The organism is Niallia laureatilytica (assembly GCF_046613985.1).
Taxonomy (GTDB): Bacteria; Bacillota; Bacilli; order Bacillales; family Cytobacillaceae; genus Niallia.
This window is the reverse complement of record NZ_JBKKHP010000009.1, coordinates 172,366-215,395: the sequence shown is the minus strand read 5'-3', so window position 1 is coordinate 215,395 and position 43,030 is coordinate 172,366. Positions and strand designations below refer to the sequence as shown.

General features: G+C 38.7%; 47 protein-coding genes and 1 tRNA gene (1 of these 48 cut by a window edge). 20 read left to right on the top strand and 28 right to left on the bottom strand.

All coding sequences use genetic code 11. From position 1 onward, the window contains the following. Positions 1-661: 661 nt before the first annotated feature. The 6 genes from ACLIJJ_RS20320 (at position 662) to ACLIJJ_RS20295 (ending at position 5,256) form a co-directional block, all read left to right on the top strand. Positions 662-1,354 (top strand): MgtC/SapB family protein, encoded by a 693-nt coding sequence (locus ACLIJJ_RS20320; RefSeq protein ID WP_233316424.1) that lies wholly within the window; start codon positions 662-664, stop codon positions 1,352-1,354. Positions 1,355-1,464: 110 nt separating this feature from the next. After that, a tRNA-Ala gene (locus ACLIJJ_RS20315) sits at positions 1,465-1,540 on the top strand. 250 nt (positions 1,541-1,790) lie between these two features. Beyond that, positions 1,791-2,990, top strand: coding sequence for a saccharopine dehydrogenase family protein (locus ACLIJJ_RS20310; RefSeq protein WP_233316425.1), 1,200 nt, complete (start codon positions 1,791-1,793; stop codon positions 2,988-2,990). A 10-nt stretch (positions 2,991-3,000) separates the two neighbouring features. Then, on the top strand, positions 3,001-4,140 hold the full coding sequence (nspC, locus tag ACLIJJ_RS20305) for a carboxynorspermidine decarboxylase (RefSeq protein ID WP_233316426.1): 1,140 nt from the start codon (positions 3,001-3,003) through the stop codon (positions 4,138-4,140). A 116-nt stretch (positions 4,141-4,256) separates the two neighbouring features. Continuing rightward, positions 4,257-5,042 (top strand): SDR family NAD(P)-dependent oxidoreductase, encoded by a 786-nt coding sequence (locus ACLIJJ_RS20300; RefSeq protein ID WP_411411516.1) that lies wholly within the window; start codon positions 4,257-4,259, stop codon positions 5,040-5,042. 13 nt (positions 5,043-5,055) lie between these two features. Next, on the top strand, positions 5,056-5,256 hold the full coding sequence (locus ACLIJJ_RS20295; RefSeq protein ID WP_251644694.1) for a ChaB family protein: 201 nt from the start codon (positions 5,056-5,058) through the stop codon (positions 5,254-5,256). Between the two features lie 42 nt (positions 5,257-5,298). On the opposite strand, the gene ACLIJJ_RS20290 is transcribed toward ACLIJJ_RS20295, so the two are convergent. The 4 genes from ACLIJJ_RS20290 to ACLIJJ_RS20275 all read right to left on the bottom strand — a co-directional run bounded on the left by ACLIJJ_RS20290 (position 5,299) and on the right by ACLIJJ_RS20275 (position 9,175). Next, positions 5,299-5,733 (bottom strand): VOC family protein, encoded by a 435-nt coding sequence (locus ACLIJJ_RS20290; protein WP_341078278.1) that lies wholly within the window; start codon positions 5,731-5,733, stop codon positions 5,299-5,301. 116 nt (positions 5,734-5,849) lie between these two features. Next, entirely contained in the window at positions 5,850-6,083 is a 234-nt protein-coding gene (gene tlp, locus ACLIJJ_RS20285) for a small acid-soluble spore protein Tlp (protein ID WP_233316430.1), read from the bottom strand. Between the two features lie 136 nt (positions 6,084-6,219). Next, positions 6,220-7,938: an ATP-binding protein gene (locus ACLIJJ_RS20280; RefSeq protein WP_411411515.1), complete on the bottom strand. Its 1,719-nt coding sequence runs from the start codon at positions 7,936-7,938 to the stop codon at positions 6,220-6,222. Between the two features lie 238 nt (positions 7,939-8,176). Beyond that, the gene (locus tag ACLIJJ_RS20275) at positions 8,177-9,175 is read right to left on the bottom strand and encodes a zinc-dependent alcohol dehydrogenase family protein (protein ID WP_251644834.1); all 999 of its coding nucleotides are present in this window, start codon (positions 9,173-9,175) and stop codon (positions 8,177-8,179) included. A gap of 155 nt (positions 9,176-9,330) precedes the next feature. On the opposite strand from ACLIJJ_RS20275, the gene ACLIJJ_RS20270 reads away from it, so the two are divergent. Then, positions 9,331-10,113 carry an SDR family oxidoreductase gene (locus ACLIJJ_RS20270; RefSeq protein WP_233316432.1) on the top strand — a complete coding sequence of 261 codons (783 nt, stop codon included), beginning with the start codon at positions 9,331-9,333 and terminating at the stop codon, positions 10,111-10,113. 121 nt (positions 10,114-10,234) lie between these two features. Further along, entirely contained in the window at positions 10,235-10,978 is a 744-nt protein-coding gene (locus ACLIJJ_RS20265; protein ID WP_233316433.1) for an NADPH-dependent oxidoreductase, read from the top strand. Positions 10,979-11,020: 42 nt separating this feature from the next. Here the strand turns inward: ACLIJJ_RS20265 and ACLIJJ_RS20260 are convergent, their stop codons facing one another. From ACLIJJ_RS20260 to ACLIJJ_RS20235, 6 genes are all read right to left on the bottom strand, one after another. Continuing rightward, positions 11,021-12,253: a sensor histidine kinase gene (locus ACLIJJ_RS20260; protein ID WP_233316434.1), complete on the bottom strand. Its 1,233-nt coding sequence runs from the start codon at positions 12,251-12,253 to the stop codon at positions 11,021-11,023. An 11-nt stretch (positions 12,254-12,264) separates the two neighbouring features. Then, the gene (locus ACLIJJ_RS20255; protein ID WP_233316435.1) at positions 12,265-12,936 is read right to left on the bottom strand and encodes a response regulator transcription factor; all 672 of its coding nucleotides are present in this window, start codon (positions 12,934-12,936) and stop codon (positions 12,265-12,267) included. A 158-nt stretch (positions 12,937-13,094) separates the two neighbouring features. After that, positions 13,095-15,227: a glycosyltransferase family 39 protein gene (locus tag ACLIJJ_RS20250; RefSeq protein ID WP_411228861.1), complete on the bottom strand. Its 2,133-nt coding sequence runs from the start codon at positions 15,225-15,227 to the stop codon at positions 13,095-13,097. A gap of 35 nt (positions 15,228-15,262) precedes the next feature. Beyond that, on the bottom strand, positions 15,263-15,655 hold the full coding sequence (locus ACLIJJ_RS20245; protein WP_341078287.1) for a GtrA family protein: 393 nt from the start codon (positions 15,653-15,655) through the stop codon (positions 15,263-15,265). Continuing rightward, positions 15,652-16,620, bottom strand: coding sequence for a glycosyltransferase family 2 protein (locus ACLIJJ_RS20240; protein ID WP_237941832.1), 969 nt, complete (start codon positions 16,618-16,620; stop codon positions 15,652-15,654). The genes ACLIJJ_RS20245 and ACLIJJ_RS20240 overlap by 4 nt, the downstream gene beginning before the upstream one ends. 170 nt (positions 16,621-16,790) lie before the next feature. Continuing rightward, positions 16,791-17,156, bottom strand: coding sequence for a type III secretion system effector protein (locus ACLIJJ_RS20235; protein WP_233316439.1), 366 nt, complete (start codon positions 17,154-17,156; stop codon positions 16,791-16,793). 193 nt (positions 17,157-17,349) lie between these two features. On the opposite strand from ACLIJJ_RS20235, the gene gsiB reads away from it, so the two are divergent. Further along, entirely contained in the window at positions 17,350-17,727 is a 378-nt protein-coding gene (gene gsiB / locus ACLIJJ_RS20230; protein ID WP_237941833.1) for a KGG domain-containing protein, read from the top strand. Positions 17,728-17,795: 68 nt separating this feature from the next. On the opposite strand, the gene ACLIJJ_RS20225 is transcribed toward gsiB, so the two are convergent. From ACLIJJ_RS20225 to ACLIJJ_RS20210, 4 genes are read right to left on the bottom strand one after another with little or no spacing between them, the layout of a single operon-like run. Further along, positions 17,796-18,065 carry a hypothetical protein gene (locus ACLIJJ_RS20225; protein WP_233316441.1) on the bottom strand — a complete coding sequence of 90 codons (270 nt, stop codon included), beginning with the start codon at positions 18,063-18,065 and terminating at the stop codon, positions 17,796-17,798. 1 nt (position 18,066) lies between these two features. Next, complete coding sequence (locus ACLIJJ_RS20220; protein ID WP_233316442.1) at positions 18,067-18,777, bottom strand: pirin family protein; 711 nt, start codon at positions 18,775-18,777, stop codon at positions 18,067-18,069. 13 nt (positions 18,778-18,790) lie between these two features. Continuing rightward, entirely contained in the window at positions 18,791-19,396 is a 606-nt protein-coding gene (locus ACLIJJ_RS20215; RefSeq protein WP_233316443.1) for an alpha/beta hydrolase, read from the bottom strand. A 37-nt stretch (positions 19,397-19,433) separates the two neighbouring features. Further along, positions 19,434-20,045: a flavin reductase family protein gene (locus ACLIJJ_RS20210; protein WP_411228860.1), complete on the bottom strand. Its 612-nt coding sequence runs from the start codon at positions 20,043-20,045 to the stop codon at positions 19,434-19,436. A 337-nt stretch (positions 20,046-20,382) separates the two neighbouring features. On the opposite strand from ACLIJJ_RS20210, the gene ACLIJJ_RS20205 reads away from it, so the two are divergent. Further along, entirely contained in the window at positions 20,383-21,288 is a 906-nt protein-coding gene (locus ACLIJJ_RS20205; RefSeq protein WP_411411514.1) for an HD domain-containing phosphohydrolase, read from the top strand. 17 nt (positions 21,289-21,305) lie between these two features. Beyond that, on the top strand, positions 21,306-21,626 hold the full coding sequence (locus ACLIJJ_RS20200) for an 8-amino-7-oxononanoate synthase (protein ID WP_411228858.1): 321 nt from the start codon (positions 21,306-21,308) through the stop codon (positions 21,624-21,626). Between the two features lie 612 nt (positions 21,627-22,238). On the opposite strand, the gene ade is transcribed toward ACLIJJ_RS20200, so the two are convergent. Then, positions 22,239-23,972 carry an adenine deaminase gene (ade, locus tag ACLIJJ_RS20195; RefSeq protein WP_411228857.1) on the bottom strand — a complete coding sequence of 578 codons (1,734 nt, stop codon included), beginning with the start codon at positions 23,970-23,972 and terminating at the stop codon, positions 22,239-22,241. Between the two features lie 392 nt (positions 23,973-24,364). Between ade and chrB the strand changes: the two genes are divergently transcribed. From chrB to chrS, 3 genes are read left to right on the top strand one after another with little or no spacing between them, the layout of a single operon-like run. Then, entirely contained in the window at positions 24,365-24,934 is a 570-nt protein-coding gene (gene chrB, locus ACLIJJ_RS20190) for a chromate efflux transporter ChrB (protein ID WP_233316448.1), read from the top strand. Positions 24,935-24,936: 2 nt separating this feature from the next. Beyond that, on the top strand, positions 24,937-25,479 hold the full coding sequence (gene chrA / locus ACLIJJ_RS20185) for a chromate efflux transporter ChrA (RefSeq protein WP_233316449.1): 543 nt from the start codon (positions 24,937-24,939) through the stop codon (positions 25,477-25,479). Between the two features lie 21 nt (positions 25,480-25,500). Next, positions 25,501-25,977, top strand: a complete 477-nt coding sequence (gene chrS / locus ACLIJJ_RS20180; RefSeq protein ID WP_233316450.1) for a chromate efflux transcriptional regulator ChrS — start codon at positions 25,501-25,503, stop codon at positions 25,975-25,977. 49 nt (positions 25,978-26,026) lie between these two features. Here chrS and ACLIJJ_RS20175 read toward each other — a convergent pair whose 3' ends face one another. Genes ACLIJJ_RS20175 through ACLIJJ_RS20160 form a run of 4 tightly spaced genes read right to left on the bottom strand, consistent with a single transcriptional unit; the run spans position 26,027 to position 29,604 of the window. Next, on the bottom strand, positions 26,027-26,605 hold the full coding sequence (locus ACLIJJ_RS20175) for a 5' nucleotidase, NT5C type (RefSeq protein WP_251644696.1): 579 nt from the start codon (positions 26,603-26,605) through the stop codon (positions 26,027-26,029). Positions 26,606-26,622: 17 nt separating this feature from the next. Continuing rightward, the gene (locus ACLIJJ_RS20170) at positions 26,623-27,735 is read right to left on the bottom strand and encodes an FAD-dependent monooxygenase (RefSeq protein ID WP_411411513.1); all 1,113 of its coding nucleotides are present in this window, start codon (positions 27,733-27,735) and stop codon (positions 26,623-26,625) included. Between the two features lie 17 nt (positions 27,736-27,752). Beyond that, entirely contained in the window at positions 27,753-28,850 is a 1,098-nt protein-coding gene (ribD, locus tag ACLIJJ_RS20165) for a bifunctional diaminohydroxyphosphoribosylaminopyrimidine deaminase/5-amino-6-(5-phosphoribosylamino)uracil reductase RibD (RefSeq protein ID WP_233316622.1), read from the bottom strand. Between the two features lie 13 nt (positions 28,851-28,863). Then, the gene (locus tag ACLIJJ_RS20160; protein WP_233316453.1) at positions 28,864-29,604 is read right to left on the bottom strand and encodes a GTP cyclohydrolase II; all 741 of its coding nucleotides are present in this window, start codon (positions 29,602-29,604) and stop codon (positions 28,864-28,866) included. 355 nt (positions 29,605-29,959) lie between these two features. Between ACLIJJ_RS20160 and ACLIJJ_RS20155 the strand changes: the two genes are divergently transcribed. Beyond that, positions 29,960-30,835 (top strand): TetR/AcrR family transcriptional regulator, encoded by an 876-nt coding sequence (locus ACLIJJ_RS20155; RefSeq protein ID WP_233316454.1) that lies wholly within the window; start codon positions 29,960-29,962, stop codon positions 30,833-30,835. Between the two features lie 85 nt (positions 30,836-30,920). Then, a complete protein-coding gene (locus tag ACLIJJ_RS20150) occupies positions 30,921-31,919 on the top strand; it encodes an ion channel (RefSeq protein WP_411411512.1) in 999 nt (332 codons plus the stop codon). Between the two features lie 55 nt (positions 31,920-31,974). Here the strand turns inward: ACLIJJ_RS20150 and ACLIJJ_RS20145 are convergent, their stop codons facing one another. From ACLIJJ_RS20145 to ACLIJJ_RS20135, 3 genes are all read right to left on the bottom strand, one after another. Then, a complete protein-coding gene (locus ACLIJJ_RS20145; protein WP_233316456.1) occupies positions 31,975-32,307 on the bottom strand; it encodes a four-helix bundle copper-binding protein in 333 nt (110 codons plus the stop codon). A 126-nt stretch (positions 32,308-32,433) separates the two neighbouring features. Then, positions 32,434-33,783, bottom strand: a complete 1,350-nt coding sequence (locus tag ACLIJJ_RS20140; protein ID WP_233316457.1) for a glucose-6-phosphate isomerase — start codon at positions 33,781-33,783, stop codon at positions 32,434-32,436. Positions 33,784-33,982: 199 nt separating this feature from the next. After that, positions 33,983-35,146 (bottom strand): iron-containing alcohol dehydrogenase, encoded by a 1,164-nt coding sequence (locus ACLIJJ_RS20135; protein ID WP_237941841.1) that lies wholly within the window; start codon positions 35,144-35,146, stop codon positions 33,983-33,985. 249 nt (positions 35,147-35,395) lie between these two features. On the opposite strand from ACLIJJ_RS20135, the gene ACLIJJ_RS20130 reads away from it, so the two are divergent. Further along, positions 35,396-35,629 (top strand): DUF378 domain-containing protein, encoded by a 234-nt coding sequence (locus tag ACLIJJ_RS20130; protein WP_233316459.1) that lies wholly within the window; start codon positions 35,396-35,398, stop codon positions 35,627-35,629. 49 nt (positions 35,630-35,678) lie between these two features. On the opposite strand, the gene yugI is transcribed toward ACLIJJ_RS20130, so the two are convergent. The 4 genes from yugI to ACLIJJ_RS20110 form a co-directional block, all read right to left on the bottom strand. Beyond that, the gene (yugI, locus tag ACLIJJ_RS20125) at positions 35,679-36,089 is read right to left on the bottom strand and encodes a S1 domain-containing post-transcriptional regulator GSP13 (protein WP_233316460.1); all 411 of its coding nucleotides are present in this window, start codon (positions 36,087-36,089) and stop codon (positions 35,679-35,681) included. Between the two features lie 196 nt (positions 36,090-36,285). Further along, a complete protein-coding gene (locus tag ACLIJJ_RS20120; protein WP_233316461.1) occupies positions 36,286-37,458 on the bottom strand; it encodes an aminotransferase in 1,173 nt (390 codons plus the stop codon). Next, positions 37,458-37,958, bottom strand: coding sequence for an Lrp/AsnC family transcriptional regulator (locus tag ACLIJJ_RS20115; RefSeq protein WP_233316462.1), 501 nt, complete (start codon positions 37,956-37,958; stop codon positions 37,458-37,460). The genes ACLIJJ_RS20120 and ACLIJJ_RS20115 overlap by 1 nt, the downstream gene beginning before the upstream one ends. Positions 37,959-37,998: 40 nt before the next feature. Beyond that, positions 37,999-38,259, bottom strand: a complete 261-nt coding sequence (locus tag ACLIJJ_RS20110; protein ID WP_233316463.1) for a DUF1871 family protein — start codon at positions 38,257-38,259, stop codon at positions 37,999-38,001. Positions 38,260-38,519: 260 nt separating this feature from the next. Between ACLIJJ_RS20110 and ACLIJJ_RS20105 the strand changes: the two genes are divergently transcribed. Beyond that, on the top strand, positions 38,520-39,776 hold the full coding sequence (locus ACLIJJ_RS20105) for an Nramp family divalent metal transporter (RefSeq protein WP_411411511.1): 1,257 nt from the start codon (positions 38,520-38,522) through the stop codon (positions 39,774-39,776). A 47-nt stretch (positions 39,777-39,823) separates the two neighbouring features. Here ACLIJJ_RS20105 and ACLIJJ_RS20100 read toward each other — a convergent pair whose 3' ends face one another. Next, entirely contained in the window at positions 39,824-40,336 is a 513-nt protein-coding gene (locus ACLIJJ_RS20100) for a superoxide dismutase family protein (RefSeq protein ID WP_233316464.1), read from the bottom strand. Positions 40,337-40,468: 132 nt separating this feature from the next. Here ACLIJJ_RS20100 and kapB point away from each other — a divergent pair, with 132 nt between their 5' ends. Next, a complete protein-coding gene (kapB, locus tag ACLIJJ_RS20095) occupies positions 40,469-40,864 on the top strand; it encodes a kinase-associated lipoprotein KapB (RefSeq protein WP_411411510.1) in 396 nt (131 codons plus the stop codon). 100 nt (positions 40,865-40,964) lie between these two features. Here kapB and kapD read toward each other — a convergent pair whose 3' ends face one another. Further along, entirely contained in the window at positions 40,965-41,585 is a 621-nt protein-coding gene (gene kapD / locus ACLIJJ_RS20090) for a 3'-5' exonuclease KapD (protein WP_233316466.1), read from the bottom strand. 222 nt (positions 41,586-41,807) lie between these two features. On the opposite strand from kapD, the gene ACLIJJ_RS20085 reads away from it, so the two are divergent. Continuing rightward, positions 41,808-43,030, top strand: partial view of a transglycosylase domain-containing protein gene (locus tag ACLIJJ_RS20085; RefSeq protein ID WP_411411509.1) — the 5' portion only. Its footprint extends 637 nt past the window's final position; only the first 1,223 of its 1,860 coding nucleotides appear in the window; it begins with the start codon at positions 41,808-41,810; the stop codon falls past the right edge of the window.

Sequence of the window (43,030 nt, the reverse complement as noted above, 5' to 3'; positions counted from 1 at the left end):
TAGCTCATTTGCTAAACTCTAGCTTTTTGTTGCTTTGTTTTCATCTTTATAACGCAAGTTATAAAAACGATTATTGTTGACGTTTTGTTTGTTCAGTTTTCAAAGAGCAATCTGTTTCATTTAATCGCTTGCTTCAGAAGCGACTTTATCAATTTACCATGAAAGCAATCTTAATGTCAACAACTTTTCAGAACTTTTTTATTTCATCTAAAATCCCTTGTTGAGGACGAGAAATAATATACCATGTATATTTTTAATTAGCAATACATTTTTTAAGTTTTTATTCGTAAGAAAACCAAATTTTATCCCAGGCTCTAGTTCCTTCCTATATCTTAAAATAAACACACCATTTGTTCAGTTATTTTTAATAATAAGAAATACTAATTAAAAAATGCCGATATAATGATTGCAAAAACAGGTTACATATATGAAGATAAAGAAAATTATCCTCCGTCTCCATTACATATGATAATCGGAAACCTCATGTTTTCAACCTCTTAATAATGGTTATATACGCTACAAAATAGAGAGAAAGGAAAATCCACTAAAAAACTTAAGTATCAATTGTGTTTTATTGATAAAAAATACAAGCGGACTAAAAACATAAATAAAAGAGCTTTAAGCCACATAATTATATAACAACCAGATTACAGGAGGTATTATGCTTATCGACATCGACTTCTTAGTTAAATTAGGGATTTCAACAGGACTTGGCTTGATTATCGGTTTAGAAAGAGAAATAAAAAGGAAGCCTGTTGGCTTAAAGACAAGTCTTGTTATCAGTATTGTGAGCTGCCTGCTCACTATTGTTTCTATAGAGGCAGCATATAAGTTTCCCGGGAGCGAGTTTGTAAATATTACAATGGACCCCCTTCGCCTTCCTGCACAAATTGTTTCCGGCATCGGCTTTTTAGGAGCTGGGGTAATATTGAGAAGAGGGAATGACAGTATCTCCGGGCTGACGACAGCAGCACTAATTTGGGGTGCCGGTGGAATTGGAATTGCAGTTGGGGCCGGTTATTACATAGAAGCTATCGCAGGTGTAACCCTTTTATTAGTGAGCGTAAAGTTTGTTCCTTTCCTTATGAGCCTTATCGGTCCTAGACAGCTAAGAGAAAAAGAAATAAAAGTTAAGCTCAAAGCAACGGAAAAGGAAGATGTTGCAACTATTATTGCAGCCATAAGAGAATTGAAAGCAGGCATTAAAAACCTGCGCATAAAAGACTTAGAAACCGGTGAACATTCTATCAACTTAATTTTAATAGTTGATCAAAAAAGAGAGTTAACAGAATTCTATAAAGAAATTTCCGGTATTAATGGCGTCAGGGAAATTGAAATAGAAAGCTTAAATTGATTATATTGACCAAATGGGTGGAGAGGTATCTCCATCCATTTATTGTTTTTTAGTTTAGTTATTGCAATATTTCTGAAAATATGTATAATATAATTTATCATCAACCAAACGGGGGCTTAGCTCAGCTGGGAGAGCGCTTGCATGGCATGCAAGAGGTCGTCGGTTCGATCCCGATAGTCTCCACCAACATACATAAATTCAGAAGACATTTGTCATCAATGGCAAATGTCTTTTTTACGTTCTTTTCCCTCTCATTTTAAATCGATATATTTTTCTTCCAAACCTTTCCTTGTATAATATTTTTATATCGAAAAATTCTAAAAAATACAGTGTAAAAAAAAATTATATTTTGTCGGATTTTATGGATTATTTGTCGCACATTCTGTATAATCATGCTTATTGAATTTTTTCAATAAGTTAAAGGAGGTTTTTCATTTTGGGTAAAGCATTAATTATTGGTGCTGGCGGTGTAGCAAGTGTTGTTGCACATAAATGCTGTCAAGTACCTGATGTATTCGAAGAGATTTGTATTGCAAGCAGAACACTTTCAAAATGTGAAGCGCTTAAAAATAAATTAGACGGCGGCAAAACGAAGGTTTCTATTGCCCAAGTCGATGCAGATAAAACAGAAGAAGTAATTGAGCTGATCAACAGCTTCAAGCCAGATGTAGTTATTAACGTGGCATTGCCATACCAAGACTTAACAATCATGGATGCATGTCTTGCAACTGGTGTTCACTACCTTGATACAGCTAACTATGAGCCGCCAGAAACAGCTAAGTTTGAGTATAAATGGCAGTGGGATTATAAGCAAAAATTCGAAGAAGCTGGACTAACAGCACTATTAGGCAGCGGTTTTGATCCAGGTGTTACTGGTGTATTTACTGCTTATGCACAAAAACATCATTTCGATGAAATCCACTATATCGATATCGTGGATGCTAATGGTGGAGATCATGGTTATCCGTTCGCGACTAACTTCAACCCTGAAATTAATATTCGCGAAATCACTGCAAACGGCCGCTATTTCGAAAATGGCGAGTGGGTAGAAACTGCACCTCTTTCTGAAAAGAGAGAGTATGACTTGGCAGAAATCGGACCTAAAAACATCTATCTTCTATACCATGAAGAATTAGAGTCTTTAGCTGTAAACATTAAAGGTGTGAAAAGAATCAGATTCTGGATGACATTCTCTGACAATTACTTGAACCACCTAAAAGTTCTTGAAAATGTTGGTATGACATCTATCGAGCCTATTAATTATGAAGGCAAAGAGATCATTCCGTTGCAGTTCTTGAAAGAATTGCTTCCAGATCCTGCTTCACTTGGACCTAGAACTAAAGGTAAAACAAATATTGGCTGCATTATCCAAGGTATTAAAGACGGCAAGCCAAAAACATATTATGTATACAATGTATGTGACCACCAAGAATGTTACAGAGAGGTTGGCTCACAAGCAATTTCATATACAACAGGTGTTCCGGCGATGATCGGTGCTATGCTTATCATTAAAGGACAATGGAAAAAGCCAGGCGTATACAATGTGGAAGAATTCGATCCAGATCCATTCATGGATGCATTGAACAAACACGGATTGCCATGGCAGGAGAACTTCACTCCAACTCTTATAGATTGAGAGGAAAGCAATGAAAAACATTGAATTTGATAAAGTACCATCTCCTAGTTATGTAGTGGACGAGCGTCTGCTTAAGAAAAACTTGGAGACATTGAACTATGTTCAGGAAAGAACTGGTGCTAAGATTCTTCTTGCATTAAAAGGATTTTCTATGCATTCTGTATTTCCACTTGTTTCAAAGTACCTTACAGGAGTAACTTCAAGCTCTTTGTTTGAAGCTAGATTAGGTTTTGAAAAGATGGGAAAAGAAGTTCATTCATATGCACCAGCATATGTGGACAGCGAGTTCGATGAACTGATGTTATACACGGACCATATTGTCTTCAATTCTTTTGCACAATGGGACCGTTTTAAAGATAAAGTAAGAAATGCTGACAAAAAAATTGATGTCGGAATTCGTATTAATCCAGAGTACTCTGAGATTGAAACAGAACTTTATAATCCTTGTGCACCGTACTCTAGATTCGGTGTTACATTGGATAACTTCGATGCTGATCGGCTTGATGAAATCGATGGCCTTCACTTCCATACAATGTGTGAGCAAAACTCTGACACTTTAAAGAGAACCCTTAAAGTAGTTGATGAGAAGTTTGGCGAACATATTAAAAAGGTTAAGTGGCTGAACCTAGGCGGCGGCCATCATATTACAAGACCAGATTATGATATCGAAACATTGATTGAATGCATTCTGTATTTGAAAGAGAAATATGATGTTGAGGTCTATCTGGAGCCTGGTGAAGCAATTGCTCTAAATACAGGTTATCTGGTAAGTACAGTTCTTGATGTTATGAAAAACGGAATGGACTTGGCTATTCTTGATACATCAGCTACTTGCCATATGCCTGATGTTCTGGAAATGCCATACAGACCTAATATCATCGGTGCTGGTATGCCTGGTGAATATGAATACACATACAGACTAGGTGGAATGACTTGCCTATCTGGAGATGTCATCGGTGACTACTCCTTTAAAGAGCCATTAAAGCCTGGCGATAAAATTGTTTTCTGTGATATGGCTCATTATACAATGGTAAAAAATCATATGTTTAATGGTGTAAATCTCCCTTCTATCGTATCTTACAATGACGAAGAAGGCATTAAAGTCGTAAGACAATTTAAGTTTGAGGATTACAGCAACCGCCTTTCATAAGAAATGAACCCCTTCTCTAAATTAGAGAAGGGGTTTTTTCATGCATATTCCTTCCTGAAAAGGGTAAGTGGAAAAGGATAATAGTTAAAACTAGTAGGAAATAGGGGTGACAGGAAATGAAGCGTATGGAAAACAAAGTAGCTGTCATAACAGGGGGGGCTTCTGGTATTGGTAAGGCCTCTGCCATTCGTTTAGCAAGAGAAGGAGCAAAAATCAGCATACTCGATATGAATCAAGAAAGAGGCATCACGGTCACAAACGAGATTGCAGAGCTAGGCGGCGAGGCAATCTTCTTTCAAGTCGATATAACTGATGAAGAGCAAGTGGCAAACGCAATGGAAGAAACCTTTAATAAATGGGGAGAAATTACTACCCTTCTTGCAAATGCTGGGATTGTCGGAACATTGTCTCCAATCGAGGATTTTTCCACAAAAGATTGGGCTAATACAATCAATAACAATGTCGTCGGAACATTCGAGACTGTTAAGCAGGCAATTCCTTATATGAAAAATAACGGAGGAACCATTACTGTTATTAGCTCTGTTAGTGGTAACCGCCGATTTGCTCAAAAAGGTTTTTCCGCTTACAGTACATCCAAGGCAGCCATTGCAGCATTTGCTAAAATGGCTGCAATTGAGTTGGCACCATATAAAATTCGGGTAAATGCCATTTGTCCAGGTACTATTGATACGAATATTTTTGAATCCATTAAAGAATCCAATCATCCTGATGAGATACAGTTTCCATTTGGCATTCCGGAAGAGGCAATCCCGCTAAAGTCAGATGCAGGCAAACCAGAAGAAGTAGCAAATCTATTCCTGTTCTTAGCATCTGATGAAGCCTCTCATCTGACAGGAACTGAAATTTATGTCGATGGTGCAGAAACATTAATAAAAGGATAGCAGGAGGAATAACATGCCTTACAACGATGTGAAAGATCTGCCAGAATCAGTACGCAATAACCTGCCTTTTCATGCTCAGGAAATTTTTAAAGAAGCGTTCAATGCTTCCTTAGATGAATATAAAAAAGAAGAAACAGCTTTTAAAGTTGCTTGGAGTGCTGTTAAGAACAAGTACCATAAAGATAAAGATGGAAATTGGACAGCCAAGGATTAAAAAAAGACATCAGCCTGTCTGCTGATGTCTTTTAAGCAATGCTTAACTGTTTGTAAGTTTCCCTTCTGTTGATACTTGCCATTCGAATCCATATTTATCCTCGAGTTGTCCATACAAAGGGCTCCAAAATGTTTCTTGCAGGGGCATTTTTACTTTGCCGCCTTCTTGTAAGGCAGCAAATACTTTCTTTGTGTCCTCAATATTTTCCAAAATGATTGCGGTAGTAACATTCGTGCCTATTGTGTATGGCATTCCTGGAAATGTGTCAGAAAGCATTAAGTCCGTATCGCCTACCTTCAGCTGTGCATTTAACACACGGTCTTTAGCTTCTTCTGGAATTGGCATTTCAGGATTTGGAGGCATGTCACCAAAAAGCTGCATACTTATTACCTCAGCATTTAGTGCATTTTTATAAAATTCCACTGCTTCATTACCATTCCCATTAAAAACGAAATAAGGGTACATTGATTTAATCATGATCCCACTCCTTCTTCCCTGAATATTCACTAATATTCTCTTTCATTTAGCAAATTCCTTCTGATTATACAAAAAACAAATTTGACCTCTAAAAGATTAGAGGTCAAAAGGAATGCTTATTGATAGCCGTTTTCACGATTTGCAGCTTCGTCTTTTACTTCTTCTCTGAATGCATTGATTGATTCTTCTCTTCTTTTGTTTTTAGCTTCTATGTTAGCTCTTTCTTCTGAGGAAGCAAATGCCATTGTCTCTTCAGACTTATCAATATTATCTAATGTATTTTCAATCATATCTTGTAGTTTCTCTACATTATCTGCTCTGTTATCTGGATTTGGACGATTATTTGTCATGTCATTTCCTCCTGTAATTTAAAATACTATAGTATTTTGTTTATTTCTTGGTTTTTTATACACAGGAGAAATATGTTATTCCAATACTTTAACATAGATAAAAAGAGGAAAAACATAAATGTCTTTCCTCTTTTTATCAGCTTATAATAGGAAGGGTAATCATCACACATGTTCCCCAGCCTTCCTTGCTTTTCACGGACATTTGCCCGTTATTTTCCTGCAAGAGTCGATTACACACCGTTAAACCGATACCGTTGCCTTTTTCTTTACTTGTATAATACGGTTCCCATATTTGACTGAGAAGCTCTTTGTTGATGCCTTCTCCATTATCTATTATTCGGATGCGAACCATATCAGATTTACTATCAATGATCATCTTGACTTTCCCGCTTCCACCATAGATAGCTTCCAGACTATTTTTTAATACATTGATGATTACCTGCTTGAAATGCGATTTCTCCATAGATATAAACGCATTTTTTTCTTGTCTGTTTACTACAATAATTTCCTTATTCTGTTCAATAGCCAATGCCTGGAACAAAAGCTTAATATTTTGCAATTCGACACTCGGAAGAATGGTTAATAATTCAGCTCTTACAGCTGCTTTAGCTTCAGGCTTGCCAAGAATAAGTAATTCCTTTAATACCTGATTAATTCGGTCTATTTCTTCCAGAAGAATATCTTCAAAGCCAGTTTTATCACTTTTTTCTTTTAAAAGCTGGATAAAGCCTCTTATTGTCGTTAATGGGTTTCTGATTTCATGAGCAACACTTGCAGCCATTTCTCCAACAACCTTCAGCTTTTCAGAAGAGATGATCAACTGTTCGCTTCTCTTTTGCTCTGTTATATCCATTCCAAAATAAATAGTGCGTTTATTTTCGTTATTATAATAAAGTTCTTTCCTGTCCCACAGTATATAATGAACCTTCCCATTAACATCAATGTAATTTTGTGGCTTTACTGTTTCCATACTGATTTCTTGCAAAATAGTCGAAATTGATTCGCCAAGCAAATCAATTTCGGTCTTTTTCAATAACTTACATAATGAATCATTTATTTTAATGATTGTATTTCCATCTATTACTAGAAGATAATTTGGGTTTATATTCATAATTGTTTCAAGCTGTTCACTCTGCTTCCGCAGTTCTCCGTTCATTGCATTTATCTTGAATGATTGCATTTGAAAAAAGCCAATAAATAATATAATTGCAGCAAAAATAGAATTGAAACTAGAGTAATATAACGGAATAAAAGCAAAACCGCTTAAGTTGCCGTTAATGAATATAAGAAGAGCAGCCGCTACCAACTTTATATAGAATCTTTTATCACCAATGTCACGAACCTTTGTCGTAATAAACAGCAACAGAAATGTATTAAGATAGCCGATAACTATGTTTAGCATGAATAGCAGATTACCTACGCCATACACCGGCAGCAAGTGTGATGGTGCTAACAGCTTAGCATCTTTCCATGTATATGACACAATCCCAAAGTCAGTAAAGTTAACAATATAGACAACTAACGTATAGAGAATAAAAAAAGTCAGAATTCCTTTATTTAAAAGCCATCTGTATTTTTTCAACTCCCTATTTTTCCACACTAAGTAATAGGAGAAATAGTACATTATTGGCATAATAAAAATAGAGCCGCCCCTAAAAAAGCGAAACAGACTATCTATCCATTTGAGGGGAAGTACATTTTCTGCATACAGTGTTGCAACATCCATTTGCCAAAAAGATAACATCCCCAAAAATAGAGATAGGGTTATAGCAAGTCTCGTTTTTGAAAAAAACAGGACAGTCAGGGAAATGATGAGTGGTATCATCGCTACCATCATCAATAAAATAAATTCCATCTTAAATCCCTCCTGTCCGATACCGCCTGATGTATATTCATATGATTACACTTAAATAGCAATACTGCTGTAATCAAGGATGTAGTATTTGTTATCATGATGAGTGGTGTTTCCCCAATATAAGTTTTCTTCTTATTTTACTATGAAATGTCTCTTTTGAGTAAAAAGTCTCGTTTTTTTTCTGAAAGAAAAAAAGCAATATGGCTTTAAGATTACCTTTAGCCATGTTGCTTTTTAATCAGTTCCAGCTGTTAGTTAATGAAACTTTACCTATTGCCTTTCCTGCTTCCAAATATTCATGTGCCTTGTCTGCTTCTGTAAAGGAGAATTCCTCTTCATCCACAAGCGGATTAAGCTCCCCGTTCGCCACAATCTCGGCAATTTTTTGAAGGATAGCTCCATGCTCCTTCCTTGATGATTCATCTATTATTTTCAACAGCATAAACGTAACATGCAAGGATAGACCTTTGGCGTGCATCGGTGAAAGGTCATGTGTTGATCTTGCAGCAATGGCAAGAACTGTACCATGTATGGCTGCTGCTTGGAATGATTTATCTAAATTCGTTCCGCCAACCGTGTCAAAAACAGTTTGAAATCCGTTGCCTTGTGTATATTTTTCAACATACTCACTAATAGATTCTTCCTTGTAGTTAATTACTGTATCTGCTCCTAATGATTTTGCTATTTTTGCTTTTTCATTTGAGGAAACAGTTGTATAAACCTCTGCTCCCTTCCATTTTGCTAGCTGAATGGCAACATGACCAACACCGCCTGTTCCACCATGAATCAACACTTTTTGTCCCGCAGATATATTCCCTTTTTCAAAAAGGGCATCCCAAGCGGTAATGCTTACTAATGGCAAAACAGCAGCTTGCTTCATGGTGATGTTTTTTGGTTTATGTGCTAATAACCGGGCGTCTGCGAGCATATATTCAGCTAACGCACCACCTGTTCCTTTAAAGCCGCCAGCACAGCCAAATACTTCATCTCCTGCTTTAAAGTTGTCAACACCCTCTCCTACTTCCTCTATAACACCTGCTACATCGCCATGAAGAACTGCTGGTAGCTCTGGGGAAGCGGCAGGAACTGCTCCTGCTCTAATTTTTACATCAATAGGATTTACACTTGATGCCATTACTTTAATAAGTACATAACCTTTTTTAATAGTGGGTCTATCCATTTCTGATTCACGGAATACAGACGCATCACCATATGAATGAACTAGCATTGCTTTCAACATCATCTCTCCTCTCCATTATCTATTATTTTACAGAAAACAGGCATAATCTGCATTGGTTTTAATTTCACCAAAAAAGGTTATTAGAAAAATAACTTGCTAGCTGCATTATTTCTTATGTATTAAAACAGAACAACCATACAGGAGGAGTTATTATGAGTGACATGTCAAATAAGGTAGCAATAATTACAGGTGCGGCATCAGGGATTGGCCATGCAGCCGCTATCTCTCTAGTTAAAAGTGGAGTTAAAGTAGCATTGCTCGATTTAATTCCTGAAAACTTAGAATCTGTTGATAAGGAAATAAAAGAACTTGGCGGAGAAGCAATCATTTTAGAAGCAAATATTTCTGATGCCTGTTCCATGAGTACAGCATTTGATTATGTCATTAAAAAATGGGGTAAGCTTGATATTGTTTTTGCTAATGCAGGAATTAACGGGAAGGTCTCCCCAATTGAACATCTCTCTCCAGAGGATTGGGACATGACTATGGAAACCAATCTTAAAGGAACCTTCCTTACATTAAAATATGCTGTTCCTCATATGAAACAAAATGGCGGAAGTATTATTATTACTAGCAGCATTAACGGCAACCGAACTTATTCAAGCTTTGGTATGTCAGCATATAGTACTTCTAAAGCTGGTCAGGTTGCCTTTGGCAAAATGGCAGCATTGGAGCTGGCTAAATATAAAATAAGAGTAAATATCATTTGCCCTGGTGCAATTGATACAAATATTGAAGAAAACACGTTCCGAGAGGAAGAAAAATTAAAGGAAATTGCCATACCGGTAGAATATCCTGAAGGAAGTCAGCCGCTTGCACAAAAGTCAGGTGAGCCAAAACAGGTAGCTGATTTAGTTCAGTTCCTGAGCTCAGATGCCTCCAGCCATATCACTGGAACAGAAATTTATATTGATGGCGCTGAATCACTGCTTTAATAAACAAAGGCTAAAGGGGTTACTCCTTTAGCCTTTGTTATTTTCTAGCAAGCAAGTGAGTAAGTATTTAAAACGAATTGTGCTACAATACACCTTATAAACTTACGGGAGGTAATAGATAATGAATCAGGTAATAGAGACTTTAAAACAGCATCGTTCTTATCGAAAATACGAAAACAAACCAGTTCCTAAAGAAATGGTTGAGGCTATTTTGGATTCAGCGCAAGCTGCCCCTTCATGGGCGAATGGACAGCAGGTTACTGTTATACTGGTAGAGGATACAGCAAGGAAGGAAAGATTAGCAGAGCTTTGCGGAAATCAGCAGCATATTAAGGAAGCACCAATATTTTTAGTATTCTGCATGGATTTCTACCGGACAGAGCTTGCAGCCAACCTGGAAAACACTGCTTTTGGTGCTGCTGATCAATCAGACTTGCTTCTTGTTGGAGCAACAGATGCTGGAATTGCATTGGCAAATGCGATAACAGCTGCTGAATCCTTAGGGTTAGGGACTGTTCCTATTGGCGGAATAAGAAGAAATGCACCAGAAGTTGTCGAGTATTTACAGCTTCCTAAATATGTATTGCCTATCTCTGGTTTAAGTATTGGCTTCCCAGCTGAAGATCCTGGTGTTAAACCACGACTTCCTAAAGAAAGCTATGTTCATAAGGAAACTTATAACAGTGATCAAATCGGTTCATTAAAAGAATATAACGATATTTTTAAGCAATACTTGCAAGAACGGGGCAGTGAACAAGCTAACTGGACAAACAGGGTGGCAAACTTTTATAAGCAGCCCTATTACCCAAGTCTAGGACCATTACTGAAAAAACAAGGCTTTACTGCGAAAGATCTGAGCGAATGAAAAAAAACATCCTCCCTTAAATTTCGGAGGATGTTTTTTTGGCTACTGGCCAAGCTTTGGGAAGGTAATTTCAAATTTTGTCCCTTTTTCCAGCTCACTGTCAACCTTAATAGTGCCTGAATGCTTTTCTATAATCCACTTAGCAATAGACAAGCCTAATCCAGTGCCTTCCATATCTGTCCTTGATTGCTCCACTTGATAAAACCGGTTGAAGACTTTTGGTATATCTTGTTTTGGGATGCCAATTCCGTTATCTTTCACCTCTAATTCAACAGTGTGAGTTTTAGCTGTGGCATTTATAGCAATCGTGCCTCCCTCACCTGTGAATTTCATGCTGTTATCCACTAGGATGACAAGCAGTTGGTGAATACGTTCCTTGTCACCGATCAGCTTGATAGGTGACCTTGTATCAGTATAAATTCTTTTTCCTTGAAACTCTGCGATATCGGCATACTGGTCAATCACTTCCTGGATGAGGAGATTCAAGGCAAATTCTTGCTTCGATATTTCCATTTGATTTGAGTCGCTTCTGGCAAGTGTCAGCAAATTTGTGACGAGCTTGTTCAATCGTCGTGTTTCCTTTGAAATGACTGAAATATCTATAGCCTTTTCTTGAATGGTGGCATCAGGCTCTTGGAAGAGCAGGTCTGTTCTTGTTTGGATGACTGCTAAAGGTGTTCTCAGCTCATGGGAGGCATCTGATACGAATTGCTGCTGAGATTCCCATGATTTTTGAATCGGTACAAGAGCTCTTCCAGCAAGGAAATAACCAGCCATTATGGCGAAGATGCTTCCTGCCAGCACACCTACTGTCATAATAATAATCAATCGGTTCAGCATTGATTTTTCTGGATCAATGCTGCGGATAAATTGAATTATTTCCTTTGATCCATCCTCCATTGTTACTTTAACAGCAATCGTGTTATAACTGTAGCCGCTGACTGTCTGCTTCTCTACAATCTTATCGTATTGCTCTGGATAGAAATTCTCGAATTCACTCGCATAATTCATGATGTCTTGGGAAATAACATCAATTTCCTTATCGTCTGTCCACTTAATAACAGAGATTTGCCGGGGCGGCTCTTGCATTGGTCCCCTTCCATCTCTTTGTTCAAAATGGCTGATCGTTTCCGCCGTTTCTTCCAAGGACTGATTAATATCCTTATATATTTGCTTTTCGGTATAATGATAAATCATCACACCGAGGACTACCATTAATAAGATAAATACAAGCGAGTTAAGGAAGGTTAGTTTAATTCTTGTTTTCTGGAACATTATTTATCCCCTTATACTCTTTTTAAAATATAGCCAACACCTCGGACTGTTTGAATATCTTTATGATAGGCGAATTCTTCTAATTTTTTACGCAGTTGGTGGATGAACACTTCCACAATTGCAATCGTCGTATCAGAATCGAATCCCCATATCCGATCAAATATTTGTTCCTTCGTGAGGATTTTCCCAGTATTTTGAATTAAATACTCAAGCAGCTCATATTGTTTGACTGTTAACTTGATTGGCATTCCTTTAACAAGCACATCATTTTCCTTGCCTGTCAGCACGATTTCTTCATACTTAAGCCCTTCATCAATATCTAATGCCCCGCTCCTTCTCAAGAGAGCCTTGATTCTTGCTTCAAGCTCAGGAGCCTGGAAAGGCTTTACTAAATAATCGTCGCCGCCAAATTCCAGCCCTTTTACCCGATCCTCAAGTGAATCCTTTGCTGTTAAGAATAAAACAGGTGTATTGACTTTTTCTTTACGCAAGGTTTGAACAATGTCAAAACCGTTAATATAAGGAAGCATGACATCGAGCACGATCAAATCATAGATATTTTGCTGTGCATAAAACAAGCCGTCTTCTCCATTATCTGCTGTATCAACAGAATACTCCTTCTCCAATATCCCCTTTATGGATTCTAATAAAGGTTTATTATCCTCCACAACTAGTATCTTCATTGTTTCAATCTCCTTTGGCTTTTAAATCTGACAATTGCTTGATTCATTAGCATTATTAAAACATAAGCCTCTATATAAATAAATACTCTCACGAATGTTTTTGTGCCAGCTTGAAAGAGAAGCGATTCGCATCTGCGGACCGCTTCTTTTCTACCATACTATTTTTGTTGATACTCGTACAAGGTTTGCCCCATGCCTCTCATATTAGATAAATCAGTAGCAGAGCTGTCAGTAGTGCTAGTATCAGATGAATACTCGCTGCTAGGTACCTCAACACAGTTTTCTTGAATCCACTCTGTCACTTCACTATTGCCGCCCATTCCTTGACCAGATACTAAGAAATACTTGATTTCTCCTGCTTCAGCCATCTCCTCCAGCTCATCTACTGTCGGTGCCGGATCTGATCCGCCAAAGCCGCCCATTGCCATTACTGCATAGTCTGTGTTCAGCATAATAGAATATGCCGATTGGGCTCTTTGTACTGCCAAGAAGAATTTTTCGCCATTGTAATTGTCTTCAAGATACGACATTAAGCCAGAATCGATACTGTCCATATCGCCACCGCCGCCTGGTCCGCCTGTAAAACCACTGCTGGCATTATTCTCAGAAGCTCCCGGGAAACCAGTTGGAGCCTCATTAGAATCACTTGGCATTTCATTTGGAATGGAACCTTGCTCCATATTACCACCATCGAAGGCACGCATGCCTCCACCTCCGCCGCCTGGTCCGCCCATTCCACTTGTCGGACCTGCAGTTGGTGTAGATTCATTGCCAGTCTTTGTAATCGTTATAGCAGTCCAATAAATCGGCAGTACTAATAATGCCAATATGCTGATAACTGCTATTGTCTCCTTTATGGATGCACTTGATTTGCCTGCTATTAACAGCATAAACAGTACAACCCCTAAAATAATAGCAACCCACATCCATACAATGGATACAGAAGAGCTGTTCTGATAGACAATCAGCGCTTCAAAGAAGAAAGTAATTAATATTCCAACAGGCAGCAGCCAGCTCTCCCAGCCATTCTCTTCTTTATAAAAGTTCCATAATGTCGTAAAACCGATACCGACAAGTGCGGCAATTGCAGGCCCCATCATACTTAAATAATAATGATGGTAAAATAGCGCGATGCTGAAGAAAACAAACATAGGTGCTAGCCAGAAAAACCAAAATGCTGCAAAATGGTGCTGTATTGTATACTTTCTCGTCTTTAAGAAAGACAAGACTAAACCAATAATGGCAAAGACCACGAATGGCAGCAGCCAGCTAATTTGTCCAGACAGCTCGCTTTGGAATAATCGCAGCGGGCCTGCTTCACCAGTGTTAAACATGCCAGATTGGCTGGAGCTGCCTCCATCTCCTTGCTGTCCACCATTAGGCATAGTAGTAGGAGCTTCCTCACTAGTATTGCTGGAATCTGAAGTACTAGTACTAGTTTCATCAGTCGAAGTCTGAGTCTGCGGTGCTTGAGCATTCCCTCCGCCTCCCATGCCAGAATCTTGACCAGTTAATCTTGATAAGCCATTATAGCCAAAAGCAAGCTCTAGTACAGAGTTCGTTTCACTTCCGCCCATATACGGCCTTTCACTTTTTGGGGTCAAATCAACTGCAAGTGCCCATGACAAGGAGATAACAACTAGCAAAACAGTGGATGCTGCTAAGTGCATCAGCTTTTTCCAGATTTTCAATTCTCTCGTTGCAAAGAAATAATAGAAAGCAAATGCCGGCAACACCATATATGCCTGCAGCATTTTCACATTAAAGCCGACGCCCACAAGAGCAAAGCTTAATAATAGCCAGCCAAGCTTCTGCTTTTCGACTGCTTTCATCAATGCCCATGCTGCTATCATCAGTGTAACAATCAAGATACTGTCTACATTATTAGTTCTGACAACTGCTACAAAAATTGGCGAGCAAGCTAAAACCAAACTGGCAATCAGTGCTGCCGGTCTGCCGAATTTCGGCTTAATCATGATATATAACAACCAGACAGAAACGACACCAGCAAGTGCCTCTGGCAAAAGAAGCACAAAGTCATTGAAGCCGAAGATCTTAGCAAAAATCGCTTGAATCCATAAAGCTACTGGAGGTTTATCAACGGTTATAAATCCAGCAGGATCAAAGGAAACAAAGAAAAAGTTATGGAAGCTAGTCAACATGCTTTTCACAGCTACAGAATAATACGAATTCGTGCCAGCATTCTGCAAATTATAGAAATTTAAACCGGCCGAAAACAGCAATATAGCTATTAAAAGGATGTCGACTCTTCCTTTAGTCCAATTTTTCATATCTTACTCCATTCTTATAATAATTTTTTTATAAATTAATTTGTGTTTGCCTTCGTAAAAACGAGCATCTTCGTTCCAATAAAGTTGAAGACTGTTCCTATCGCTGTTACTAAAAATTTGCTCAACAGCAAATTTAAGCCCTGCTTTGTATATAAAAAATCGAGCAATATCAATGTTAACGATAATGTGGCAGCATTGACCGCAAGGAAACGAATAAACTCCTTCATGCTTGCCTTATCTTTTTGTTTAAATGTCCATGTTCTGTTTACAAAGTAACTGTTTAATAGTCCACATGAATAGGAAAGTATTTGCGATAGAAGATAATTTGCTCCAACGCTAGTCAAAAGCGCATAAACAACAAAGTCAATGATTGTATTTAACGAACCAACAATTCCGAACTTTAAAAAAACAAGCCACTTCCTAGTCATTTCATCACATATGATTTCGCCGCTGATTCATGCTGGTAAATGTCTTTCACAATATAAAGCGGTCTGTCTTTTGCTTCGTCATAAATACGGCCGATATATTCACCGATTACACCAAGCATCATAAGCGTAATTCCACTAAAGAATAGCTGAATGACAATAATAGAAGACCAGCCAGTAACAGTAGTTGTTGTAAACAGTTTTTGATAAAGCACAATCAGCATGTAAACAAATCCAATCACCGACAAGGAAGCACCTAAATAATTGGCCAGCTTTAATGGTTTATAAGAGAAAGACGTTATTCCGTCCAAAGATAATTTAAGCATTCTTTTTAAAGGATATTTTGTTTCACCAGCAAATCTCTCATCTCTTTCATATTCAACAGCACTCTGTTTAAAGCCAACCCAACTGACAAGCCCTCTGACAAAGCGGTTTTTTTCATGAATATTCTTCATTTGATTACACACCTTGCGGTCAATTAATCGGAAATCTCCTGTATCAATCGGTATTTCAATTTCTGTCATTGCCCTTAATGTCCTGTAAAAGGCCGAGGCTGTCTGTTTCTTAAAAAAGGTCTCTCCTTTTCTGGCAGTACGCTTCGCATAGACGACATCATAGCCTTCTTTCCATTTTTGAATCATTTCTAGAATAAGCTCAGGAGGATCCTGAAGATCTGCATCAATTATGACAATAGCATCTCCTAACGCATAATCCATTCCAGCAGTTATGGCGATTTGGTGGCCGAAGTTTCTGGAGAAATCAACGATTTTAATCCTGTTGTCCTGCTCACTTAAATTCAATAATATTTCTACAGACCGGTCTCTGCTTCCGTCATTGATAAACAATAGCTCATAATTTCCATCTGCATTCTTCATCACTGTCTTAATCCGCTCATACGTATGTTCAATGACTTCCTCCTCATTAAACACGGGAATTACAATCGAATATTTTACTTTCTCGTTCGTCATGAAAATCACTCATCCTTTCTAGTAGCTCGTGACGTTTCGTTCGTCACTTCCGAATGGAATAGCCTGATTTTAGCGAACAATTCTTAATTAATCCTTAACTTATTAACAATATTTAGAAATACAAAAAAGGCTCTATGCATGCTGTTTTGCATGCATAGAGCCTTACTTTTCTAAATAACCTCAGGTAAGATAAAATAATTTCTTAATTTACTGTCGACATGTGCTTGCCAATGGTCTAAAGAAACACCAAGCTCATTAAGGAGCTTATAAGCATTCACCCATGCGCTCATTTCTGCGTTTACTCTGTACGACCAATCATTTAACCATTTATCATAATCTAAATCGCCATTCACATAATCCATTACATGGCCAATCTCGTGTGCAAGTGCATATGTATTCTCCAATGTAATTAAGAATGGAACTGTAATATACATATTAGCATTAAAGCTGATTTTCTTGTCCGCGTCATAAACGACCTTACAGCCGAGCTGTTCTGCCTTCGAAACTACTTCCATGAATTTATCTATTGTAATCATGTATTTAATCATATCCCCTTTTTTGTAAGCTATCTAAAAACGTATATGTCTATATTATCGGTTTTATAAGTGCTGATTAGTATTACCAAATTTTTCCTCGGCAAAAAATCCGACAAAAATGTTTATATGAAGTGAAATCGGCTATATAACCAATGTACAATTTAATAACTAAAATTTCTAAGGAGTGATAATCATGGCAAACAACAACAAAATGAGTCGAGAAGAAGCAGGTAAAAAAGGTGGACAAGCAACTTCTAAAAATCACGATAAGGAATTTTACCAAGAAATTGGACAAAAAGGCGGAGAAGCCACTTCCAAGAATCATGATAAGGAATTCTATCAAGAAATCGGGAAAAAAGGCGGAGAAGCTACTTCTGATAATCATGATAAAGAATTCTATCAAGAAATCGGGAAAAAAGGCGGAGAAGCTACTTCCGATAATCATGATAAAGAATTCTATCAAGAAATCGGCAAAAAAGGCGGAGAAGCCACTTCCGAAAATCATGATAAAGAATTTTACCAAGAAATTGGCCGTAAAGGCGGCAACTCCACTAACAATAACAACAACTAATATTAAAAGTATATCAAATTTAAAAAGAAGAAGAAACCCAAATGCCCAATCGCATTTGGGTTTCTTCTTTATACGGGATAAACCGTTTTATGATCTGCAGTTACTTGCACTTTGTCGGAATCTACTATTTTGATGCTGGCATCTGAAGAATAATACCAAGTTTTTTCGTTTTTTCCAACGATAAATAAATTTAATTCCTCTTTGAAGGCAATCAAGTTCTCAAGCTCTTCTTTATTTGCAGCTGCCGTAATGACCCAGTTATCCCCTTGGGGCAGAACCGAGTAATCCTCTGTCTGCAGAAACAGCCTGCTGCCAATAGCATGTCTGATCATCAGCATCTTATTCACCTCCCGGCAAATCAATCAGCATAAAGAAACAGTCTTTTGAAGCTGCTAACTGTAACTCAGAAACATCCGTGATACGGGCTGATTCTTGTTTTCCAAGCAGATGTTCATTGTTAAGAAGAACTCTGCCTTCTATCACATACACAAGAATTCTCCTGCCATCTTCCTGGCTGAACTCAAGACTTTTCCCCTGCTCAAGCTTTGATAAATAAATCGTCGCATCTTGATGAATCATCGCCACACCTTCACTTGCTGTTGGAGCAACTACTGGCAATAAGTTATTAGATAATTTACTCACATCATATATTACATCTTCATAGGAAGGAGGCAGCTGTTTCGTCTCAGGAAAGAACCAAAGCTGCAGAAATCTGCCTGGTTCTGTTGTGGATGGATTCACTTCAGAATGAAGAATTCCTGTTCCAGCCGTCATGCGCTGCACCTGTCCAAATTCGATAACTCCACTGTTTCCTAAGCTGTCCTCATGTTTCAATTGTCCATCAATGGCGATAGAAACAACCTCAGCCTCTCTGTGCGGATGGATACCGAACCCTTTATCCGGCTGAATGGTATCATCATTTAATACACGCATAGGGCCAAAATTAACATTCTCCGGGTCGTAATAATTACCAAAGGAAAAGCTGAAATGACTTTCTACCCAGTCATTGCTTGCAGAATGACCATCTGCTTTCGTAAATATTTTAATCATCCTTAACACCTCTTTATTTTATTGTGTTAAACCAAGCAGCTGCAGCATCAACTTCTGTTCGCGTCAATTGATGGCCATAATTCTCCCAATGAACCGTAACATTTGCTCCTGCTCCTTCTAAAAGAGTTGTCAGTTCCTCTGATTCACTTCGAGGGCAGATTGGGTCATTTGTGCCCGCTGAAATAAAGACAGGCACATCAGTAAGTTCAGGCAATGCGATACCTCTTAACGGCACCATCGGGTGATGCAAAATCGCTCCCTTCAAGCCTTTGGCGTAATGAAACAAAATGCTTGCTGCGATATTTGCACCATTTGAATAACCTATTGCAATAATATTGCGACGATCAAAGCCGTACTGTTCTGCGCTGCTGTCTAAAAAGTCATGCAGCTCCTCTGTACGCTCCTTTAGGTCTTCAATATCAAAAACGCCTTCAGCTAGTCGGCGGAAGAACCGAGGCATTCCGTTCTCCAACACATTCCCTCGTACACTGAGCACAGATGATTGTGGACTAATCAGCTCTGCCAGTGGCAATAAATCATTCTCCGTTCCTCCAGTTCCATGCAATAGTAATAAGGTTGGCAACTGTTCATTTGTTCCTTTTTTAAAAATATGCTTCATCTTCGTCTCCTAGTCATGAGGCTTAATAAGCCCTGCTTTATTTTGGTCTGTTGATTGTAAACATTTCACCCAGCTTGCTATAATCATTTCCCGCAAGCCTGCTGACAGGCTTTAAAAGCTTCGGATCGATTCTTCCATTTTCATATAATTGATTTTCAATATGGAAGCAAACAGCACGGCCCAGTATTAAATCGCAAGTAGGTATCCCATTATCATCCTTAATCTCTACAATTCCCTCTAATTTACACTCAATCCGGACTTTCGCTTCCTTAATTCCAGGCACTGAAATAACAGAACTTTCAGCAACCGACAGTCCAGCAAGTTCTATCTCACTTTCGTCCGGCGGAAGATTTGCAGCAGTTTCATTAATTGCTGCAATATTATCCTCGTCACAAACATGGATGACAAATTCGCTGTACTCCTTAATATTTTTAGCTGTATCTTTTTCATTACCGCCATTTCTTTGAACTGCAACAGATAAGATTGGCGGATTGGAAGATACGATATTAAAGAAGCTGAACGGTGCACCATTAATAACACCACCGCTTCCTTTAGAAGTAACAAACGCGATTGGTCTCGGAATAATGCTGCCGATAAAGAACTTATACACCTCTTTCGCAGAAAGCGTGCTTGGATCAATTGTTAACATGCTATTCCTCCATTCATGGCAAACTTCGCCGGTAAAATTTTTATACAAGCTATTTTATCTTGAATTCGAGATAATCATACTATTATTAATTACTGTCTGTCAAGAATGAGTCCTTGCTTCTAGTAAAAATAAAGAAAATTACTCTATTTTTTCCTATTATAGTTTGCTATCATTAATTTGTATAATTTTTACTCTGTTTCCATTAGAAAAACTACTCATTTAGACCTAATTTAATAACTTTTACCTATTACAATTAAACTATATTTTAGATAAAATAAGGTATAATCTTAGAGTCTAGCAAATTAGCTTCTATTGTAAAAAGAGAGAGGGAAATAGTGTGGGAATAGTAAATGAAGGAGAGTTCATCGAGACAGTACTTTTTAAAGGCTTACGGATTTCATTACTAGCAGCCGGTGACGGTACTGAAGTTATTCACCATAAACTGCTGTCTGGTTCAAGCTGGGCAATGGGACCTGAAGAGGGCTGGGACGGATTGGAGTATGTTTTTGTTATTTCCGGCAAGTTAGTGTATCAAAGAGATGATGAATCTTTAGAGCTTAAAGCTGGACAATCGTTTTATGAGAGTCCTATTAAAGAATACACACTTTTTTATGCTGAGGAAGATACAGAGTTTATCTATGTTACAAGCCAGCCCGTTTTTCATAATTATAGTCAATTCTCCAAGGATTTAATGGAATTAGCTATTTCTATTGAAGAAAAAGATGGGTACACAAATGATCATTGCTACAGAATAAAGACTTATGCAATGCTTGTTGGTGAAGCGCTCAATCTAAATACAAAACAAACAGCACTCCTAAACCTCGGTTCCTTCTTCCACGATCTTGGAAAGGTCAAAGTTCCTTTAAATATATTACAGAAGCCAAGTAAACTTACTGATGATGAGTGGGAAATTATGAAGCTGCATACGACATACGGGCGTGAATTATTAGAAGAAACAAAAATTCCCTTTTTAAGTGAAATTGGAAAAATTGTGGAGCAGCATCATGAACGATATGACGGTAAGGGCTATCCGAAAGGTTTAAAGGGTGACGAGATTTCGATTGAAGCCGCAATAATTGCAGTTGTCGATTCCTTCGATGCTATGACAACAGATAGGGTCTATAAAAAGGGGAAATCGAAGGAGGAAGCCTTCGATGAAATTCTTAGAAACAGAGGTACAATGTATCATCCACAAGTGGTTGATGCTTTTATAGCATTAAAAGATAAAATATCAGAATTATGATAAGAGGGAGAGTCTAAATGAAAAAACTAGTTTGGAGCTTATTGGCTGTCATTTTAATCGTTTCCTTGCAAGTAAAGCCTGCAGAAGCAGCTTATTTGCCAGAATACGATAAATATGTAGAAGTAACCTACGATCAAGCAAGACAAATCGCTGATTTATTAGGGATGAAGAACATTCCCCTTGGTGAACAAACAGCAAAGCTTTCTTTTGATGTACAGGAAAAAATAATTGCTAAAATTGAAAAAATTACTGGTACAGAATTTGATCATTATTATATTTGGCTGACTGTTGACGGAAAGCCAGTACTTGGTATTGATCCTCCGATACCTCTTATCTAATCAACAAAAAGGACTTCGGAAACCCCGAAGCCCTTTTTTATTTATTTCTAAACAAAATGATAAATTAGCTTAACCCATCCAAAAAAGGAAATCCACAGTGGTACGCTCAATAAGATGCCCCATTTCAATCCATTAAAAAAATTCGCTTGTTCTTCCATGCCATCCACCCCTTATCAGTAAGTGAGACCAGAGTTAATGATTAGCTTATATCCATTATATACGAAAACGCTTTCATTATGTCTGTATTTATTATTAATATGACCCATTTTTTTATTAAATAAACATCTTTACCTACTTGAAACTTGTAATGGTGCTTCTTACCAAATATATCGTCCTAGCGATTTCTGTTATTTATAGGACTATATACTTATTATTTAAAAACTTTTATTTTTTCTATTCTTTTAAATGAGGGGTCTGAATTAATAACTAATATTTTTTATTTTTTAATGGTTTGTTCATTATTTATTCATAATTACCAAGTAGAATAAATTTATGTTAAGAGTTTCCCCTCTTAAAATATATTTTTTTGGTCCGGCTATTTAAGCCGGATCTTTTTTTGTTTGCAGACAAGAAAAAAACGAACATCGTTAACATGTTCGTTTCTCTATAGAGTCATTTCGTTGCTTCAATTGTTGTATATGAAAAACTGCTGAAGTCGAATAAGCCTTTATCTGTTAATTTCAATGTAGGAATGACAGATAATGATAGGAAGGATAATGTCAGGAATGGATTAAAGTTGCTTGATCCTCCTAATTGCTTCACTTGTTCATTAAGTGTGTTTATTTGGTCATACAGTGTTTCATAGCTTTGGTCTGAGATAAGGCCAGCTATCGGCAATGGCAAGGCTGCGATTAATTGTCCTTCTGCTACTGCTGTTATGCCTCCATTAATATTTTTCAACTCTTCTATCGCAAGCTGGATATCTTCATCATTTGTTCCAACTGCGACAATATTGTGAGAATCATGGGATATGGTTGTTGCAATCGCTCCTTTTTTGAAACCAAATCCCTTTACAATGCCCCGCCCAATATTGCCAGTCCGATGATGTCTCTCCACAACAACCAGTTTTAGCAAATCCTGCTCGACAGATGGCTGAAAAATACCATTTTCCACACTAACCTTTTCTATCAAATGCTCTGTTACAATGCTGTTAGGAATAATGCCAATAACATTGCAAATATCTGATTGGAGCGGCAATTGTAGCTCACTAGTATTAAATGGAGCATAATTCAAGCCAGGCAGGCTGGTATCTTCATAGCCCTGTTTCTTAAACTGCTCTGTTTTCAGCTTGCCGTTTTCCACAATACACTTGCCTTCTTTATATACATGCTCTATCGTAAGCTCCTCCAGGCTGTCTACAATCAGGAAGTCTGCCTTATAGCCTGGTGACACTGCACCGATTCTATCTTGCTTATAACATTCAGCCGTATTAATCGTAGCCATTTGAATGGCTGTGATTGGGTCCAGTCCTTCTTTTATTGCTAAACGAATACAATGGTCAACACTGCCCTCATGCAAAAGATCGTCAATCAGCTTATCATCTGTTACAAAAAGACATCTGCGTGCATTTCTTTCTGTCACAACAGGCAGCAATGCTTTTAAGTCTTTAGCAACTGTTCCTTCCCTAATCATTAAATAAAGACCTAAATCCAGTCTGTCTTTCCCTTCCTGCTCTGTTGTAGCTTCATGATCATTGCGAATTCCTGCAGCACTGTAAACATTTAGGCTCTCACGCTCAATGCCGGCAGCATGGCCATCTATTACCCCGTTATTCTCTTTTGTCAGAATAAGCTTTTTGACCATATCTGCACTGGTGTTTTGGACAGACGGAAAGTCCATTACCTCTGCTAGGCCTAAAACACGCTCATGTTTAAAAAAAGGAGCCAGATCATCAGCGTACAGTGCTGCACCATTACTGTCATTCGGCACGGCTGGCACACAGGAGGGCAGCATGACACGAATATCAAGTGGCAATCCTTCCGACTGGTCAAGCATGTATTGAATTCCCTTTGTCCCGGCAACATTCGCTATTTCATGTGGGTCAGTTATCGCTGTTGTAACACCATGGAGCATGAGGACCTTTGCAAATTCCTGCGGTGCGAGCATGCTGCTTTCAATATGAACATGACCGTCTATCAGTCCAGGAATGATGAATTTTCCTTTTGCATCTATTGTTTGCTTTCCTTCATACTGGCCTATCCCGGCAATAGTATCATCAGATACGGCTAGATCACCCTTCATCAGTTCTCCAGTAAACACATTGACTATAGATGCATGCTTAATAACTAAGTCTGCCTTTTCCCGTTTTGCTGCAATTCTCAATCTTTTTTCAAATTTGCTGCTCATGTGCATTTTCCCCCTTATTTCATTTTTGTAGTTTCACTTTGCTAAATTTTTGCAAATGCTTTTGTACGTTAAGTTCCATAATTAAAATGATTTACGGGAAATATATAGAAATCGTATGGAAGAGTAAATGCACGAAGATTTAGTTCCAATCAAGCAAATGGAGAATTGGCATTTCATGCCTTTTTGAAATTATTTTTACTATTGTATTATAGTTCGCAACAAGATTCAATTTCTTTTTGAAGTGCCCCTGCACAAAAATATAATTTCATATTGTTATATTTTTTAACATTTTACGATTCATATAAAATAAATTATGGTATTATATTTACGAAAAGATAATAATAAAGGTTTTTTCAATTACATAGTGTCTAATTACGAAAGGAGAAATAAAGATGATCTATAAAGAACTCATCATCGCGATGGGCCGGTCTGGATTATTAGGATTTGGAGGTGGTCCTTCTGTTATACCGCTTATTCGCTATGAAGCAGTAAATAAATTTAAGTGGCTTGATAATGAAGAGTTTGGGGAAATATTGGCGATTGCTAATACTTTGCCTGGACCAATCGCTACAAAAATGGCCGCCTATTTAGGCTACCGCCAAAAAGGTATTTCAGGAGCTATCGTTTCTGTGCTCGCCCATATTCTGCCGACATGCCTGGCAATGGTTGTGCTAATTTCCTTTATTAACGTTGTCAGCCATTCTGCTGTCATCACAAGCATGGTGTCTGCTGTTATTCCTGTTATTGCAGTAATGCTTGGCATGATGGCCTATGAGTTTGCAGAAAAAGCAGTCAAAGGCTTAGGTATCTATGTTGGTGCAGCACTAACACTGTTATGTCTGTTCCTGCTTCAATACATTTCCCTTCACCCAGCTATTGTTGTATTAATCTTCTTGATTTACGGAGCATTTCATTTCAATCTTAAAGATCGTATTCTACATAAAAAAGAAAGAGGCATGTAAACATGGTATTAATCAGCATCTTTTTAAGCTTTTTGTTATCAAATATATTTGGATATGGCGGCGGTCCTGCCTCTATTCCACTCATGTATGAAGAGATTGTTAACCGGTACAATTGGCTGTCAAATGCGGAGTTTTCCAATATGCTCGCACTTGGAAACGCCCTGCCTGGTCCAATCGCTACAAAAATTGCTGCTTATGTCGGGTTTGGCATCGGTGGCTGGTGGGGCTTTATTGCTGCACTGGCAGCGACGGTCATTCCATCTGCTGCAGCGCTCATTTTCCTTGCCAATGTGATGAGCAAGCACCGCGATTCGAAAATAGTGAAAGGGATGACACTGTTGGTTCAGCCTGTTATTGCCGCATTGATGATAATCCTTACTTTTGAAATGCTGCAAGACTCCTATATTTCATTAGGCTGGATTCAAACAGCAGCAATCGCTGTAATCGCATTTGCCTTACTGCAAAAATTCAAAGTTCACCCAGCTTTTGTAATCATTCTTGCCTTCCTTTATGGTGGTCTTGTTGTTCCACATCTAAACAGTTAAAAGGAGAAAGGAACATATTTTATGACAAATGGACATGATCTTGCACCTAGCAAACTAGATCAGATTGATCATTTAATCTTGTCTTTATTGCATGATAACGGCAGGATTTCCTACACCGATATCGGCAAAGAAGTCGGGATCTCAAGGGTAGCTGTACAGATGCGGATTAATGCAATGATCGAAAATGGCATTATTGAAAAGTTCACGGCTGTAATAAATCCAGAAAAAATCGGCAAAACAGTTTCTGCTTTCTTCAATATTGATGTAGAACCGAAGCATCTCGAAGAAGTAGCCAAACTATTAGCAGACAATGCTGCTGTAGGCAGTCTCTATCATATGACTGGCCCCAGTAAACTGCATATGCACGGATTATTTGCTGATAATCAGGAAATGGAGCTATTCCTTACAGACAAGCTATATGCTATCGAAGGTGTCGTCAGCGTAGATTGCCAAATATTAATTAAAAGATACAAGAGCAGAATGGGAATGAAGCTGTAGCTTGCAGATTATCTCCATACAAAAAAGCAGGGATACATTCTCCCTGCTTTTATTTTTTTTCCTCATTTAAATTAAGAAAATCCCAAACCTCAGCCCAGCTATGAACCCTGTCATAAGAAAGATCTTTATTGTATGATTGATCTTTTACTAACAAGTGAACTCCTGTTTGTGCCAGTGTGTTTAGCACCGCTGGCTTATCATCCATATAGAAATCAAGGTTCAGGCTTGAAATAACATCGATTTTTTCATGATCAGCCATACCGCAGAAGAACTGCTCATCCTTAACTGGAAAGCCTTTAGTCTTCATCCATTCCTTCGTCCGTTCTGCAAATTCCTTATTACGTGCGGTAATATAATACACTTCATGTCCGCTATTTGTCAGCCTTTGCAGAAATTCAACTGCATTCGGATATGGCGGACAATCTGTGAAATAAATTTCTTCGCTTAAAGTGGTCCACATGTTCTTCCCTTCATCAGCATTAAGGCCAAAGGGCTCATGTATTTCCACGGTCTTCAGTGCATGAAAATAATCGAGATGCACTTCCTTTTGCAGTTTCTTATTATATAAATGAAAGGCATGCTCTCTTAAATTTATTAATGTATCATCAATGTCAAAACCGAACTTCATCTATTGCATCCTTCCAATTAATTACTAACGCCAATTGCCGTTGCTTTTGGAAAATGATCCTTAAAAGTAGATTCTCTGTAAAGCTGTTCTGCTTGGACTTTTTCTACCTCTGTTTTCCGAATTGCTTCGTAGGTCTCTAATAGCGCTGGTGATTCGTGATAGAGTAAAATTTGTTTCAGCACTTCTGCAAGTTTTTCTGCATCCTTTAAGGAACTGTTGAGTCCAAATGCGCCGGTTGGGCTCATTGTGTGGGCTGCATCGCCTAAGAGCACTACATTATTATTGATCCACGTGCTGCTTTTAGAGCTTTCCACCTTCAACAGGACAAAATCCTTCCATGCCTTAATATGAGTGCGGACAGTTTCCTCCAACTCAGGAAAAGCAGACAGAAGATTGTCGATAAAGTGCTCAAATGATCCTTTCCGGATTTTTGAGAAGCTTCCCTCCTCAATATTCCAGCCGATCTGAATATAACCTCCAAATTGGGTAAACAGAGCAACCTGACTGCCGTTAACAAGAGCCATTTTAATCGTTGGCTCCCAGCCAGATGGAGCCGGAATTTTTGCCCACAGCAAATCATAACCATGCTTGATCGCTTCAACAGGAAAGCTCCCCTGCTTTCTTATCGTTGAAAACCTGCCGTCAGCACCGACAATTATCTTGCTGTTCACTTTTGTTTCTATGCCATTAATCCAGGCGACGACGCCTGAATACTCTCCTGTTTCAGTCTGAATGAGCTCTTTCACAACACTGTCCATTTCCAGCCTGAAGGCAGCCTCTTTCGATGATTCCTCCAACAGCAGCTTCAATAAATGCTTTTGCGGAACATGAATGCCAGTATGGCCTGTTTCTGAATGGGGAAGTATTCTTTTAACCACTTTGCCGTCTGCAATATAATCAACATGAGTCATGCAGAGTATGCCTTTTTCCTTCAGCTTAGCAAAAAGACCTGCGTCTATGAGGACTTGTTCTCCTTCCTCATTTAAATGCTCTCCACGAAATTCTTTATCTACATCATGATGCCGCTCCAGCAGGATTGTGGAAACCCCGGCCTTGCTAAGCAAATAAGCAAGCATTGCACCGCCGGGACCTGCACCAACAATACAAACTTCTGCATTCAGAACTGTCATTTCCCCATCCTCTTCCCTTAAACTTTAGCAGGATATGCGTAGACTTTTAAGTCTTCGCCTACCTTCTCCACTGTTTCAAACCTTAGCTGAACAGCTTCATCTATCGTATCTACATCCTCGCCTCTAAATGGTGTAAAAGAAGATTTTCCACCTAAGATTTTCGGCGCAATATAAACAATGTATTTTTGAATAAGTCTCTCTCTCATAAAGCTGGCATTTACTTCACTGCCGCCTTCGAGCAGAATATCTGTTACTCCTGCTTCATACAGCCTTTTCAATGCAGCTTGAAGGTCCATTTTCCCGTTTGTATATGGAACTTGAATAATTTGAACGCCCTTCTGTTTTAAACCTTCAGCCTTCTTGTCATCCTCGGCAAGACCAGTCAAAATAATCGTTTGTGCCTCAGAGCAATCTGCCACATTTGCATCGAGCGGTGTTCGCAGCTTGCTATCCAAAATAATCCTGATTGGATTTTTAGATGGTTGGTCTAATCGAGTCGTTAATTTCGGATTATCTGCTAATACTGTACCTACTCCAACTAGGATAGCATCTACCTCATTGCGAAGGTAATGCACTTCCTTCCGAGCCTCTTCCCCTGTAATCCATTGGCTGTGCCCTGTATAGGCAGCGATTTTTCCGTCTAAAGTCATCGCAACCTTTGATACAACAAATGGAGTTTGAGTAATCATATTATGCATAAAACGCTCATTGAGTTTTTTTGCTTCTTCCTCAAGCACACCAACTTCTACTTCGATCCCCGCTTCTTTTATGATGCCAATCCCCTTACCAGCAACATGAGGATTCGGATCTTGAGCTGCCACTACAACTCTTTTCACTCCAGAATCTTTGACTAAATTCGCACATGGCGGTGTTTTTCCATAGTGGGAGCAAGGCTCCAGCGTAACATATAGTGTAGCCCCTTTAGCATGTTCTCCTGCCATATTAAATGCATGTACCTCTGCATGCGGTTCTCCAGCCTTTCTGTGCAAACCGGAGCCTACTATGACGCCATCCTTCACTAATACCGCACCAACTACTGGGTTTGGATTTGTTTTTCCCTTCGCTGTTTCTGCAAGGTCCAATGCCATTTTCATAAAATCATGATCATTTCTCATCATCGTTTACTCCTCAAATTGTCACAATCTCTTCTTGCAATGGTATATGTCCAGATTTCTGCACTTTCGTGTCCAAATACTTCTCGTTGAACGCTGATCTGTCTCCCCATAACGGAACATTCTCACTTGCAGTTAATCCAATCTTCTTCAATGCTTCCAGCTTTTTAGGATTGTTCGTAATTAGTTTAACAGGCTTTGTGCGCAATGCTTGCAGGACACTGATCGGCTCTTCATAGCTTCTTGTGTCATCAGCAAAATCAAGAGCATGGTTTGCCTCTACTGTATCCAATCCTTCCTGCTGCAGCAAATAAGCTAATGACTTTGTGAACAGACCAATTCCTCTGCCTTCATGGTTGGCAAGGTAAAAGAGGGCACCACTGCCGTGTTCAACAATCATCTTCATTGACTGATGCAGCTGGAATCCGCAGTCACAGCGCTTGCTACCGAAAATATCACCTGTATGACAAATGCTGTGCATGCGGATAAGCGTATCTTCTGTCTGCTCAAAATCGCCGTATACTAAAACCGATGATTGCTGCAAGTCTGCAAGATGCATCGAAGGCAAGCTGTTTAACAGCTCCTCTTTTGACTGCTGCTCTTCTATTGGCAGCCATGTGTACCATTGGAAAGTTACAACTTGATCTTCAAGCTGAACAGGCAGCTTGACTGGCCCGACAAGGCATATTTTTTTATCTTCCTTAAACGGAATCATTTTCATTTTATCTTGAAGAAGATCAATCACTTCTTTTTTCATATTTAAGTCTCCTTTAAATTTCATCTATCTTAATTTGTTCCATTCAAATATTTTTATCAAACCACTTACTATATGTAAGTAAGTATATATATATAAGAAAATAGCGTCAAGTAATTAATTTACCAATTTTTCTTTAGCATTACCTTACATGAGCAATAAGTGATAATTATTATCATATCGGAAGATAGGTATTTGTACAAATAACTAATTTTACTGGTTCCCAAGACAAATTATTAGCTTTTTTTTTACATATTTTAAGTTGTGTGGTTTAATAGTAAAATCTCTATAAGAGTTTATTTCGCTAAAAAATAACTATTTTCAACTCTTCCTTATAAAAAAATAGGAGGCGCTTCCATTGAAAGAGAAAGAAAAAAAGATCATAGACTCTGCGCTGAAACTTTTCGCGCAAAAAGGATATTCCTCCACTTCCATTCAAGAAATAGCAAATGATTGCGGAATATCTAAAGGTGCTTTCTATATATATTTCAAGTCAAAGGATTCTTTATTATTTGCCATTCTTGATTATTATTACAAGGAATTAGTACAGCTTTTTGACAGCATTAGGCTAGAAGACATCACCGCAAAAGAAAAGCTGGTCGAACAGACAGCAGCTTTTTTTGAACATGCTTTGAAGCATAAGGATTTCATTATTATGCAAACCCGTGAGCAGGCGATTCCCCTTAATGATTCCATCAAGCATTTAATTATGCAGATGCAAACAGATATCAGAGAGTTTTCTCTAGCATATCTGCTCGAATTATATGGAGAAAAAACGAGCCGCTTTCATTTAGATTTGCAAATCATGTACGAAGGGTTGCTGCAGTCCTTCTTAAGACTTCTTCTTCATGATCAGATTGACAGGAATGCTAAAGATGTTTCAGAATATTTATGGAGAAGAATGGACTCCATTGCAGCAGGTATTATGGAAGAGAAGCCAATATTCACTGAAGCGAATCTTTACAAATTAATGCATAAGCCAAAAATCGATTTTATGGCAGATGCTACAGAAAAATCACTGGATATCCTTAATCAAATTCGCAAGCTTACAGAAAGCTATCCTAACAAGGAAACGATTGAAGTTACCCTTGATGTTCTAGAGTCAGAAATCAAAACAGATGCCCCAAGAAGTCCAATTATTCAAGGAATGCTTTCCAATCTTGAAGGACATGAAGAATTGCAGGACTGGATTGAAAAAATTAAAAGGCATTATCAAATAACCTCACATAAGTGAACATATAAAAATCTTTCATTTCATTATGAAAGGTTTTTTATATGTCCATAATGGTTTTATACACATGATGATGAGGTGAAATATATTGCCGAATACCGTACTAACCGCTTTTCTGCGCCTGCCTATCAGTGTGAGGATTTTGTCAATCGCAGCAAGTATTATCCTATTTTTTGGATTAATCATCACCATAGTGGAGCCAAAAACCTTTCCGACTTTTTTTGAGGGGGTTTGGTGGGCTATTATCACAGCCTCCACTGTTGGTTATGGTGATTACGCTCCAAGCACCATTGTAGGAAGAATTGCCGGCATGCTGCTCATATTGACTGGTGCAGGGTTTTTATCGACTTATTTAGTAACTTTGGCAACAGCAGCAGTCGCCAGACAAAATGCCTTTATAGAAGGGAAATCAACTTTCAGAGGACAGAGTCATATCGTGATTATCGGCTGGAATGAGCGTTCGAAGGCATTGATTAATACGATCATCAAGGATGGGAAGAGATCACTCCTCACTCTTATTGATGAATCGCTCCCAAAAAACCCGCTGCCAGAATCGCTTCATTTTATCCAAGGCAATCCAAATATTGATGAAACACTCCTGCGGGCAAATATCTCACAGGCTAACAAGGTAATCATCACCTCTGACCAAAGCAAAGATGAAATGAACGCCGATATGAATTCGATTTTGACACTGCTTGCAATAAAAGGACTGAATCCAGAGGTTCCTTGCATCATTGAGATATTGACTGCTGAGCAAGTGACTAATGCACACAGAGCAGGTGCAGATGAGATTATTCAAACCAATCGCCTGTCGAGCTTTGTCATGCACAGCAGTCTCAATTCGCAAGAAACAATGATTGCCTTTCTCGATTTACTGGGGAACTTCAAGGACAAGAGATTGCAAATTGTTTCTTTGGGCGAACGGAAAAACGACGAGCAGCTGAATTTTGCTGCCCTCAGTTCGTATCTTCTTTTAGAGGACAAACTCTTGTTAGGAGTTAAAAGAGGCAGCCAATCCTACATTAAACCTGGTGCCTCCTTTATAGTAGAAGAAAAGGATGAGCTGATCTTGATTGCCGGCTCATAAATGCATGAAAAAACAGCGCTTGCCATATTTAGCGCTGTTTTTTTGTTTATTAATATTAGTTGTTTAAATAGGTTTTACATGCTTCCATACATTGCAAGCAAACTTCAGCACAATACTGACAATGCTTATGGTCATGTTTTTGGCATTCCTGTGCACAATCCTCACAAACTTGCATACAGATTTTAGCAAGTTCTTTAGCATATGGAGATTGACGGATAATAGCCTGTTCTAGATATCCACAGAATTCCAAGCATTCTCGGTCTGTTCGTATGCAGTCTATCATCATGCTTGATTTATCTTCAGCGAGACATTCATTCAGGCAATGATTGCAGACTATCATACATTCTTGCAATGCCCTTACTAATGTTTGTTCTTGTTCTACTAGCATAGTATCCCTCCTTAACACTTATGTAACCTAGTAGTTATTTATCCTTAAATCTCCTCCTAAAAACATGAAATGATAGATTTATAAAATGAGAAAGGGCAATCCATTTCGGATTGCCCTTTTTTACTCTTATTTCAAACGGCTTTCAAGTTCCGCTTTTTTCTCTTCAAAACCTGGTTTACCAAGCAATGCAAACATGTTAACTTTATAAGCTTCTACTCCCGGCTGATCGAATGGATTTACACCAAGAAGGTATCCGCTGATAGCGCAAGCTTTCTCGAAGAAATACACTAAGTAACCGAAAGTATATTCATCCATTTCAGGAATTGTCACAATCAGATTCGGCACACCGCCGTCTGTATGTGCAAGAAGCGTACCTTCAAATGCTTTGTTGTTTACGAAGTCAACTGTTTTGCCAGCAAGATAGTTCAAGCCGTCAAGATCGTTTTCTTCTGCTTCAATTGTTAATTCATGACGAGGCTTGTCCACTTTAACAACTGTTTCGAAAATATCGCGACGTCCTTCTTGAACATATTGCCCTAATGAGTGCAAGTCAGTTGAGAAGTTAGCGGAAGATGGATAAATACCTTTTTGGTCTTTTCCTTCGCTCTCGCCGAAAAGCTGCTTCCACCATTCAGAGAAGTATTGAAGTCCTGGCTCATAGTTGATAAGCATTTCGATTGTTTTGCCTTTATTGTAAAGCACGTTGCGAACTGCAGCATATTGGTATGCAGCATTTTCACTAAGTTCAGATGAGCTGAAGTCTTCACGAGCAGCTGCTGCACCTTTCATCATTGCTTCAATGTCTGCACCGCTTACAGCGATTGGAAGCAAGCCTACTGCTGTAAGAACAGAGTAACGACCGCCGACATCATCAGGAATAACAAAAGTTTCAAAGCCTTCTTCAGTAGCAAGTGTTTTTAGTGCACCGCGCGCTTTATCAGTTGTTGCATAAATTCTTGATTTAGCTTCTTCTGCTCCGTATTTTTGTTCCAAAAGCTTGCGGAAAATACGGAATGCGATAGCAGGCTCTGTTGTTGTGCCTGATTTAGAGATAACATTGATTGAGAAATCTTTGTCACCTAAGAAATCGATAACATCGCTCATATATGTTGAGCTGATGTCTTTACCGATAAAGATGATTTGCGGAGTTTTTCTTTTATCCTTAGACAAAGCATTGTGGAAGCTGTGGTTCAGCATCTCGATTGCTGCACGTGCTCCAAGATAAGATCCGCCGATTCCGATAACAAGCAATACTTCAGAATCGTTTTGGATTTTTTGTGATGCTTTTAAGATACGGGAAAATTCTTCTTTATCGTAATCAACAGGAAGATCAATCCAGCCTAAAAAGTCGCTTCCAGCTCCTGTTTTTTCATGTAGGGAATGATGAGCCACTTTAACTGCATCAGATAGGTATGTAATTTCATGTTCTCCAAAAAAGCTTAATGCCTTTGAGTAATCAAAACGAACGTGTGTCATGAATGATCCTCCATTATATTTATTTTTGTATCCTCTTTCACTTTATCGAAAGTGTCCAAACTAATCAAGAATGAGATTGTTTTGAAAGCGGATACAACTTGAGTTTTTTTCGGTTATTCTTCTTTTAGTCACTATTACCTACTAAGTCCCAACTATTAACATAGCTGGGACTTAGTAATTTTTTTATAATAAGCTCTGCTTACAAGGAAGCTTTGTAAATGGAGCGAACATCATCCGCCTTCAATAAATTGAAGCGTCCGAATTCTCCTCTTGCCATTGCTCTGTCCACCATCAGCTCAAGCTTGCTGTCATCAATATCATAGTCTGCCAGCCTTGAAGGTGCTCCGATGCTGTTCCAGAATTCTCTAAGCTTCTCAATGCCTTCCAATCCAGCTTCTTCATCTGTTTTACCTTCTGGATCAACCCCAAATACCCGAACAGCAAGCTGCTTGAATCTTGAAGGTTTTACACTTAAGTTATGCTTCATCCAGTTAGGGAATAGAATAGCAAGTCCCCCTCCGTGCGGAATGTCATAAACTGCTGATACAGCATGCTCAATATTGTGAGTTGCCCAGTCTCCCTGGTAGCCCATGTTAAGCATTCCGTTTAATGCCATTGTACCGGAGTACAGGATTGTGGAACGATATTCATAATTCTCTAAGTCGTTAACAAGTTTTGGACCTGTTTCCATTACTGTCTTAAGCAAGGACTCACACATATAGTCTTGGAATTGTGTATTTTCTTCCAAATGGAAATAATGCTCAAGTACATGAGACATCATGTCTACAATTCCATAAATTGTCTGATTTTTAGGTACTGTGTATGTATTCTCTGGATCGAGGATAGAGAAAACAGGGAATGTAAGCGGGCTTCCCCAGCCGTATTTTTCTTGCGTTTCCCAATTAGTAATAACAGAGCCTGAATTCATTTCAGAGCCTGTAGCTGCTAATGTTAATACAGTTCCAAATGGTACAGCATCACTTGGTATTGCTTTTCTTGTTACGATATCCCAAGGATCACCGTCATATTTTGCTCCGACAGAAATTGCTTTCGTGCAATCGATGACACTTCCTCCACCTACTGCTAAAAGGAAATCAATTCCCTCTGTCTTACAGATATCCACACCTCTTTGAACTGTAGTTAAGCGAGGGTTGGGTTCAACTCCTGAAAGTTCAAACACTTCTTTATTATTTTCTTTTAAAAGCTCAATAACTTGATCGTATAAACCGCTGCGTTTAATACTACCTCCACCATATACAAGAAGGACTTTATTTCCGTATGGAGCCAGTTGATCTGCAAGCTGGGATAGTTGGCCTTTCCCAAAGATCAGTTTTGTCGGGTTATAGAATGTAAAATTATTCATGTTCCCTTTTCCTCCTATTATAAATATTAATGCTCCTTTTGCTTCCCAATACTAGAAACCAGCAGGAGGACACTATTTATTATTTACTAAAGTAATTCGAAAATCAAAAGATAAGAACTGGATTTTTTTATAGTTGCTTACCAAACTTTATAATGCCCCAAAAAAGGAAAAAATGCAGACAAAGAAATGCATAAATATATTCTCTTTGCATCATGATAATAGGGAATCCAATACAAGGAGGAAACAATCATGAGTGGTATTCAAAGAACAGCTTTAGTGTTAACGATTATTGGAGCAATAAATTGGGGACTAATTGGATTTTTTCAATTTGATTTAGTAGCAGCAATCTTTGGCGGTCAAGAATCAGCATTATCCAGAATCATTTACGGATTAGTTGGGATTGCCGGTTTGATTAACTTAGGATTGTTGTTTAAACCAAGTGCCGAAGTTTCTCGTGAACCTGAACCAAGATCTGCTAAATAAGATTTTTCAATAAAAAAAGCAGGATGCTTATGGCATCCTGCTTCTTTTATTATTTCTTAATTAGGTCATTGCGGTTAGACTGGTCAATCCACTCTTGCAATTTGTCTTTAAGCGTATTGAAACCTTGGCTGCTGTCTGCATCTACTTTAACTGGTGCAGCTTGGCGTTTAGCACGAGGCTTTTTAGCTTTTTCAGCATCAGCAGGTGCTGCTGGCGCTTCTTCTGTAGCGCGGATAGACAAGCCGATTTTTCCAGCATTATCATCAACAGAAAGAACCTTAACTTTTACTTCGTCGCCTACTTTAAGAAATTCATTAATATCTTTAACATAGCCGTGTGTTACTTCTGAAATATGAACAAGGCCTTGCAAGTTTTCGTCTAAAGAAACGAAAGCGCCGTATGGCTGAATGCCTGTTACCTTTCCTGTAATTATGCTTCCAACTTCGATTTTATCTGACATGAGAACACTCCTAGTTTTTATATTCATTTTTCCTTTAATATGCATTATAAAATTATATCACAAAACAGACCTTAATACAAAAGTATTTATTATTATCTCTGAATTGTGCTTTGTCAGTTAAAGTTTTTGCAAATTTTTTAAATAAATGCTGACTGATTTTTTCCAAACGAAAGGACCGTTTTAAAAACGGTCCTTGTTACTTACTGTATCTTTCTGTAAAAGCCTTCATTCTCTTTAAAGCTTCTTGCAGCTGTTCTAAGGAAGATGCATAAGAACAGCGGATATGGCCTTCCCCGCTCTCGCCAAACACATTTCCCGGCACAACCGCTACCTTTTCTTCCATCAGCAGCTTTTCAGCGAATTGTTCTGATGTCAGCCCAGTTGATGTAATATCAGGGAATGCATAAAAAGCTCCACCTGGAATATGACAAGTCAGCCCCATTTCGTTTAATGACTGTACAACGAAATTACGTCTTCTTCGATAGCTCTTCTTCATTTCCTCGACATCGTTGCTGCCTGATCTCAACGCTTCAAGTCCGGCAAATTGCGCCATTGTCGGAGCACACATTAAGCTGTATTGATGGATTTTAAGCATAGCCTGCGTCAATTCTTCCGGTGCGCAAACAAAACCAAGTCTCCAGCCCGTCATCGCGAACCCTTTTGAGAATCCGGATATGAGCAATGTTCTCTCCCACATGCCGTTTAGGGCGCTCATACTTGTATATTCCTCGTCATAGCACAGCTCTGCATATATCTCATCAGAAATTATAAGCAGGTCATGCTTCTTAGCAACGTCTGCGATTGCTGCTAATTCTGCTGCAGACAATAGGGAGCCTGTCGGATTGCTCGGGGAGCATATCATGATTGCTTTTGTCTTATCTGTAATCACTTCCTCCAGCTGCTCTGGCAGAACCTTGAACTCATGTTCTTTTAACGTCTGAACAGGTACCGGCACACCGCCTGCAAGTGTAACTAGCGGTGCATACGCAACAAAACAAGGTTCAAGCACGATCACTTCCTCATCTGGATTTAGAATCGCCCGCAACGCAATATCAATCGCCTGGCTCGCACCAACTGTTACAATAATCTCTGAATTCGGATTATAAGCGACCTGGAATCTTCTGTTCATGTAAGACGATATTTCCTCGCGCAGCTCAAGCATTCCTGGATTTGCCGTATAGGAAGTATAGCCTTGCTCTAAGGAAAGAATAGCAGCTTCCCTTGCTGACCATGATGTAACAAAGTCAGGTTCACCGACTCCAAGTGAGATGACCCCTTCCATATTGGAAGCCAAATCAAAAAATCGTCTTATCCCGGAAGGCTTCATTTCTGCTACTTTGTCGGCGATATAGCTTTTCGTTTGATTCATCACGGTGACACCACTATCCTTTTATCATCATTATTCGGTTCAAAAATTGTTCCATCATGTTTATACTGCTTTAGAATAAAATGGGTTGTTGTGGAAAGAACAGAATCCAAAGTGGACAGCTTTTCCGAAACAAATCTTGCCACATCATTCATCGATTTCCCTTCAATAATCACAGACAGATCATATGTCCCTGACATTAAATACAGCGATTTCACTTCTTGGAAACGATAAATTCTTTGGGCTACTTCATCAAATCCAACTCCCCGTTTTGGAGTTACTTTAACATCAATCATTGCTGTAACGCCTTCATGTCCTTCAACCTTTGACCAGTCAACAATACTTGTATAGCGGACAACTACTTTCAAATCTTCAAGCTTTGCGACAATTTCTTTCGTTGTCTGAAGGTCCTCTTCAATCATTTTAGCTATGTCTTCATCTGTAATACGGGCGTTTTTTTCTAAAATTTCTGCCACTTCAATTTCTTTTTCCGTCAACTTCATCTTTATCCCTCCAGATTATACAGTACTTTTTTATTGCAAATTACAGGGAGCAAGAGCCGTTATCTTTTGTTAACAGCAGCTTTGTCGATATAGAAAGACACTCATCCATTGGTATGAATTCCTCAAAAGAAAACTCATAAATTTTTTGGATTTCTGCTGCAAGCTCTTCCCTATTGTCCAGCTCATGGACGGCATAGACGCAATCGGCTATTTCCGTATCATAATTCCCTTCCCCAAGCTTGAAGGGATCCCATTCATTCAGCAGTTTTACAAGCTCTAGATTAACTTCTTGATTGTTCATACTTTCACCTTTTTACTCCTATTTTGCTGTCCATATTCTATCACAAAATATACGCAGTTAACACGATAACAGCTAAAAAGGGCTATTTTTTTGCGGTCCTAATTTTTACGATACAGAGAACCAATAGGTCAATTTATTTACTCTATACATTTTATTGCAGATTCATTGACAAAATAGAAATCGAGGAATATCCTAAAGGAAAGTTGCGCAAAGGAAACATTTTATCACTTAGGAAAAATCAACAGAAATCAGGTGAACATATGGATAAAAGTAAAGAGGCTTCTCACGCAGGTTCTGTATTACATGGTCCTGGAGGGCTAAGAAAGTTCCTGCCGTTTCTTGGTCCTGCCTTTATTGCTGCAATTGCTTATATCGATCCAGGAAATTTCGCAACAAACATAGCTGCAGGTTCTCAATATGGTTATTTATTATTATGGGTTATCTTGTTTTCAAATATTATGGCCTTAATTATTCAGTCACTGTCTGCAAAATTAGGGATTGCTACAGGAAAAAATCTCGCCGAGGTCGCCCGGGAGGAATTTCCTAAGCCTGTCAGCATCGGTTTATGGATTCAAGGTGAAATAGTTATCATTGCTACCGATTTAGCAGAATTTATTGGTGCTGCACTCGGCATTTACTTACTGTTTGGCATTCCGATGCTTGAATCAAGCATTATCGCTGCAATCGGCAGCTTTGCCATACTGGAGCTGCAAAGACGAGGCTACAGATCGCTTGAGGCTGGGATAACAGCAATGCTGTTTATAGTTGTCTTATCCTTTATTGTGCAAATGTTCTTCGCAAAACCAGAGCTCCATTCTGTGCTGCACGGTTTGTTTACACCACAATTCCAAGGAACAGACAGTGTACTGCTTGCAGCTGGAATACTCGGAGCAACGGTTATGCCCCACGCGATTTATCTGCACTCTGCCTTAACGCAAAAACGGATTGTCGGTACAACAGAAAAAGAGAAGAAAATGATTTTCCGCTTTGAGTTTTTTGATATCCTTATTGCCATGCTGATTGCAGGATTTATTAATGCGGCTATGCTTATTGTCGCAAGTGCCTTATTCCATGCAAATGGCTTTATCGTAAATGACTTGGATGTTGCCTTTCAGCATTTCGAGCAGCTTGTAAGTCCAGCTTCAGCTATCCTGTTCGGTCTCGGCCTTTTAATTGCCGGCCTGTCCAGCTCGTCTGTTGGTACTATGTCCGGAGATGTCATTATGCAAGGCTTCATTCAATTTCGAATTCCCATCTATGTCAGAAGGCTGATTACGATTATTCCGCCCATTATTATTATTGCATCAGGAGTAAATCCTACATCAGCATTAGTATTAAGCCAGGTTATCCTTTCATTTGGAATTGGCTTCGCATTAATCCCGTTAATTATGTTTACAAGCAGCAAACGGATTATGGGCAGCCTGCAAAACTCGCAAGCAATTACGATTATCTCTTGGCTGATCGCAGCAGTTATTGTCCTTTTAAATCTTTTTTTACTGTACGATACTTTCTTCTAATAAAAGAAAAGAAGCATGCAAACCAACTGGTTTCATGCTTCTTTTTGCTATCTTTTGACTTCGCCGCAATAAACTCGTTCCCCCGAATTTCCTGCCGGCTGTGTCATTCCATCATCTGCCTGGTCAGTGATGACAATGGATGTTCCTTTCGGTTTAAATAATGAATTCTTGCCGTCCCTTAATGTGACTTGCGGTGCCAACAGCTCAGCTTTGACAGTTCCGTCATCCTCAACAATTAGATTGGGAAGGTCTCCTGCATGTGCTCCTTTTGGATGGAGCAGACCATGCTCCTTATCCTCAGGATTAAAGTGATTTCCTGCACTTTGAAATGTAGGAGCCTCACATTTTCCTACCTCATGTATGTGTAGGCCATGTACTCCAGGTGTCAACCCCTTTAAGTTGACTGTAAGCATCACTCCTGCAGACTGCTCCTCCAAATTAATACTGCCTAAAGAATCGCCGACATCATTGAACATTTCCACATCTACCTTTGTTGCTTCTCCTTCCGCACAGCCTGCCATTAAAAGAAGCAATGCTAACATAGGCATGATTTTTTTCATTTACGAACTCCTCCAATACCGATAATAGGAGTATTATTTGTAGAATTGTTTAAATTATGCTGTTTCCCTGTTTCTAACATAGTGATTTATTATGGTACTATTTAAGAAAGAATGTTTTTGGAGGCGAATGATGTGGAAGAACTAACAATTGGCACAAAGGTTACTGCCATATACAAAACAGGCAAATATATCGGCGAAATTACAGATATACGCAGCAACAGCTACTTAGTGAGGGTATTAGCTGTTCTTAAGCACCCTATGCAAGGTGATTTACATAATCCGAAGCAGGCAGAAAATGTCTTTTTTCATGAGCGAAAAGCCCTCTCATACAGAGAACAGATGAATACTCCCAAACCGATGGTAAAGCCCTATGAGGAGGAGACTCCAGAATACGGGACATCCCTTTTGCAGGCTGTCTCGAAAATGAAGGATGAACTGAGTAAAGACAATTCCCCATTTGCAGCAAGGAGCTTAAGCAATCTTGGCATACTGGAGCAGGAGTACCGCCGGGCAATTACAAAAGCTTAATTTTTTTCGGGATTTCTTCCTTATATGGGAGGAATCCTTTTTAGGCAAAAAAATAAAAGGGTGGCAACTAGTAGAACAAGCTTAGCTGTCAATCCTTTTTTCATGCAAATTTATTATAAAACTTAGATAGATCAATTAAATCGCCAATCGTTGTCGTTTCCGTCTTTCCTAAATACCTTTTGTCCTTTTCAACAAACTTAAATATGTCATAGGTTGTCAGCGCATCATCTAAGGCGCGGTGATGTCTTCCTGTCCCTTCGCTCCCGTATTCCCGCACTGCTTTCCATAATCCTGTCTGATTTTGGTCTCCGAAAAACCGCTTATATTCCATCGACAAATCTATTTCACTGCAAGCAAGAGGAAATGACGCACCTGCCATAGTGCAATTATTCCTGAGCACCTTCATGTCCATATTACCCCATGTTACAACTGTATTTGAGAAACCGCTGCCCATCTCCTTGATTTTATCGAGCAAACCGTGAAATGGAATTCCGTTATCGACTTGTTCCTGATGTATGTGCAGGAAGGATTTGCATCGCTCTGAAAGAATGGGAAACTTGCTTGGAGCCACATAGGCAGAAAAGGTTTCTCTTATCTTGTCATTAACGACGGCGACGATGCCCACTTCAATTATTTCAGGTTGAAAACCTTTATACTTAGCATTTTTTTCTGGCATGGTAAACTCAAAATCTATAAATAAATATTGTTGCTGCTTCTCCATTTTTTCACCTTCTTTCTCTAAGTAAATCTCCGATCCATCTATCCTAAAAACCTTTTCTTATATTATAACAGAATATTCGCGAAGCTTTAAAATTTTCTATTTATTTTTTTGTTTACTATTATGGTAATATTTTGCCCTTTTTTTCAGCAAAATACTTCATGCATATTTATAAAAAATCCTTTATGCTTTTAGTAACGGATTTTAAGTAATGAGGGAAAATTAATGCGAAAAAAACTTGGGGTTTCCTTTATAGTAATAATGCTAATTGCTTTAGTAGCTGTTCTTTATTTTACAGCAGCAGAAAAAAAGAAATATGTCAGCTTCCATCAATTTTTGGACGACAATATACCAGTCTCTTCCATGACACTCGCTCAATCCAGCTACATTTTGGATAATAGTGGAAGAAGCATATCAGAAATCAGCCCGCAAGCAGGGATACGAAAAAACTTGATAAATGAAGAAATCCCCCAATATGTGAAAGATTTGTTCATCTTATCAGAGGATCAGCATTTTTATGAACATGCTGGCTTTGATCTGCCGGCAATCGGGAGGGCTCTCTTGACCAATGCTGAATCAGATACTATTGAACAAGGCGGGAGTACTATTACCCAGCAGTTAGCCCGGAATATGTTTCAATCTTACGATAAAACCTACAATCGAAAACTAAAAGAGCTTCTTTACGCTTATGAGCTTGAAAGAAAGTGGTCAAAAGCAGAAATTCTTACTCAATATATTAATGCCGTTTATTTTGCCAATAATATGTATGGCATTGAAGCAGCAGCGAATTATTACTTCAGCAGCAAATCGAGTGACTTGTCCAAAGCAGAACTGTCTTTTTTGGCAAGCATTCCTAATAATCCAACTATATATGATCCGCTTAAACATTTTGAACAAACAAAAAAGAGACAAGAACGGTTAATATCCTTAATGGAAAAAGAGGGTAAAATATCCAGCAGTGAAGCTAAAAAGATGACAAATGAAAAAATAACACTTCACGTGCAAAAGAAAACAGATCTTTATCCAGACTATGTCTCATATGTGGAGGATGAATTACGAGCACTCGTTTCTGAAGAAAAAGGTTATGCTAAAAAAATAACAAAAGCAAATGACAAGGAAAAGGAAATTCTCAGCAAAGAGCTGGATGCCGAAGTTCAGAAGCTCCTTGAAAGTGGCGTTATTATTCATACAGGAATGGACCGCCGCTTGCAGGAGAAAGCGGTAAAAGCAGTGAAAAGCTCCCTGATAACAACAGATGTAGAAGCAGCAGCAGTTGTCATCGATCACAAGAGCCATACAATAGGCGCACTTGTTGGCGGGAAGAACTATAAAAAATATGAGTTTAACCGGAGCTATCAAGCATATCGCCAGCCTGGTTCTGCTATCAAGCCGCTTCTTGTGTATGGACCTTATCTGCAGGAAACAGGTAAAGGAGTTAAATCCACCGT

Coding starts and splice junctions, on each gene's coding strand:
- ACLIJJ_RS20320 (WP_233316424.1), top strand. CDS start 662: ATGCTTATCGACATCGACTTCTTAGTTAAATTAGGGATTTCAACAGGA.
- nspC (WP_233316426.1), top strand. CDS start 3,001: ATGAAAAACATTGAATTTGATAAAGTACCATCTCCTAGTTATGTAGTG.
- ACLIJJ_RS20300 (WP_411411516.1), top strand. CDS start 4,257: ATGAAGCGTATGGAAAACAAAGTAGCTGTCATAACAGGGGGGGCTTCT.
- ACLIJJ_RS20295 (WP_251644694.1), top strand. CDS start 5,056: ATGCCTTACAACGATGTGAAAGATCTGCCAGAATCAGTACGCAATAAC.
- ACLIJJ_RS20290 (WP_341078278.1), bottom strand. CDS start 5,733: ATGATTAAATCAATGTACCCTTATTTCGTTTTTAATGGGAATGGTAAT.
- tlp (WP_233316430.1), bottom strand. CDS start 6,083: ATGACAAATAATCGTCCAAATCCAGATAACAGAGCAGATAATGTAGAG.
- ACLIJJ_RS20280 (WP_411411515.1), bottom strand. CDS start 7,938: ATGGAATTTATTTTATTGATGATGGTAGCGATGATACCACTCATCATT.
- ACLIJJ_RS20270 (WP_233316432.1), top strand. CDS start 9,331: ATGAGTGACATGTCAAATAAGGTAGCAATAATTACAGGTGCGGCATCA.
- ACLIJJ_RS20265 (WP_233316433.1), top strand. CDS start 10,235: ATGAATCAGGTAATAGAGACTTTAAAACAGCATCGTTCTTATCGAAAA.
- ACLIJJ_RS20260 (WP_233316434.1), bottom strand. CDS start 12,253: ATGTTCCAGAAAACAAGAATTAAACTAACCTTCCTTAACTCGCTTGTA.
- ACLIJJ_RS20255 (WP_233316435.1), bottom strand. CDS start 12,936: ATGAAGATACTAGTTGTGGAGGATAATAAACCTTTATTAGAATCCATA.
- ACLIJJ_RS20250 (WP_411228861.1), bottom strand. CDS start 15,227: ATGAAAAATTGGACTAAAGGAAGAGTCGACATCCTTTTAATAGCTATA.
- ACLIJJ_RS20245 (WP_341078287.1), bottom strand. CDS start 15,655: ATGACTAGGAAGTGGCTTGTTTTTTTAAAGTTCGGAATTGTTGGTTCG.
- ACLIJJ_RS20240 (WP_237941832.1), bottom strand. CDS start 16,620: ATGACGAACGAGAAAGTAAAATATTCGATTGTAATTCCCGTGTTTAAT.
- ACLIJJ_RS20235 (WP_233316439.1), bottom strand. CDS start 17,156: ATGATTACAATAGATAAATTCATGGAAGTAGTTTCGAAGGCAGAACAG.
- gsiB (WP_237941833.1), top strand. CDS start 17,350: ATGGCAAACAACAACAAAATGAGTCGAGAAGAAGCAGGTAAAAAAGGT.
- ACLIJJ_RS20225 (WP_233316441.1), bottom strand. CDS start 18,065: ATGCTGATGATCAGACATGCTATTGGCAGCAGGCTGTTTCTGCAGACA.
- ACLIJJ_RS20220 (WP_233316442.1), bottom strand. CDS start 18,777: ATGATTAAAATATTTACGAAAGCAGATGGTCATTCTGCAAGCAATGAC.
- ACLIJJ_RS20215 (WP_233316443.1), bottom strand. CDS start 19,396: ATGAAGCATATTTTTAAAAAAGGAACAAATGAACAGTTGCCAACCTTA.
- ACLIJJ_RS20210 (WP_411228860.1), bottom strand. CDS start 20,045: ATGTTAACAATTGATCCAAGCACGCTTTCTGCGAAAGAGGTGTATAAG.
- ACLIJJ_RS20200 (WP_411228858.1), top strand. CDS start 21,306: ATGAAAAAACTAGTTTGGAGCTTATTGGCTGTCATTTTAATCGTTTCC.
- ade (WP_411228857.1), bottom strand. CDS start 23,972: ATGAGCAGCAAATTTGAAAAAAGATTGAGAATTGCAGCAAAACGGGAA.
- chrB (WP_233316448.1), top strand. CDS start 24,365: ATGATCTATAAAGAACTCATCATCGCGATGGGCCGGTCTGGATTATTA.
- chrA (WP_233316449.1), top strand. CDS start 24,937: ATGGTATTAATCAGCATCTTTTTAAGCTTTTTGTTATCAAATATATTT.
- chrS (WP_233316450.1), top strand. CDS start 25,501: ATGACAAATGGACATGATCTTGCACCTAGCAAACTAGATCAGATTGAT.
- ACLIJJ_RS20175 (WP_251644696.1), bottom strand. CDS start 26,605: ATGAAGTTCGGTTTTGACATTGATGATACATTAATAAATTTAAGAGAG.
- ACLIJJ_RS20170 (WP_411411513.1), bottom strand. CDS start 27,735: ATGACAGTTCTGAATGCAGAAGTTTGTATTGTTGGTGCAGGTCCCGGC.
- ribD (WP_233316622.1), bottom strand. CDS start 28,850: ATGAGAAATGATCATGATTTTATGAAAATGGCATTGGACCTTGCAGAA.
- ACLIJJ_RS20160 (WP_233316453.1), bottom strand. CDS start 29,604: ATGAAAAAAGAAGTGATTGATCTTCTTCAAGATAAAATGAAAATGATT.
- ACLIJJ_RS20145 (WP_233316456.1), bottom strand. CDS start 32,307: ATGCTAGTAGAACAAGAACAAACATTAGTAAGGGCATTGCAAGAATGT.
- ACLIJJ_RS20140 (WP_233316457.1), bottom strand. CDS start 33,783: ATGACACACGTTCGTTTTGATTACTCAAAGGCATTAAGCTTTTTTGGA.
- ACLIJJ_RS20135 (WP_237941841.1), bottom strand. CDS start 35,146: ATGAATAATTTTACATTCTATAACCCGACAAAACTGATCTTTGGGAAA.
- ACLIJJ_RS20130 (WP_233316459.1), top strand. CDS start 35,396: ATGAGTGGTATTCAAAGAACAGCTTTAGTGTTAACGATTATTGGAGCA.
- yugI (WP_233316460.1), bottom strand. CDS start 36,089: ATGTCAGATAAAATCGAAGTTGGAAGCATAATTACAGGAAAGGTAACA.
- ACLIJJ_RS20120 (WP_233316461.1), bottom strand. CDS start 37,458: ATGAATCAAACGAAAAGCTATATCGCCGACAAAGTAGCAGAAATGAAG.
- ACLIJJ_RS20115 (WP_233316462.1), bottom strand. CDS start 37,958: ATGAAGTTGACGGAAAAAGAAATTGAAGTGGCAGAAATTTTAGAAAAA.
- ACLIJJ_RS20110 (WP_233316463.1), bottom strand. CDS start 38,259: ATGAACAATCAAGAAGTTAATCTAGAGCTTGTAAAACTGCTGAATGAA.
- ACLIJJ_RS20105 (WP_411411511.1), top strand. CDS start 38,520: ATGGATAAAAGTAAAGAGGCTTCTCACGCAGGTTCTGTATTACATGGT.
- ACLIJJ_RS20100 (WP_233316464.1), bottom strand. CDS start 40,336: ATGAAAAAAATCATGCCTATGTTAGCATTGCTTCTTTTAATGGCAGGC.
- kapD (WP_233316466.1), bottom strand. CDS start 41,585: ATGGAGAAGCAGCAACAATATTTATTTATAGATTTTGAGTTTACCATG.